The organism is Empedobacter sp. GD03797 (genome assembly GCF_029842105.1).
GTDB classification, from domain to species: Bacteria; Bacteroidota; Bacteroidia; order Flavobacteriales; family Weeksellaceae; genus Empedobacter; species Empedobacter falsenii_C.
On the sequence record NZ_JAOCFS010000028.1, the window covers coordinates 1 to 41,144 of the forward strand.

Sequence of the window (41,144 nt, forward strand, 5' to 3'; positions counted from 1 at the left end):
GCAAAAAAGTAATCAAAAAACTCTTGTCTTTGATTTTCGACGGTCAAAATTAGTTTTAGTCATTCAATGTTTTAGATCATTTGCTACGCAAACAGTAAAACATTTTAATCATGACTTGCAACTTTTTGACACTCGCCTCCAAATCAGATGACATTTTTTTTAATCCTTTTTCTAATTCAAATTCGCTTTTTAACCACAATAGAAACATAGCAATCTACTTATATGTTAAAAGATTTATCTCTCTACATCTCTTCTTTTTTTATTTCAGTTCTATGTATCTATGTGGTAATAATTCTTTTCTGTCATTCTGGGCTCGTCTCAGAATCACATTCTATTTGTTATTCTTAAAATATTAGATTCCTCATCCGTTCTGACTACTTCGGAATGACAACTCGGATTTTGTCATTCTGAGCCTGTCGAAGAATCTCTTTCTATCACTTTTTTATGAGCAAAAAAGTAATCAAAAAACTCTTGGCTGTAAACCTCTCTACTAAAAATGATCTCATTCCACTAAAGATTTTAAAAACCCTACGGGCTAAAACCTTTTTAACGTTACATTCAAATATTTTCTTAACGTGAGAGTTTTAATGCCAGTCTCAACATCCTTTTTCAATATTCAAATTCATTTTTTAACTACAAATGATTTACCATTTGGAATGTATGAATTTATAAATTAGACAGGCTTTTTATGTTTTTGACGCATTGACATACCTCCTATTTTTTACGCTGAACCTAATTTCGGTACAAACTTTAAAAATGAGAAACTATGAAATCTTTTTATTTAATTTTACTTGGGTGTTTTGTATTCAATAGCTGTATAGAAGATGAAAATATTCTAATTGACACCCCGAATCGGTCAGAACGTATTACTCCTTCTTTGAAAGATAATATTAAGGATAGCACATCTTCTAAAAATGATCCTCCTCGGGATAAAGATCCATACATGAGACGTAAAGATGATGAAAAAGGAGACTGATATTAGATGTTAGATGTTAGATGTTAGATGTTAGATGTTAGAAAGTTATTTTTTATGAATTAAAACTACTTAAAGATGAGAAAAATTGCACCGTTTATACAAACGCTCATCTGCTACCTATTTATTATTTTGTTTATTTACGCAGCAGTGAGTAAACTAATCGATTTTGAGAATTTTCAAATTCAATTGGCTCAATCACCATTACTAAGTGCATATGCAGGCTTTATTTCTTACGCCGTAATCATTGTGGAAATTGTAATTGTATTAATGCTTTGTATCAAGCGAACACAACAAATTGGATTGTATGCTTCTTATGGTTTAATGCTCGCGTTTACAGTTTATATCTACCTGATTATTAATTACAGTGATTTTGTGCCATGTTCTTGTGGTGGAATTTTAGAGAAACTTGGATGGACAGAGCATTTAATTTTCAATCTCGTATTTGTTGGATTAGCTGTAATTGCTATTTACTTGAGTAGAATAGTAATATTTCAAAAAAGTAAACGGAAACTATTTGTTACCTTCTTTACTATTTCTATTGTTTCAGTTGGAAGTGTTATTATGCTATTTCTTACGTCTGAACACATCATCAAACAAGAAAATAATTTTACCAGAAGGTATTTACAACATCCAATTATCGAAGAAAAAGCGATTGATCTAGGCGCTAATTCCTATTATTTTGCAGGATATGAAAATAATATGCTGTATTTAGGAAATTATACTGCTCCGCTTGTTTTAACGAGTGTTAATACCAATACAGATCAAATCATTTCCAAAAAGATTGATTTGGACTATAAAGATCAACCTTTTAAATCCATTATGATGCGTGTCAAAAATGGTGGCTTTTATTTGTACGACGGAACAGTTCCAATTATTTATAAAGGAAAATTAACCAATTTACATGCAGAAACCATCAGTTTAAATGATGCTTTTTTTAATCAATTGATTGTGATTGATTCTATCAATTTTGCAATTCGTACACAAAGTAGCACAACTAATACGCAGATTTTAGGAAAGCTGAATTTAAACAAACAGCCAAAAATAGAATTGATTTCAACTGTACTCGAAAAACAAATTGATGGTGTTTTTGATACAGATGGATTGTTGGTTTCTGATTCATATACAAATGAGTTGGTTTATACTTATTACTACCGCAATCAATTTATTGTAATGGATCAAGATTTAGACATCAAACACAAACTAAATACGATTGATACTACTTATCAAGCAAAAATCGAAGTAAGTCATCTATCAGATGGAAAAAATAAAATGAGCGCTCCACCATTATTAGTGAATAAAAAAATGGTTGCACATCGACATCTCTTGTTTAATATCTCTAAGCTAATGGGAAAATTTGAATCCCCAAAACAGTGGAAACAAGTGGATGTTATTGATGTATACCGAACAGATCGCAGGCATTATATCGGAAGTTTTACTGTACAACATCGCGAAGAAAACAAACTTTCTGATTTTTTAGTGACTGATTCTCATTTTTATGCACTAATTGGAAATGAATTGATTGTTTATAAACTAAAGCCGGCTATAACCGATCAGTTTAAAACAGGAAAAGCCGAAAACCTGTAAAAAAGTAGGCAAAACCAAAATTTACATTAAAATGAAAAATTTAAAGCAAATTATTTTACCAGCTGTCATTGTATTAATGGGGACTGGTGCTGCTTTCGCTACAAATCAGGCGAAGAAAGCTGGATGGGATCCTGGAGATCCGATTTATCGTATCGATCAAGAACAGCCATGTACATTGGTTGAAGATTTTGAATGTAGCAATGTTATAGGTAATTTATGTACTTACCAGCCAGGTGTACATCTTTACGGAATGGATGAAATTTCGGGAACAGCTTGTAATGTTCAGCTATTTGAAAAAACAAACTAATAATCTATAAAAGGAGACAGCTTCTACAGCTGTCTCTTATTTTTAATCCAATCAATTTCAGTGTTTTTTAAATAAAAATCGAACCAATTTATAATCCTCTGATTTAAATCTTTTGCCTTTGATGGATTCATTATCACATGCTTTTCATTCGGGTACAATAACAACTTTCCTTCTTTTTTTAAAAGTCTCATTGCTAAATACATGCTAACACTTTGTTCCCAATTGACTTGATAATCTTCTTTTCCAGTCCATATTAATACAGGTGTATGTAGGTTTTCTAATTGGAGTAAAGGAGATTGTTTTAAATAATTTTCTTTTGAATCATAAAACATTGAATTCATTTTAAAAAACTGTTCCTCGTATCTCCAAAATTGTGGTTTTGATCCATTCCAACCCATCGAAAAGTACCAATTTACAATATCAAAAACACCTGAGCCACTAACAGCTGCTTTAAACATATTTGTACGATTTACGATATAATTTACCTCAAAACCACCATAAGAATGGCCTATTAATCCTATTTTATCTTTATCAATATTGGCTATTTTTAATGCTTTATTTATAGGCTCTAATGTACATTGTAATGCTGATTCACCTGGTTGATTTATCTCAACTATGATATCTGGTCGTAAGACAAAATAGCCTTGTGATGTATAAAAATCAGTATTGAAACCATTAGCTGAACTTATTTCTGGAATTTGAAAATCATTCACTAAATGTGATTGCTTTTGGTAGATATGGACAATCATCGGATAATATTTGGTTGAATCATAATCAAATGGATAATACAATATTGCTTTTACTGATTTCCCATTTATAGTTGATTTTATTTCATGAAAACGACGTTTTTGAATAATTGAATTAGCTGCCTCAACCCGAATGGTTGCTTTATTCTTCTCATCTATTTGAACAATATGAGGAGACTTTAAATAACCTTGCTCCATTACATACAAATTCTTATTTTTTAACGAAACTTTCTTAACATCTTGCGATGTGTTATAAATTTCATTAAATCGATCACAACATTTATAAATTTTATACTGATTATTTTCGTTTAAAGATTGTAAATAAATGATTTCATCTACTTGATTTTTAGCTTGATTTTTAGTAACTAAAAACGTAAAAGTTCCCGTTTGTTTTGTAGATTGAATTAATTGCTTCAGCTTTTTTGTATGAAGATTATATTCCCATATCCCTTCCTTGGCTGTTAAAAAAACACGTGAATTATCATAAAATTTAGCTGGCTGAAAAGCTTCATTCTTAAAATAATCATCAACGGAGAAACCAGCTTTTATTGAAGTCGTCAAACTTTTCTTTTTGTCTTCTAATACATCATATATCCACCAATTATTTTCTTTGAAATAGATAAATTTATTATGATCAGAAAGTATTAATTTATTTCTGTTGTAATCGTCAAAATCTTCAACTATTAGCTTTTGATTCATTGTTTCTAGATCCATTAACTTAACATCAACATGATCCCGTAAATGGCGATAACTTCTGTATCTATTCTTGTCGAATAAAAGTAGATATTGCGTTCCTAAAAATTCGTAATTGACATCTGATAGAGCTATTTTATGATTAATATGACCATCATTCAATCTCACAAAGATCAATTCTTTTTGACTCTTCGGTTTTTGAATAATAATTTGATCATCAGAGGTATCCCAAATTTCTACATCTTCTGATTTTTTTAAAGTATAATCAGATTGAAATGTATTTTCTACAATGAGTAAATTATTGTCTTCATTAATAATCTTAAGATTTTTACTCTTGTTTAAGTCATAAAGTAATTTGACCTTTGTCCCATTACTTTTTACATAAAATAAATCTTCTCCTTCTTGTTTAATGTAGTCATATTGATTGAATTCATTCCATCTTAATGACTGGTACTTAACACCATCTATTTGAAAAAGAAGATTTATATTTTTATTCAATTCATACACATCAATGGTATGATTCGTTTTTTCAATTACTAATTTATCATTTTCCCATTTATAATCTATTACATCAATAAACTTTATTTCGTTTCCTAATTCTCCATTATTTATTGTATTAATGTAAAGCGTATTACCTTCTTTTTTCGCTACAAAAAATTGCTTATTAGAGGTTTCAATCATTTTCTTATAGTGCGGAATTGTTTTTTTATTTTGACTTTGGATGTTATATAGTACAAGACCTTCATTTTTTTCATCATATAAAAAATACTTTTCACTCAACCAATGATAGTTCATTATTCTTCCAAGTCGTATTTCATCTGTTTTTTTATTATTTTTCAAATAATAGACAGGCAATTCATGGTTTTTATTTTTCGTAAATAATATATTTTCATTGTTTGCATCTACAAATTCAACGGTATAAAATTGATTAAAATAAGTTTCCAATGAATCTAATTTCTGTTGTTGACCAGAAATATAAATTGAAATTAAACAGATATAAAAGTTTAATATAAATCTAATAGCCATCATTTTGGGGTTTTAAATTATTATTCAATAAAATCTCCTTTTCTGGTAAAGGCAGTTTCTCCATAAATGGTTTCCAAGTTGGAATACTGTTTTGTAATTCATTTAATCGATTCCATCGTTTCAAATCAAAAAAACGATGTCCATATTCTGTAAATAGTTCATGTTTATATTCATCTAAAATCGCTTGCTCTAAGTCATGTTGAGATAAATTAGAAAGCATAGGTAAATTGGCTCTTTTACGAATAAGGTTTAAATCATTTTCAGCTTCTCTAAAGTTGGAAAGCTGAAAATTAGCTTCTGCACGTATCAAATACAATTCAGCCAAACGAAGTAGCACACTATTCTCTACATTAACTGTTGACGAAGTATTGGGCGCTTTATATTTGTATGGTTGATACCAAGTACCCTGATTGTTATTTAATTTCTTTATCCAAATTTCTTTTCTTTGGTCTCCATTCTCGAAAGAGTTGACGAAAGTGTGTTTTAAACTTACAAAAGCTGGTGGTAGAGCATTTAACATAAAAACATCTGCTTCCAAGGAATTTCCAGCTGCTAAATGAGGCGAAAAACACCATAGAATAGATTTACTTTCTTTCAAAAATTCTTTGCTAAGATCTTGTTCTAATGTAACACCAGCCGTTTGAATAACATCATTTGCATGCTGTTTGGCTTTTTCCCATTGTTTGGTTTGTATGTAATATTTAGCTTTTAAAGTTTTTAACGATGTAAGATTTAACCGTGTTTTAGATGTGTTTTTCGTTCCTTTCAAAAACAACTCTTCTGCTGTTAAATAATCTTGTTCTATTCTTTCATAGATTTCCTTTTCGGGTGTTTTATGAACTATTTTATTTTGCAAATAATCTGTCGTTGTGATGTATGGGATTTCGCCAAACAATTGAGTCAAATACATGTGCAACATTCCACGCATTGTATAGGCTTCTGCTAATACTGTTTGTTTGTATTGATTTTCTAATAATGTACTTTTTTCTACCCCTTCTATCAGTGCATTTAATCGGTATATTTGATTATAACTTGTGTTCCAGGTAGTCAATACCAATTCATTTCGAGTGGATAGCGTGTGTTCATAAAACTCTTTCTGTCCTAGCAAATTGATGGAATATAAATCAAGTTCATCTGTGTATAACCCCAATAAATACGTCATACCAGAATTATTACCAGTTAATAATCCGCTATCTCTTAAGCTTGCATAGATATTTAATAACGCAGCATCTGTCGTTTTTTTATCTTCAAATACTTCTGCACTTACAAGTTGCGTATTTGGTGTATCAAGATCTAAGAAGTTTTCGCAACTTGTCAAAAGAATTAAAGCGATTAATCCTTGTTTTAAGTGTATAAAAATTGATTTCATAATGTTAAAAGTTTAATTGTAATCCAAGTGTATATTCTTTCAGAGGTGGCAAATACCCTGATAAAACAAATTCGGGATCAGCACCAAAATAATTGGTTAGCGTCCATAAATTTTGTCCGTTGAGAAACAATTTTAGAGAAGAAGTGTTTGCAATTTTAAATTGATAGGAAATGGAAATATTCTTTAAACGGATATAAGAACCATCACTTACCGATTGATCACTTTGTTTAAAATTATTATAGGCTTGCGAAGCGAGCGTTTGGCTTCCAGTACTGTATCTTTGATACTTGGCTGATGGATTATTTGGTGAATAAGCATCTAGAAACTCTATCGGTTGATTGGTTAAACTTCCTGGAATGAAACTCTGAGCGATATAATTGATACTATTTTGTTTCACGAATTGAAACAGTACATCAAGCCCAACGTTTTTATACTGCACTTGATTTGACCATCCTCCAAACCATTTTACACCCACATTTTTAATAACTTGCTTATCTTCAGTATTTATTTTTCCGTCTTGATTAAAATCTTTGAATGTATGTAATCCAGTTATTGGGTCTATGCCTGTCCATTCGTATAACTTTTTAACTGTAATGGGTTGACCAATAACATAGGTATTGGCATAAGTAGAACCTTCTAAATCGGGAAATGACACTAATTTATTTTGTGGAAATGATAGATTCAAGGCTGTTTTCCATTGAATAGCTTTTTGCAATGGTTTTGCTGAAAGTTCAATTTCAATTCCTTTGTTCTCTACTTTTGCAGGTAAATTAGATTGAATGGATGAAAAACCTGTTGTTCCTGGTAAAGGGATTCCGACCAATTGATTTCCAGATACATTTCTATACCATGCAAATGAAAATCCTATTCTATCTCTAAAAAAAGATAAGTCAAGAGCGAATTCTAATTTGTTATTTTTTTCCCAACTAAAATTAGGATTGTACAAACTATTTGGCTCTAAACCTGTAACCTGATCATACGTTCTTGCCTTTGTAACATAGGTATCAAAGTATTGATAATCGCCAATCAAATCATTACCTGTAATCCCATAACTACCTCTTATTTTCCCGAAGCTTAACCAAGATGATTCGTTGAGAAAGTTTTCTTTAGAAAAAATCCAAGCTGCTCCAATTGCACCAAAATTCCCATATTTAAAATTTTGTCCAAAACGACTTGATCCATCTCGACGACCAGTTAAGTTTATAAAGTATTTGGATTGGTAGTTATATCCAAATCTACCGTAAACAGATTGATAGGTATAATCTATGATAGGTTGAGCACTAATTGTTTTTACACTTGCAGAAGATAAATCGTTTAGCAATGAGTTACTCAGAAAATTAGAAGCCGAAATTCCTAATCCATTTGTTTGTCTGTGTTGAAATGTTAATCCAACAAGATTTGTAAAGTGGTGTTGATTTATACTTTTATTGTACTCTAATCGTGGTTCTATATTATACGACATAACTTTCTGATCGTATCGTAATACGTTAGATCGTTCACTCCCATAATTATAATTTGGGTTGTATATCGTAGATGGACTTACCCGATTTTCTATTGATTGACTATAATAAATCCCTATATTATTCACTAAACTTAATCCTTTAATTAATTGAATTGAATTCAAAATAGCATGATTCATCATATCACCATTACTAGTATAATAGCTTCTGAGTGAAGCTAATGGATTTACAAACGTATTGTTTTGCCAATTCAGTTCACCTTGTTCATTGTATAAATTTGGAGCATTCGGGGCTAAGCTTATAACACTTGAAAACAAATCGGTAGAAGGTAATTTATTGACAGATCGACTTAAATTACCTTTGTATCCAATAGAAAATCGTTGATTTGGTGCAGTATAATTCAAACTAATTAAAGCAGTTGTCTTTTTTAATCGAAATGGTTCTGGATAAACAGTTGTTGCTTCAAAATGTCCCATACTCATTAAAAATTGAAATTGATCTGAGGCTGCATTTATACTTAATTGGTTATTGTTTTTAGAAGAAATATACCCTACTAATTCGTTAAACCAATTGGTTGACGAATTAACATCCCAACTTCCATTTATATCATAGGCATTGGCTGGATAAGTTTTAATTCCATCATTTTCAAATGCTGTCCTTCTCATTGCTAAATAATCAGACGTATTCATTAATCTTAATCGATTCATTACTTTACCCACTGTGTAATCTGAATTATATGCAATATTTAATTTTCCTTTTTTTCCTTTTTTAGTTGATATCAGTACCACTCCATTGGCACCACGCGAGCCATAAATAGCAGTAGCATCGGCATCTTTTAAGATTTCTATACTTTCTATTTCTTTTGGATTCAGAAAATTAAGAGGATTAGATTCCCCATAAGGTAGAATACCAGACGACAGCCCTACACTTGTTGTATTTCCACTTCCAAAAAGTACACCATCTACAATATAAAGTGGTTCGTTACCTTCTCGTCGCAAACTATTTCGTCCCCTAATTTGGATATCAAACCCACCACCTGCATTTCCAGAGTTTTGTACGATACTAACTCCAGCCATACGTCCTTGTATGGCAGAAAGTACATTATTCACAGGTTGATTCTCAATTTCCTTTGCTGTAACACGTGCAATAGATCCTGTTCGTTCTTTGTCTTTTACGGAGTAGTATCCTGCATTCACCACCACATCTTTCAGCTGAATCTCCTCCTCCACTTCTTTTGTGAAACTTACATTGATCACACTTCTATTCAATACCTCTTCTTCTCGAATAGGAAAATCCAATTGCTCAAAAATTAGTTTAGCATCATCATGTTGTAAGATCAACGAGTAGTTTCCATTATCATCGGTAAAAGTGGAATTATCAGTCCCCTCCTCTTTTACCATTACGCCCACTAGCGGGACTTGAAGTTCTTTTACCGTTCCAGTCACGGTTTTTCCTGTTTGTGCCAACAATGGTGTTGCACAAAACAATCCCAATAACACAGCAAATGACTGCCTACTGAGTTTAAAGTAAAATTTTTTCATAATTTTACATAGTTTTTTAATTCAACATTAGTTTTAAAAGCCACTCCTTTTCCTGTACATCGCGCCAACTTTGTTTTTGGGAAAGGAGGTTTTTGTTTTTACGTTATAAGTTTTACGCTTAACGTTTTACATTTTTATTTTTATTATATTCAAATTCACTTTAATACGGTCACTGAGGCACTCGAAGTGCAGAATCTTTCTATCACTTTTTTGAGAGCAAAAAAGTAATCAAAAAACTCTTGTCTTTGATTTTCGACGGTCAAAATAAGTTTCAGCCATTCAATGTTTTAAATCATTTGCTACGCAAACAGTAAAACATTTTAACCATTAACTTCAACTTTTTGACACTCGCCTCCAAATCATATGACGTTTTCTTCATTCTTTTTCAATACTCAAATTCGTTGTCATTTTAAAAAACGGATTTTGTCATTCTGGGCTCGTTTCAGAACCGCATCCTTTATAAATCCCCCGATAGACAAGTTTTAAAAATTACATTAATAAATGAAAACTAAAAATTAACACTAATCACTTTATGAAGATCATTTACTTTCTTCTTAGGGTGTCTTCGGGGGATAGAGTGTGAATCTGTTTACTCTTTCATAATTTCACAATAGTTTTTTAATTCAACATTAGTTTTAAAAGCCACTCCTTTTCCTGTACATCGCGCCAACTTTGTTTTTGGGAAAGGGGTTTTTTATTAAGTTTTACGTTATACGCTTAACGTTTTACGTTTTTATTCTTATTACGTTCTATTTCAATTACATACAATCACTAATATACTCGAAGTGCAGAATCTTTCTATCACTTTTTTATGAGCAAAAAAGTAATCAAAAAACTCTTGGCTGTAAACCTCTCTACTAAAAATGTTTTCACTTCACTAAAGATTTCACAAACCCTATGGGCTAAAATCTTTTTAACGCTGCACTCAAACATTTTCTTAACGTGAGAGTTTTAATACCGGTTTTTTCACCCTTTTTAATATTCAAATCCTTTTTTAACAACGAATTTAGAAACGGTCATTGCTGAAAAGTCGAGTGTCAATTCGGCGTAAAGAGCGTTAAAAATGATTTCCTGTTCGCATTTTACATGCGAATGATTTAAAGCATTTAGCGAATAGCCATTATTGACCGACTTGTAAGCACGGACTTGATTTTTTTGATTCGTTTTTTCATCAAGGAAAAAATGAATGTAAAATCCTTTCTATCACTTTTCAATTCTATAAGAATCGAATAAACGTCTGTGCATTTCGTTTTTAGAAACACATATTTATAGAGAGTTGTATTTCACTTGATTTGTAGAGGAATAAAACCAAGTTTATTTATTGTCTGAAGTTCAGTGCTACTTGTAATGGAAGAAATGACCAAAAACAAAAAACCGTGAAACTCATCATTATCTGCCGCTGAGGTACTGGTATACCGAGGAACAGATAAGTGAGCTCACGGCATAAGACGTGAGCTTATCTACTTACCATCTCGTTCCAAAAATTACCAGTTTTCAACGGCGAGACTATAAGCAATAGCTTAATATTTTCTATATAAGTATTGCAAAATTACATATTCTTGTAATTCTTTAACCAAAGATAGTAAAAAAAATCTAATGTAGAAAACTTTACCTACAATTTTATTTCAAATAATATTGAAATTGCTCTTAAACTATTATCATGACAATTGAGGATAACAAAAGAAGTTATTTAATATATTTTGGAAAAAATCTCGAAAAAATCAGAACTGAAAAAGGTTTAAGCTATAGACAACTAGCTCAAAGATGTGATGTCGATTTTAGTGAGATTAGTAAAATTGAAAAAGGAGAAAGAAACATTCAAATTACAACAATTGTAGAATTAGCTAAAGGATTAAACAAATCTCCTAAAGATTTATTTGATTTCAAAACAGAAGAAATCTAAAGAAATAAAAATATAGGGTGTTTAAAAAATATACAAGATATTAAGTATTTAAAAACTCCTTGTTTAATATGAATATCCTAAATTTGAAATGAATATAAGTCATAGGCATGACGTTCATTTATTACTCAAGTGTTGGTTTTTAGGTTAAAAATTCACCTGAGTTTTTTATTTTACATAAATTAATATAAGTAAAGGGCTTCTATATAAGCCCTTTACTTATTTACGCAATAATGGTTATAAATTAGATTTGTTTGTATATTTGTTATTTATACGAAACTAAAGCTATAGTAGTTATTTTTACGAAACTTAACTATATTTTACTTCGTGAAATAATATGTTAGTGGCAATTTTAAACAACATCATGGATAAAGAAGATAAAAGAGTAATAACAGATTTGTTATCAAAAAGAACTGACTTTATAAAATTAGTTTTTGCAGCAATTATACTTGCAATTGGCACTGCATTATTAGCAAACTATTTTACATCATTATTTGTTGAAAAGTCTTTCAATCTTTTCTTAGCTGGTTTTATTCCAACAATTATGGTTATTTTTTATTTTGGCTATACAATTATAGCTAAATGTGAAAATATATTAAAAATACAATCACTATTAGTTTTTGACGAAAAAACTTTAGACTCAATCAAAATTGATAGGTATTCTTTTTCTGAAGACATAAATAAAGTTTTTGATTCAGTTTTTTTAGAGAATAATGCAATTAAAAATCATTGGTTAAGTGTACTTCCAAAAGAAAAAAAGGAAGAAACCTCGAAAAAGGAAGAAAAAGACAAAAAAACTAATAATCCAAAAGAAAAAGTATCATACATAATGATAACTGCACATGAATACGATCCAAATGAGATAAAAGAGGTTACAAATTCAGATAAAATTTTAAATGAATGTATTGAGCATGTTATTTTAGAAAAAATTTCTACTCACTTATCTGGTTACTTTAACTCATATAGTTCAAGTGATAAATACATCAAAGAATACACTAGAAATGATTTGCCAAAAATTTTATTGGAAAATAGAATTACAAACTTACTTTCAACTCCTTTTGAGGATAGGGACATATTTTCAAAGTTTAATATAAAAAAACAAGAAGGAGAAATAATTTCTATTTATGGCTCTGATGGTTCACAATATTCAAGATTTGATTTAACGCTACCTACAAAAACAATAGTCACCAGAACGGAAGACGGAAAACTTAAACTAGAAAACAATAGAGTTAAAGTTGAAATTAATATAAAAAATGATGGCTTTTCTACTTCACTTCCAAGAGGGTTTGAATTTAATTACTTGGGTAGAGATGATAAAAAATCTGTTAATATTAGAAAAATTGATATTGAAATAAAAACATTTATAAAGCCATTGACATTATTATTTGGGAGTGGTTGGCAATATCACAAATGGATTGATTCTTTGATAACTGAATTAGAACAATTTGCAAGTTTTGATTTATTTGTAGATAAAATTAATTGGGAAAGTCAATTGACAAATATTATCATAACTAACAATAGAGCTAAATTTAGAAAAGAAGCCGAGAAAAAAACTGCCGCTAATAACTAAGCTTTCGTGTTGCCCGGAGAATAAAATTATGGTATAATAATAACAATAATTTATATAACCTCTCTAAGTGTTTTTAGTGAGGTTTTTTGTTTTTACGTGAAACCGTAATTTATTGTTAAATGGTTGTTGTATTTTTGAATTTAGTTTTACGAAATAATAAATATTGGTGTATAAACAATATTTTATTTCATAAAAAACAATGATGTGACGCAATTCTCCGCTATGCTACGAATCGCGTCACATCGGTTGACGGATTACATCCGATAATGTACACATTTCATCGCTATCGCTCCGAACTGCGTACATCATCGAATTTGCTAAATAAAAAATATACACAACTTCGTTGCTATATTTTTTACTGTCGCAAATCCGGCAACCGTTAGCGGCAACCCTAACATACACACCGTAACCAAAAAACTGAAAATGAGAATTAGAAAAATACAATTAAAGAACGGGTACAAAAGATTTCATGATTTGACAATTGATCTTGGTTCAGAACCAAAAAGAATTATTGCTCTTGTTGGACCAAATGGTTGTGGAAAAAGTAGCGTTTTAGATGGGTTATTATATTTAAACAACGTTCACGGAAGGATAGGTAGTAATGACACCAAAGACCATAACTACCATTCAATGACACAAATACCAAACTACAGTTATCAAAATATCGTAGTTGATTTTATAAATAGCAATTATCAAGAAATCAGAAGAGAAAAGGAAAAAATAAGAAAAGAAAACACTATATTTTCTTTTCGAAGCCCTTATCGATACAACAATCATTTAAAAGTTACCCAATCACAAGCAACATCAGAAATTAGACTGAATAATTATGGAGCTTCAACCGCTTCAGATTTGGACGACAAAATGATTGAAAATTACAGAAGACTTTATATAAAGTATAATAAATACCTAAATGAAACTGACTGTAAACCGAGTGAAGCCAAAACCAAAATAATTGGAGATTTAAATAATTCCCTAAAAAATTGTCTCGACTTAGAAATAACCAGTATTGGCGATATCGAGGCAAATCAAGGTACTTTATACTTTAAGAAACAAGACCATCCTAAAGAATTTGAATTTAACGTTTTATCTTCTGGCGAAAAGGAAGTTGTAGATATTTTGCTTGACTTATATTTAAGACAAGATGAATATAACGATACAGTTTTCTTAATTGATGAACCTGAACTACACATTAATACTTCGATACAAAAAAAGTTATTTCTTGAAATAAATAAATTAGTTGGCTCAGACTGTCAAATTTGGATAACAACTCATAGTATTGGTTTTTTAAGAGCTCTTCAAGACGATTTAAAAGATGAGTGCCAAATTATTCAATTCCAAAAAGGAATAAATTGGGCTTCGACACCTCAAGTTCTTATTCCAATTAAAAAATCGTTGGCTAAATGGAAGGAAATTTTTGAAACTGCTTTAGACGATTTAACAGGATTAGTAAGTCCAAAACGTATCGTTTATTGTGAAGGCAAAGACAGACCTGGTGCGAATGGACTGGAAAAGGGATTTGATGCGAAGGTTTTCAATAATATTTACGGAGAAAAGTATCACGACACATTATTTATTTCAAGTGGTGGAAATACTGAACTTGATCAAAGAAGTGAAATTGCATTGGCAATTCTTACAAAGGTATTTTCTGAAATTGAAATCCTCGTTTTAAAAGACCGTGATGTTTCTTCTGGGAAACTAAACAATGAAAGCGATAGGCAACAATACCTACAAAATAATCCACAGCATTTCAGAATTATGAAACGTTGGGAAATTGAGAATTACCTTTATGACAAAGAAGTTTTATCAGCTTATTGTACCAAAAATGGATTGACATTCAATGAAGTTGAATACGATAATTTTGTAACTAATATTACTGACCAAAATTTGAAAGACGCAACCGGACGAATTAAGAATTATTGCGGAATTACAACAAGTATAAATCCAGAAATATTCAAATTGAATTTATCACAGTATGTGACAGAAGAAATGGAAGTTTACAAAGAATTAGAACAATGTATATTTCACAGACAGTAAAAATTGCAACAAAAGTAAGGGCAGCCGCTAACAAGGTATTGCCAAAAGCGGGGCTAAAGTGCTAATTCAAGGTTTGTACTTCTATCGTCGCCAAAAACGAATTATATTCGTTTTTTATTTTTAAATTTACTTCATATAAATTCGTTTTGGCTCGCCTCGGTGCAAAATCGAAACTTTAGGCTTCGATTTCCCCGCCTTCGGCAATACCCAAAACGTTAGCCGTAATGCTTAACCAATATTATGTATAGATGAATATAATTGCAGACGAACTTAAACTTAAACAAGATATAGTAGCTAATCTCTTAGTTGAAAAAATTAAATCCTTAGGTTTAGAAAATAGTATTCTATACTATAATTTTCCATTCTATAGAGGTGAAACAACAGAAGATTTAGTTAAAGCTCACGTTTTACTTATCTCCAAAGAATATGGAGTAATATTTTTTAGATGCTTAAATGAAGTTGAAGATTATTCAGAAATAGAAAGAAAGAAAATCAACGAATTAGATAGTCATATTTTCGCTAAAATAAATAAAAGAGAAGAATTTAGACTTGACAGAAGAACTTTAAAAATCAAAGTTACCCCATATATATTTATTAATAATTCTAAGAGTGAAATTGAAGATATTCTTTCACTAGAAGATGTTGAAGAAGCAATAAAAAATAATAAAACAGAAACATTAACAGACTTAGAATTCGATTTATTAAGTGCTACAATCGAAGGCACATTAAATCTTAAAAAGAAGAGTGATAGAATTATTTCACAGAATGTTGAAAAATTAACAAAAGGTAAAATTCTATCTTTAATACAAAACAGAGAAGCAACATTCGATATTGAACAAAAAAGAGCTGCATTAAACATTATTGACTCACCTCAAAGAATTAGAGGGTTGGCTGGTTCTGGGAAAACAGTAATTTTAGCAATGAAAGCTGCTTTATTCCATTTACAGAATCCTGAAGCCGAAATTTTATACACATATTTTACAAAGGCATTATATGGTCAAGTTCAATATTTAATTGAGAAATTTTATCGTGATTTTTCAGATAATCAGGAACCAAACTGGGACAAAATTAATATTTTGCATGGTTGGGGTGGAAATAGCTTGAGAGGAGTTTATTCAGATACTTGTTTTGACAATCAAATACCAGCAATTTCTTTTGGAATTGCAAAAAGCATGAGACCAAAAAATCCTTTTGAATATATATTTGAAGAGCTGAATAAGAATATTTTAAAAGAAAAATATGATTTAACTCTCATTGATGAAGGACAAGATTTTAATAAGTATTTCTATCAAGTTTGTTATAAGATAACAAAAAACAAAAGATTAGTTTGGGCATATGATGATTTCCAAAATATATTTGATATAGAAATCCAAGATGAAAAAGAAACATTTGGGATAAATGATAAAGGAAATTATAATGTAGATTTTCAAAATAGTAATAACGTACTACAGGATATAATTTTATACAAGTGCTATAGAAATCCTAGATATGTTCTAACAAGTGCATTTTCATTAGGTTTAGGAATATATAATGATAGAGTTTTACAAAGATTAGAGAATAACAAACATTGGGAAGACTTAGGTTTTAAAGTTGTGGAAGGAAATTCTAACACTGGTGACAAAATGGTTATTGAAAGACCTGAAGAAAGCAGTCCAATTGAAACAAATGAATATTTTAATGAAGAATCAATAACAATTAACGTATTTGATGATTTAAAACAGGAAACAGATTTTGTCTGTGGTCAAATCTTAAATGACATTACAGTAGAAAACTTAAATCCAGATGATGTATGCGTTATATCATTAGACCAACGAAATATTAAAGCTTACTTTACATCAATTGAGAAGAAATTACAAGCAGGTGGTGTTAAAGTTTTTAATTTATTAAATGCTCCAAATAATAATACTAAATTCAACATAAAAGGTTGTGTAACACTTTCAACAATCAATAAGGCTAAAGGAAATGAAGTTGGAATGGTGTATGTAGTTGGTGTTGATTCTGCATTTGCTAATAAAGATTATATTATTAATCGCAATCAGCTTTTTACTGCAATTACTAGAAGTAAAGGTTGGGTAAAGTTGACTGGTCATCAAACCGCAGAGTTATGCAAAAATGAACTTAACTCTTTAAAAGAAAATAAGTATAAATTAATTTTCACACAACCAAGCGAAACGGAAACAAGAACAATTTATAGAGGTTTAGATAAAATGCAGTCTGAGTTAAATATTCTATCAAGAACATTAGAAAAATTATCTAAAGAGACAGGACTTTCTTTAGAAGAAATTTTAAAAACTATTGAAAATCAAAATCAAAAAAAATGATAAATGATTCTGTTTTTAATATTTCTCTAACAAAATCTATTAAATTGTTAGAAGAGTTAAAACTATTTAAGGGAAAAGGACCAAAAAATATTGGAGATTATTCTAGTGAGTTTAAAAAAATCTCAAGAAGAAATAAACACATTGAAATTTATAATGCTATTAGAGACAATCTTGATTATGAAATTATTCTGTATGATGATTCATTTTTTCAATTTTGTAGATTAGATAACTATTTAAGATATTCATATATTGAAAATCCAAATTTTAAATACACAAAATATGATTACTTAAAATTTAGCTTTGAAGATGATGAAATTCTGCATTTTACAGAACAAGACGTAGATGAATTAGTAGATGAAAATGAATTTGAACAATTTTTAACTGAACAAGAAATTAATTCAAATTTAATATACATTCGTTATGATTTTGATAAAAAAGGTTATAAACCACTATTACATTCTCATTCACATATTCACATAGGTTTAAATGAGAATTTCAGAATACCATCTTCAATTATTTTAACTCCATTACAGTTTATTACTTTTACTATTAAGCAGAAGTATTATGATGTTTGGAAAACTCATCATGATAAATTTGAAATATTAGATTTTAGTGAAAAATTATCGGAAATTAAAAATCAATGTGTTGTTATTGGAGATCAAAATGTATGGAATGATATTGAAAAAAATGAGATTCATATAAGCTAGAAAGCACTACGGCTAACATCGGTAACTGTTGCACAACTCCAATTTTAGGGACAAAAACAAAAAATAGTATAAATAATGACCTCTTTAAAAGAAATTTTAGAGAGGTTTTTTGTTTTACGTGAAACCGTAATTTATTGTTAAATGGTTGTTGTACGTTTAAGAAGTATTGTACAAAATGTAGATGTGTTCTCTAAAACTTTAGTATCTTTAATTTTAGAGAAAAGAGAGAATATATAGCATTAATTATGAAAGGTAAATAATGAATGAACTAGCTAATAATATATATGAAATTATTAAAGATTACAGAAATCACGATGGTATTTATATAACACCTGATTATATTATAGAATGGGCAAATCAATTTGGAGGTGATGCTTTGCTTGTATTAACAGAATTAAATAAAATTTTGCCTGAAACATATATATCAAGAGATAAGGCTAAACAAAATATATTGAGTCATTTAGAATCTTATTTAAAATTATATTCATACACTAATATAACTACTTTTCTAATAGAAACTCAGTTCATAGATTGTCAATTACCACATAAAAGTCAACCAGCAATTTTAAATTTACTTGAAGAAGTTCTAATGGAGAACTATCAAGAATCCTATAAAAAATATATTGATTACCCTAAAAAAAATTATATATATTTTGATGATGTTTTAGCTTCTGGAAGTACCATTGGCAAGCATTGCGTAGAATTTTTAATCACAAAAGATGATAAAGAAATATCATTCGCGCAAAAACTAGAAAATAATGAAATAAATTTATCTATTAGTGTCTTTTGTATGCATATTTGGGGATTTGAATTTCAGAAATTTAGAATTTCAAAAACACCGACACTTTCAGAAAAAATTTCAAAAAAGATTAATTGGTTTTGGAATTATGAAGTTCAAAATCACGCCAAGTTTAATAATCAATCTTTAAATGTTGCTCGACCAATCAAATTAGCTAATAGTAAAATTAATGGGTATTTAGAAAATCTTGATGCTACTAAGTATGAAGATTATGCTTATCGAAAAATTAACACTCCAGTTAAAGAAGTATTTTTTACAACTCCTGAAAATAGAATTAATTTTGAAAATATATTAATAGAAAAAGGAATTGACATTATAAACATGATACAAGGAGATGTGAAGCCAAATATAAGACCTCTAGGTTTAATTAATCCAAATTATAAAATATTTGGATTAGGTACACATTTTTTTACGTGGAGAAACATTCCAAACAACTCACCATTAGTATATTGGTGGGAAGTTTCAGGTCACAACTGGAAACCATTATTTTCAGTTGCAAATAGAGGATAACTAATAATTATTCATTAATTTAGCAACATGGACACGAACTTCAGAAAATATGATTATAATGATATAATTACATTTGCCAAAACAGATGGTAAATTTGGTGGACTATCTAATATGTCTCCTGGTTTTACCTTGTTTATCAATGAAATTAATATTCAAAGTTCTGAAATATTATATCAAGCTTGTAAATTTTCTTTATTTCCTAACATTCAAGAGGAGATAATTAAAACACAAAACCCAATGGATGCAAAAAAAATTAGTCGTAAATACAATCAATATGTACGTCAAGATTGGGAAAAAATAAAATTTAAAGTTATGAGGTGGTGTTTAGAAATAAAACTAATACAGAACTTTAATAAATTTTCTAACATATTGTTATCAACAAATGATAAGATTATTGTTGAATTTTCTAAAACAGATAATATTTGGGGGGCTATTCCAACAGATAATAAAAATGTTCTTGAAGGAAAAAATGCTTTAGGAAGATTATTAATGGAATTGAGATCAAAGATTCAATCAGGTATTCTTAATGAAAATTCAATAATTTATCCATTACCTATATCAGGTTTTAATTTATATGATTATCCTATTGAGGAAATTAGAGGTATTGATTACTTTATAAATGATTTAGACGAAATATACGCATATTAAGCATATATAGGCTTACCTTTGCGAATTAAAAAAATAAAATATAAACCTCGCTTAAAAACTCTAGCGAGGTTTTTTTTACATTATAACTAAAAATATAGTTGGATAATTTAAATGGTTTTTCTAAAAATCTGATTTATATGCTAATACTTCTGGGTTGTTTTTTATAAAAGATGTTACTGTTAATCTATGTACTCCTAATATGCGACCGATGGCACTGTATGAAACATTCTTTTCTAATAACTCTTTAATTTGTTTTTCTTGCCCTGTTAATTTCGTTTTAGACGACTTTCTGCCTTTAGGGCGTCCAAGTATCACTCCTTCTGCTTTTTTACGTGCTAAAGCTTCTTTGGTACGTTGAGAAATTAAATTACGTTCTATTTCAGCAGAAAGACCAAAAGCAAAAGCTAATACTTTTGAATTAATGTCGCTACCTAATCTGTAATTATCTTTAATAGTCCATACTTGTATGTCTCTATTCATACATTCGTTTAGTACCCCCATTATCATTAGCAAGTTACGTCCTAAACGAGATAATTCGGAACATACTAAAATGTCGCCAGGTTTCATTTTTTTTAATAATTTACCTAATTTACGATCTTCTACTTGCTTGGCTCCTGATATTGTTTCTTCTATCCATTTGGTTACGAATAATTCTTGATTATCGCAGAACTGATTGATCTCGAATCGTTGATTTTCTACTGTTTGTTTGTCTGTACTTACTCTGATGTATCCGTAAATCATTCTTCATTTAATTTGATGCAAAAATGATGAGAAATTGTCTAAAAAAAATAGAGACTATTTTTTTATACAGAAATGAAACTACTTTAATTATTCAATAAAAAAACTGATTAAAATAATCGTCCCAATAACTTATACTATCTTGGGTTTCAAACCACTTATTATTTGTTTTTTTTCGACTTCCTATATCCCCTGTTTGTTTTAATCTATCATATCCAAAACTCAAAAGGTGTTCTTTTACAGCAGGATATAGTTCAATATCTATTTTTAGGCTAGGAAAGGTTGTTATAATGTATAAATCCGCAAAATCATAAGAATAACGCTTAATATCACGTCCACGTAGTAACGGTCGTATAATTTCGGCAGATTTTGGGTCTTGATCAATCAGTTCTTCACGCTTTTTACCATCAATGATGAATGCTTCGTTATACCCTGTAAGAATCCCTCTGTTTATTCTAATGTTCCAATCTTTTAAAGGCGTGCCAACTGCCTCAATTTTAGTTTTTATGCTTTGCTCTATGGGTGATAAAACCACCCAACTATCATATGAATTGAAGTTGGTTAATATTTGGTTTTGTCTAAAATAATCCCCCAAATTATTTATTACTTTTTCTTTTACGATACAAGCAAGAGTTCGGTATTGATTCTGTTGTTTTTTAAACATTAGAATATTAGTATCAACTGTTGCAGAATCAAATATTTGAATTCCTCCAAAATCAATTAAGACTTTAGGATTTGTTTGCTCAATAAAATATTGTCTTAAACTCTCTCCATAGGCAGCACGCATCCACTTATTAGAAGTAATAAAAATTAAGCATCCGTTTGGTTTTAAAATATTATTTCCTATTTCGTAAAACAAACTATAGATGTCTCCCGTTTTTGCAAATGAAGCATAATTTAATTTTTGAAGCATATTACTTGCTTCTTTCATTTTTTGTAATTGAATATAAGGCGGATTCCCGATGATGACATCAAATCCAACATAAGAACCATCATCTGCTAATACTTCAGGAAACTCAAAGCGCCACTCGAAACTATTCTGAAACATGACATTGTCCAAAATTTCTTGTTTCTCTTTGGTTAATTTCTCTGCTTTTAGTTTCAATTTTTTTAAATTGTCTCTATCTGCTTTTTTAATCTTTTCTCCGAATAATGTTAAGTTATCTAAACGTGATTTTTCGTTTTCATATTCACCCACGGCTTTAGATATTTTTTCTTTGATTTTAGCATCTAAAGTTGTTCTAAAATTATTTTTGATGTTTCGGATAATGGTTTCTACTTCAGCTTTTTTTGCTTTACTATTCGTGTGTTTGTACTCACTAACCGCAGTTTTATAGTCGTTTATTGAATATGTAACTTCTTTATTTTTAAACGCTTGTTTTAAACTGTCGTCTAGCTTAAATCGGTGAACTAACGAATTACCACATTTAATATTGATATCGATATTTGGTAATGTTTGCAATTCGCCTTCAGTTGTGTAATATGCATTCTTTAACAGCTCTATCCATAGACGTAAACGACAAATATTTACCGAATTGGGATTGATGTCTACACCAAATAAACAATTCTCAATTAGGGTTTGTTTTTCATGAAACAATGTTTTTTGAATATGAAGACTATTTACATCTTGTCGATTATACTCGAATAATTCACCCTCGTTATAAGCAATATATAACTCATCATTTTCTATTGAAACTTCACACGGTATTCTTTCACCTTGTTCATTAGAAAGGATTCCTAATTCACTTTTTACAGCAATTAATTCATTTAAAGCAGAAACTAAAAAGTGCCCAGAACCTACAGCGGGATCACATATTTTTAAAGTATTGATGGTATTATTTAATTTGATTCTATCCTCTTTTTTAAAGAAACTTTGACAATAAGCTTTTACATCTTCAAAAGTTTCGATAGAATGATGATATTCTGCTTTGAATTTATCCACCACAGCCTCTCTAATCGCTTCTTTACACATAAACATTGTAATGTACCCAGGTGTATAGAATGAGCCGTCTTTGTATCCATTAATTTTCTCGAAGATTAGACCCAAAACCGAAGCATTAATTAATGTTTTTCCATTTTGTTCATCTTCAATATCTGTATTAGCATCAGCCGAAAAATCGTATGAATCTAAGAATCGGAAGATATAATCGAGCGTATTTAATTTACCATTTAATTTTTTACCGTTATTATCTTTTAAAATTGTACCTGAAAAAACTTGCATTTCTTCATCTTTCAGTGCAGTAATATCAAATGTTAAACGCTCCATTTCACTATGTTCAAACAAACTACTATTTAGATAAGGGATATTCTTGAAACGTTCCTTGTTTTTATCGTGTCTTTCATTTAATGGCCTTGCTAATGCTGAAAAGAATAAATCGTTTAAAGCATCATAACCATTTAGAAAATTAAAATTTAAGAATTTGTATTCTTTGGATTTGTTATAACTGACTAACTGTGATTCTAGTAATTTAAGAAATAGAATACGGTTGATCCAATTAATACATAACTCTAACCCTACATTGAAAGCTTTCTCTGGAGAATTTGGTATATTCGTTATACGATCTAGATAACTTTTATCTTCTAATGTATAAATTGTATTTTCTAATATAGAAGCATAATCACGTTCTTTAGGATCTTTTCTTACAATTACCTTTTTAGACCCTGTTTTCTCTTTTATTTCTTCTAAACCGATAATATGAAGTAACTCTTTGTAGAAATCATTGTTTAACTTATTACTATCATTACCAAATGATTTACCTAATAAATGCGTATCAGAAAATAATTTATATAGGTTACTAATTTTAGTATCATTGTATTTTGTTATTTCTTTCGTGTCTAATTTAATGTGTACATATGGAAGTTTGTCTTTTATCTTCTCAATATAAATTGCAGCTATTTCTTTATAGAATAGCTCGTTTTTAGCAGTGTCTTTTAATCCATCACGGAAACGCGCATATTCTTTTATTAATTCTGTATTTTTATAAAAATAATCGTAAAAGTCTTCCCCTTTGAAAAAGAACCATTCAATCCCATTGGTAACTATAATTTGCTTTATGTTATTATTCTTATAATCGATGCGTTCGCGTAAATAATATAATAAAACTTCTTGTAACGCTTTTTTATTGATATTATTCGTTGAAATAAATTCGGCTTTATTACTCGGTCTTTTGGCTTCTATAATAACACCAACATCACTTTTAGCTGTCTTATCTAAATAAATAGCTAAATCAATTCGATCTTTGGTATTGATTAAATTCTTTCGATAAAATGTATTGGTTAAGAACTTCTTTATAGGTTCTTTTAAATGTTCTTCAGATTCATTTCTACTATCACTAATTCCAATCGATTCTAAGCAAGCTAATAATTCAGATTTGAAATTTTCAACTTCTTTGCGGATTGGCTTAAATTGGCGATAAGCGGGATTTAATGCTTTAACGATAGATATCATTTCATATTAGTTTAGTTATTAAATATAACAATACATCTATAAAGAAATAAAATTTTAACATATAAAACTATCTAACAAACACTTATCGAGTTGAGTGTTTTTAAATATTCATCTCTATAACAATATTGTTATAATATTTTAGCCACATCAAAAATGCTTAAAAAGCTCTTATCCTATAATTTTTTAGATATTCATCATAATTGGTGAGTTTGATTAAATTGTACGAATTACATTAAACTCGTTGGGAATTCTTCTTCAATCATTTCAATTGATTCTATAGTTGATTGTTCTTTTAGTAGTAATGATTCTCTATATTCCATAGCCTCTGCATCTGTTATAAATTCAGCTTCAAAGCCTAACTCTAGTATCTTTTCTTTAATTTCTTGAAGAGTTACATTAAAAAACTCTCTTCTATAGTTAAACAAATTAACAGCTTTATCTGCAAAAGCTTTATGCAATTCATATTCTAAGGTTCTGGCTTCATCACTATAAATCATGGCATGAACATCAAATCGAAATGGAACTGAGGCATCTCCTAATTCTCGTACCCTATCCAAAGGTTCTAGCCTTCTTGTCATTCCTATTTTAAATACATTTTCTCCAAAAGAACCAATATTTGAAATAATATACACATGTCCTCTCTTGGTTTGTTGAGCCATAGATAAAGCTCTTTCCTTTTTTAACCTTGCTTCTTCCAATTCTTTTTCGAGTTGCTCTATTTGCAATTTTAATTCTTCCGAATTATTAGCCCCTTGCTCCTTTCTTACTTTTTCTAAAGCTTTTTGGAAATAGGCTTCTTCTTTTTCTGCATCTTTTTGAGCTTTCTCAAATTCTCTTTTTGCTTTTTCTTCTTCCCTTAGCTCATCTTGAATTGCCTTAGCTTCTTCTTTTTCTTGTTGTTTTTTTAATTGAAACTCATATTCGAGGATAATCTCTTTCAATTTTAGCTCTAAATAATCATTCGTTATTCTTACTTGCTGTCCCTCTCCTAATTTATTTAAAGCGGTAAATGATTTTTTAATTCTTTCTTTTATTTGATTGATATTATTCCATTTTACTTTACCTAATAACGCGTCACATTCCCCATTAAATGCTCTTAATAGTAATTTTATATACTTATTTGTAGCAGCCCTTCCTTTGGCTTCGCTCCCATCTATGGTCCAAGTTGTATCACATACACAGGCTTTATCAACGGTAATTAAATGTTTTTGTCGATCTCTAATAGATGATTGTTCGTACCTATATTGGTCTGATTTTTCGAAATCAAACAAAGGTTCATATAATCCAAATTCAGCTAAATCTAATTGGTTTTCATAAATAGAAATCTTCGATTTTAAATCTTTATAGACATCTAGCGAATTGAGGTATTTATTATTTAATTCATCTAAATCATTCTTTTTCGAAACAAGTTGATTATTGACTTCTGTATCTAATGCGTCAAATTTTTCTTTTTCTGTTTTTATATAGAATTCTATATCTACTATTCCGTTATATCTAGTTAGATTAGAGTTCAATTCAGAATTAGTATTTTCTAAACTAATAATCTTTTTTTCGAGTTCAGAAATTTTATCAAATTCTTTCTTTTTTAAAAAATCAAATATTCCCATCGCAATTAATTTTCTTGATACAACAAAACTACATAGAGCGTTACAATCTAATTTACGTGAAACCGTAAGTTAGTAGAAAAAAAATTATTCATATTTGAAAGTGTATAACATTAAACCTAATACGATGACGAATGAAATAACAGAAGAAATAGACCAAAAACTGGAAAACATCTATACATACATCTTAACTAAAAAAAATACTTATAAATTTAACCTTTCTCATTTACCAGAAATTAATGACTACACAACCAATATCTTAGAAGCTATACATTTTGATGAAATATTCAAAGAATTAAATAAGAAGACTCATAATTGCATCTATTGGTTTGAATTAAAAGATGAACAAAAATGTTTGGAATTGAATACTTTGTTGGACAACAACAGAGAAAAATTAAGTAATCAATACAGAGTAATTCCACCGAAAAATAAAAATCAAGATAGCAACGTTTTATATGTAGGGATTAGAAGAGGTGGAGTTAGAAAAAGAGATCAATTATCCAATCTTTCTGGTAGAATAGTCCAACATTTGGGATATTATGAAAGAGGCTCAACGCAAGGACTTCAATTAGTACATTGGTGCAAAGGACTTGATTTCGATATCAACTTGAATGTTGTAGAACTTGAAAATTTACCGAACGATTACTTAAATGTTGTAGAAAAAATCCTTTCTTATCATCTAAAACCTTTGTGTGGTAGACATTAAATTGTTTACTTTAATTAAATAGTAAAATCAATACATTCTATGAAAAATAAATTATTAGTCCTATCATTCTTGCTTAGCTATACTATTTTTGCGCAGAACTGCGAGGAAATTCAAAAAGAGAATGATTATTTAAAACAAATCCTTCATATCAACACAGCCGAATACAAAACGGAATTTGATAAAACAGAATTCTCAATCACTAAAATAGAAGGTGATACAAAGCAACAAACTGTGACATTTACCATCTTGGTCAACAACAAAGATGTCAATAAGGTTATAGCAATGGGGACTTTCAGTGCAATAGATTTAGAAGGGGATGAGTACAAAAAACAAGATTTTGCAGAAATAAAAGGCTTAAATTCCCTTGGAAGCGAAACTTTTAGTACCAATGTACCAAAAAAGATAGAACCTATTCTAGTAAAAGTCCCTGTAAATACACAGTTAATCAAACTTTTCAAATTCAACTATTATTCGGACATTCTACATGATTATAAAACAATCGAATTCCGTGATCTAAAAATAAAGTGGAAATAAATTAGATAAAACTTACCTCAATCTTAGACTTAATACATTTTACATCATACTTAATACATAAAAATCTCAACCTCATTTCCACACTCCCCTTACCCCTCTCAAGAGGGAAAATTATCTCCTTGGTTTTGTATATTTATCGTCTAAGTCTTCGATACAACGCTTTGCAAACGTCACTCTGACTGACGAAGCCAGTCCCCTTAGTGGAGCCGAAGGGTAATTCATTTTTTAAGTACTTTTTACATCTAAAATCGTAAATCAAAAATCTGGAATTTTTACCTTACCCTCAATCTTAGACTTAGTACATTTTACATCATACTTAATACATAAAAACCTCAACCTCATTTCCACACTCCCCTTACTCCTTTCAAGAAGGAAATTATCTCCCTGATTTTGTATATTTATCGTCTAAGTCTTCGATACAACGTTTTGCAAACGTCACTCTGACTGACGAATCAAGCCACCTGAGCGAAATCGAAGGGTAATTCAGCTTAACTTATACGTTATTATTAACATAATTGCATTTACTAAATGTCATCTTGAACTCGTTTCAAGATCTCATCCTCAAATATTTTTTACATAATACATATTACATTGTACATTTTACAACTTTCTCAATACTAACATCTCAATACTAACATCTACTTTTTACAATTCAAGAATCTAATCTGTAATAATACTTAATACTAATACTCAATAAAAACCGTTCTCAAAGGAAAAATACACCCAATAAAAACAATTCAATTTCAGAAATACCAATCGTTTTGAAATTAGTATATTAGCCAATATCATGAAATAGTTTATCCAAAAGCAATATACAAAATGAACATCAGCAACATAGCCCTAAAATGTAAGATCGATCAAAACGATTTGCAAGAATTAATATATGGTAATATTACAATCGGAATTGAAAAAAGATTAGACGTTTCAAAAGATTCTCTGCAAAATTTTATCTACGGTCACGTTGACGAAGAAATTTCGCAAAAATTTGATCTTTCGAAAGAGGACTTACAATTCCTACGCTATCAAAAAGGCGGAGATGGAGCGATAGGAATGATTATGGGATTGCTTTTAATAAAATAGAACCAGATAAAATACCAACTTGCAACAATGAACCCGCTTAATTTTCATTTCAAAAAACCAGATACTGATTTAATCGACTTTGTATATGCGTTTTCGGCTTTGACGAATGTCACAGAGATAGATAAAGGGATTATTATCCCAAATGGAAAAATTGATTTGATGTGGTGTAAAACGAAAGATAATACATGGGAAGTATTATTGATGGGATTGGAAACCAAAGCCAAGGAAATGCCGCACAATGATTTTGAAGTTTTTTATTGTATTAGTTTCAACCCTTTATCTCTTGAGTATATTTTGAAAGTTTCGATTGCCGAAATACTAAACACAGCAAAGAAATTACCTGTTGATTTTTGGGAATTAGAAATGGATGATTTTGATGATTTCTGTAATAAAGCAACTGCTAAAATCAGGTGTTTAATTCCGAGTAAAATAGATGAAAGGAAACGCCAATTATTTCGATTCATTTTCGAAAAAGATGGACAAATCAATGTAAAAGAACTTTCCGAAAAAATAGGTTGGAGTGAGCGTCAAATCAATCGTTATTTCAATCAAAAACTAGGCATTTCACTAAAATCATATTGCACCATCGTACGATTTCAAGCTTCTCTTCCTTATATAAAACAAGGAAAATTAGCGCCTCAATTTGATCATTTTACAGATCAATCGCATTTTATCAAAGAAATCAAGAAATTATCAGGTGTATCACCAAAAGAACTTTTTAAAAATGAAAACGACCGATTTTTACAATTTTTGGTCTATTCTGAAAAGTAATTTTGTCGAAAATAAAATCATATGCTAATAGCAAATAAAAAAGTAGCCATTATTGGTGGTGGACCTGGTGGATTAACCTTAGCCAAATTATTGGTGATGAATGGTGTTGATGCAATTGTTTATGAAAGAGATACCGACCAAAATGCCCGTGTACAAGGTTCTCCCTTGGATATGCATGACGAATCGGGTTTGGCAGCACTTCGAAAAGCAGGATTGTTAGAAGAATTCAAGCATAATTATATGGTGGGTGCCGATCGAATGCAGATAATGAACGAGAATGCCGAGATTTTCTACAGTAATCATGAGCATAAAGCCTTGGAGAATTTTGGAGCAGCAGATTTTCGTCCAGAAATCGATCGAGGAGTTCTTCGAAAAATTTTATTAAATTCTTTACCAGAAAGTCGTGTGATGTGGGATCATCACTTTATTTCGATGCAACAAGAAGGTGAAGGTTGGTGTGTACAGTTCAAAAATGGAAAAACAGCATATGCCGATTTGGTGATTGTTGCCGATGGAGCCAATTCCAAAATTAGAACCTATGTAACAGATTATAAAGCTTTTTATTCGGGAATTACAATGCTAGAAGGCTCTATTCACAATGCCAAGAATACAGCTCCTACAATCTCTAAGCTTTTGAAAGGTGGAAAAATAATGGCTTTTGGGAACAACAAAAATATCTTGATGGGACAAAAAGCAAATGATGAAATTGGATTTTATGCTAGCATGAGAGTAGATGAAAATTGGTCAACCGAAAATAAATTAAATTATAACGACAATGCCCAATTGTTGGAGTGGTTTCGTCTAACTTATCCCGAATGGTCAACAATTTGGCATGAATTAATTGCAAATACACAATCATTTGTTCCCCGTCCAATTTATTGTATTCCATTTGATCAAGAATGGGAGACTAAAAATAATTTAACGTTGATAGGTGACGCGGCTCATGTGATGCCTCCATTTGCTGGTGAAGGTGTAAATATGGCTATGTTAGATGCCTTAGAATTAAGCCAAAATTTGATTTCTGATACATGCTCAAATAGTAAAGAAGCCATTGAACACTATGAAATTAAAATGCGCAAAAGAGCTTCGGAAGTAGCACAAGAATCTTTGGAAAACGGAAATAAAATGCATTCTATAAATGCATTAGAAACAATGCTTTCTTTTTTTAAGAACCATTAATTAAAAGCCTACAGACGAGTCACATCTAGCTATGCGAAACCAGATTCAATTTGATAAATACGTTATTTTAGTACTTTTTACATATTACATTGTACAACCATCTCATATCTAAAATCTCAACCTCATTTCACACTCCCCAACCCCTCTCAAGATGGGAATATAAGAATGTGATCTAGTATACTTTTATTTATTTCAAAAAACAATTACAAGAAAATATCCCCTTGAGGGGATTATAGGGGTGTTATTTTTACGCTTAACCTTTTACGTATTTAATAATCCCAATAGAAACATAGCAATCTACTTACTATGTTATAAAGATTATCTTCTCTATCACTGTTAATATTTCTGCATCCATTCTATGTATCTATGTGGTGAATATTAATTTTATTCTGAGCCAAATAAAACATCTAATCGGCTCATAATTTGCACTTTTTTGAGCCATTTAATCAAAATAATCGGCTCATCGTTAAATGAAAGTCTTTCAAGTTTACTTAAAAACACATCGAAACTTTATATTTAATCAATTATAAATAAAACTAAAAATTGTAGACATAAAAAAAGCACCTTCTAAAAGGTGCTTTTGTGGTCCCACTTGGGCTCGAACCAAGGACTTGCTGATTATGAGTCAGCTACTCTAACCAACTGAGTTATAGGACCAGAGAATTTCTCTTGTTATTTTCAATGTGTGGTCCCACTTGGGCTCGAACCAAGGACTTGCTGATTATGAGTCAGCTACTCTAACCAACTGAGTTATAGGACCAGAGAAAATTTCTCGTGTATTTTAATGTTGTGGTCCCACTTGGGCTCGAACCAAGGACTTGCTGATTATGAGTCAGCTACTCTAACCAGCTGAGTTATAGGACCAGAGAATTAAGCAATAAAAAGGAAGCTATCACCTAATTCGTTTGCAATATTAAAGCTATTTTTTTGAACTTCAAAATTATTTTACATCTTCGCAAAGCTCTACCAATACGCCATTTGTTGTTTTAGGATGCAAAAAAACAATACGCTTATTATCTGCTCCTAATTTTGGCGTTTCGTTGATAAAAGTAAACCCTTGATTTTTAAGACGCTCTATTTCGACTTCGATATTATCTACCCCAAAAGCAATGTGGTGAATTCCTTCGCGATTTTTTTCTAAATATTTTTCAATAGCACTATCATTTTTTTCAGAACCGACCAATTCAATCTTCGATTCGCCTACTTCAAAAAAAGAGGTTCTCACACCTTCCGACTCCACTGCTTCTTCTTTGTACGGTGCTTTTCCCAATAATTTTTCAAATAATTCATTCGATAATCCCAAATCTTTTACGGCAATTCCTAAATGTTCTATTTTCATGTGTGTTGTTTTGAGTAAAGATAAACTTTTCTAAAATTTTTTATTTAAAATTTAAAGAGTTTGTTGTAATATTGAACTATGAGTTTTTATGAAGATGGGAGTCAATATCTCCGCAAAGGTCAGTATAGAAAAGCGATTGATTATTTTACATTATCGATTAAGCGTCAAATAGAAGTGGCAAATTCATATTTCGGTCGTGGATTGAGCCAATATTATATGAAACAAAATACAGATGCAATCAAGGATTTTGATAAAGCAATTGAATTAGATGATAAAAATCCAAACTTCTATTTCTACAGAGGAATGGCAAATTTCAATCAATATAATCCAACAAAAGCAGCTGAGAATTTTGATAAAGTGATCGAGATTGATCCGGCAAGTTTTGTAGCTTATCATCAAAAAGGTTATGTATTGATGAATTTGAACAAATACGATGAGGCGATCGAATGTTTCAATAAAGCTTTAGAAATTAATCCAGATTACGAATCATGTTACCACAATCGTGCATTTTGCTACGATCAATTACAACAATTGGATAAAGCAATCGAAGATTATTCGAAAGTAATCGAAATGAAACCACATTTCTTGTCGTATTACAACAGAGGAAATACTTATTTTGTTTTGAATGATTTAGAAAATGCATTGAACGATTTTAATCAATCAATCGAGTTAAATCCAAATCATTTCTTATCATACTACAACAAAGGCGCAATCCTAGAAAAATTTGAGAAACAAGCCGAAGCTGTAGAGGAATACAAAAAAGCATTGCAGTTGAATCCTGAATTTTATTTAGCTGCCGAAAGATTAGCACAATTAGAAAATCAACAATAAAACATAGAAATCGTTTCGAATTGGAACGATTTTTTTTTATGTCATTTATTTCTTATCGTAAATCAATGTTAGACCATGCGTTGTGTTGTTAATTTGCCTTAAAATTAATCTAATATGCAAGTACAAATCGCCGTTTATGGTAAAAACAAAGAAATTGTAGACACGTTAGAACGCGTGATTAACAAAAATGAAAACTGGAAAGCATTTTGTACCTGCTCACAAGAAGAATTGAAAGGATACGTATCAACAAATAATATCCAAATAATATTATACAGTAGTGGAATTGGTGCTTCGGAGGTAGAGAAAATGGAGGAATGGATAAGCACTTATTTCCCTACGATAAAGCAAATCCATCATTATGGTGGCGGAAGTGGTTTGTTGAAGTGCGAAATTGATGGCGCTTTGGCTGGAATAAAACCTATTAGCAAAGCAAAAATCAATGTTATTCTTTAGCCTTTTAAGAGAAAAAAGCTTTTCAGTTGTAGATGAAAAGCTCTTTTTTTTACATATTTTTTATAATCCAATAATCTCGGGAAATCCCAACATCATTGCGATTAACTTCTATTTCGTCGCAAAAATCTAAAAATAATTCGTCCAAAGTTTTATCAATTTTTGGTGTAGAACCGAACAATTTCGTTAGAATGGGATTAGTTTCGTGCTCCAATAACTTCCCTGTAAACTGCTGAATGTTATTTTCTTTAATTCCAATAAATGTACTTGGCGCAAAAACCATCACCTCGTCCGCATCAATCACCAAAAATGTTTTTGATTTTTTGATTAACTGAATCGATTTCTTTTTTTCTTCATCCGTTCCAACTTCTAGACTTTCCAAAAACAACTCGACGTTATCAAAAACTTCTTCCTTATCTTGAACAAATTCCATCTTATAAATTTTAGCAAAATTAAAGTTTTTTTTCTGATTGTCCACTTTTATTCATGTTATCTATTTATCATTTCAATAGAAAAATCTTCCTCTCTTTATGCGAAGCTGAACTAAATTCAGCTTGACAAATACTTTATTTTATAACTTAATTGCATTTACTAAATTGTCATCTTGAACTCGTTTCAAGATCTCATCTTACATACTATTTCAACGCATCAAAAAATCTCAACCTTAACCTTAACCTCATTTCCACATTCCCCTAACCCCTCTCAAGAAGGGAATTCTATCAAAAATATCCCCTTGAAGGGATGACAGGGGTGTTAATTTATCTATATTTTTAATTCTCAAAACGAATTTAAACCCGACATACGATTTGCAGACGAGCTTCAATCCATTGAAACGAATGTAAAAAAGATTAGTGAACGATAGTGAATCATTTAATCTTTTTAGAGAGTAAAATGAAGATTGAACGTCGAAAATCGAAGTCTTGACTTTTTTGGTTCATTTTTGTGTCAAGACAAAAAGAACATATATCTTTTAATAGATTCTTCTCTTCACTCCATTTCGCCGTATCGAAAAATCTTAACCTTAACCTCATTTCCACACTCCCCTAACCCCCTCTCAAGAGGGGAATTCTATCAAAAATATCCCCTTGAGGGAATTATAGGGGTGTTAAAAAACTAATCTTCTTTCAATAGAATTTCAACTTCTAAATATTCGTGGTAATTTTTGACAAAATCATGGTCAAAATCAATGTCTTCTAAGCGCATTTGCACACTTTTTTTATCGACATCAATGTAATCTAAAATCGTTTGAACATTATAAAGTTCAAGATTATGAAACGTAGGATACAACGTAATTTGCTTTAAGGTAAGTGCCATAATAAAACAATTGATTCCATTAAAATTAACCCCGATATCAGCGAAATTTTTATAAAAAGCAATCAAATTTGTTTTGAGTTGAAGATTATAATTAAAACTTCTTAATTTGAAGTTTTTCAAGACCAATCGATTCGTCGTTTTCAGAACAATTTCTTCAGTAATCTGAAGATTTTTACTCAATAATTCTAAAACTTGTTTGTCTTCGACCAATTGATATAAAATATTCAAATAACGTTTAGCTTCTTCAAACTCAAACAATTCCAAACTCACTAAAATCGATAAGAAAAGAAAACGTTGATTTGTAGGATACACAATTTCAATCTCTTTCAAATACTTTTGTGCTTCCTCAAATTTCAATTTATGAATATAATATTCGGCAATGTAAAAATTAGTCGCATATAAGTAATAATCTTCCTTTTTCGCTTCTAAAAGATACAATATCGACTCTTCGTTGAAGTTTAAATTGCGCTGAACAACTCCTTTCAGAAAAAGTGCTTTTTTATCTTTTGGATATTCGTGTAGCAACTGATTTAATAAATCTTGTGCCTTAATTAATTGCTGAATCGGATTGTGAATAAACGAAAAACTTTTCCAAATGGGATATTGATTCTCATCCATCTCGTCGTCAAGAATCAAGAAAAAAATATCATTAAAAAGTTTATTGTAATCCACAGTATAAGTTTTTTAGTAGTGCTAAAATTAAGCTATTTTTAGGTAAAATACACGAACAAAATAAAAAATAGGTCGGTTCTAAAACTGTTGTCTTTTTACTTTTCCACTTTCAGTTCGTGGAAATTGATCGATAAAAACAATTTCTTTCGGTTGTTGGTATTTAGTTAAATCTGCGGAAGAAAAATCCAAGCTCCTCTCCTCTCCTTCCACAACTAAAATTAATTTCTGGCCTAATAATTCATCGGCTTTTGAGGTAATATAAAACTCAGAATTAATGAACGATTTCAGCTTATTTTCTATTTGTTCAGGAAATAATTTTATTCCACCCGAATTAATCACATTATCCGCTCTTCCAATCCAGTTAAATTTACGTTGATCGATGATTTCAACCACATCATTCGTTACAACTTGCAAACCGTCATAAGGCGTATCAATCACCAAACAACCGCGTTCATCTTGCGAAATATTTACCTCATCAAACGCTTCAAAAAATTGTTCTGCATCAGGATATTTTTGATTTGCAACTTGTTTAAACGCAATATGTGTAATCGTTTCCGTCATCGCATACGTTTCGTAGACTTCGTTCTCAAAAGCAAACAATTCTTGTTTCACTTTCTCCGAAAGAGGAGCTCCTCCGATGATTAACTTTTGACATCTCGAAACAAAATCAATCGAATTTTCGACTTGCATAGGCGTTAACGCAACAAAATCAATCGAAGTAAAGTCTTGCGAAATTCCACGGTTAATTTCATCCAGAGAAATATGTGAAGTTGGTTGCATACAAATCAGTTTCAATCCAATTTCTATTGCACGAACCAACATCAATTTTCCAGCAATATAAGTAACAGGCATCACCAATAAAGCCGAATTTCCTTTCTCTAAATGCAAATATCTTCCCGTCATATTCGCACTTTTACGCATATTTTCTTTGGTCAAAATAATCTCTTTCGGAGTTCCGGTAGAACCCGAAGTATGCGCAATCATGATGTCAGAATCAGAAAACCATTCAACCAAAAAATCTTTAACCGACTGCTCAAATTCATTGGTAACTTGAATAGCGTTAAAATCAAAATTAGGTTGAGAAAAATCTAAATACAACATTCTATTTATGATAACTTACACCTGCATTAATTTCGACATCCAACACATTATTCGCTGGCGGAATGGGACAATTGTAATGTTTGCTATATGCACAATATGGATTATACACTTGGTTAAAATCTAACGTAATTTCATTGGCTGTTATACCCAAATCTTTTGTGGTCAAATCCAAATAACGTCCGCCTCCATAAGACGTCACACCGTTTGTTTCGTCCATAAAAGGTAAAAACAAACTGTCTGCATATTTCTCCATAATTGGTGAAGATTGATAAACCGTCAGCGTTTGTTCAACATTATCCAACATGAACGTTACCGTTCCATATTCTTTGTAATTTTTGATTTTTTTCGCAGAAGTAGGAAACGGAATCACCTTTCCATCTTTGATTGGCGTAAATTTCGCTTTCACTATATATTTTTCGCTAATCGGAAAAAATGTAATCCCTTTGAAATTCGTTTTTTCTTCGTCTACCAATGGCGTCGTTTTAGGATCAGTGTAAAAAGTCGCCAATTCGGTTTGATATTTTTGAATTGCAGCTAAATCAATTGTTTTTTTTGTCGTGTGACAGCTCATTAAAACGATTGTTGCAAAAAATGCGATAATTACTTTATTCATGCTAATTTGTTTCGAAATAAATATTCTCCTCTTAATTCTAATCGACTTGGAAAATTGTTTGTAAACAAACCTCCTGTTCCCAATCCTTGTGGCATTTCTGGGTATAAAATTGCCGTCCATTGTGCAATAGCGTTTAAGCCTATATTACTTTCCAAAGCTGATGTTATCCAAAACGGGATTTCATATGTATCTGCTGCATTAATCCATTCCAACGAACCTCTAATTCCACCAACTAAGCTTGGTTTTAGAATAATATATTGCGGTTTGATTTTTTCTAATAATTTGAATTTATCTTCTTGATGAACTATTCCGATTAATTCTTCGTCCAACGCAATTGGTGTCGGTGTTGTGGCGCATAATTCCGTCATCAAATCGATTTGTCCAGCTTTGATAGGTTGTTCAATCGAATGTATTTTTAAATCAGCCAATTGTTGCAAGACAACTTTTGCTTCTTCAAATGTAAAACCTCCATTCGCATCTACTCTCAATTCTAATTGATCAGCAGAAAAATCTTGTCTTAATTGTTGAATAATTTTGTGTTCATTTTCCCAATCAACGCCAATTTTCAATTTGATACAATTGAAACCAATTGCTAATTTTTCTTTGATTTGTTCGCGCATAAAATCAATCGAACCCATCCAAATTAAACCATTGGTCTGAATACCTTGATCACCTGTCGAAAAAGCCGATTCGTACAAATCTGGATTCAATTTATCTGTATAATTTTCGTTGTAACGATTCGCAGACATACTCTGAAAAGCCTGCTCTACACCAAACTGAATCGAAGGCCATTCGCGCAATTCACGCCACAATTCATCAACTCCTAAGTCAATATTGTCACAAACCCATTGCAATTTTTCTTCATAATCAGGACGATCATCAAAACTCAATCCTTTAAACAATCCACATTCACCAACATATTCTTTTCCATCTTCTTCTAATGTAAAAAGATACGTCAATTTCTCTGTCAAAACGCCGCGCGAAGTACCGCTTGGATTTTTGAATTTCAAAATATAAGGTTCAAAACTTGCTTTCATACTTCAAATTTAGTCAAATATGATGAGCTCCGAAAGTAGTTTTGGGAGAAATAATCTGCAAAATTTTCCTACCGATTAAGCATTTTCCAATGCAGCGATATCAAACTTTTTCATTTTCATAAACGCTTGCATTATGCTTTGAGCTTTTTCTGGATTACTCAAAAGTTTTGGTAAAACAGTTGGCACAACTTGCCAAGAAAGACCAAATTTATCTTTTAACCAGCCACAATTCCCTTCTTCTCCGCCATTCGAAGTAAGATTATTCCAATAAAAATCAATTTCTTCTTGCGTTTCACAATCAATAACAAATGAAGTCGCTTCATTAAACTTAAAATTTGGACCTCCATTCAATCCCATAAACTTTTTTCCGTTCAACTCAAAAATAACCACCATCTGATTATCGGTTATAATTTTTGAATTAGGAAAAATCGAACAATAAAAATTTGCAGCTTCTTGCGCTTGTCCATCAAACCATAGACACGGATAAATTTCATTTTTCATATTGTGTAGTTTTTAAATTATGACTTCGATTAACAATCTTGATTTATTGAATCGTTCGACAATTAATTTTGAGAAAGAAAAGAATAAACTATTAAATTTTTAATAAATTTTATCTTCCAATTGTTTCTTCAACTCATTTTCCCAATCTTGTTTCAAAATACTCAAAACAATAGTATCCCTTCTATAGCCATTTGGTAAAAGAGTGTGACTTCTCAAAACACCTTCCACTTCTGCTCCAATAGACTGCATTGCAGCAATACTTTTCTTATTACGAGTATCAGCATTAAATTCAATTCGTTGGAAATCTAGTACTTCAAAAGCATAATTTAACAAAAGAAGCTTACAGCTTTTGTTTACTTTAGTTCCCTGCGCTTCTTTACCATACCATGTATAACCAACTTTTACCACTTTATTTTTAGGTTTAATCTCATACAAACGTGTAGATCCAACATATTTTTCAGAAACTTTATCATAAACAGCAAATGGAATATGATCTTTTTCGTGATAATGTTGAATCGCAATATTTATATAATCTTCCATATCCTTTTCAGTTTCCATCAAAACAGTAGAAAGTATCCAAATATCGCGCTGATTGACAAACTCTTTTAAATATTTAAAGTGTGAAGAATTTAAAACTTCTAACCTAATAAAATCATTTTCTAATATCATCTATTAAATTTAAGAATTATTTCACATTTAGGCATGTAACTTTTCAAACGGTTCTGCGTCTTATTTGTAAATAACCCTATAATATGAAAAAATACTTTCTTCCAATTATTTGTGTTGCAGCAATTCAGACCTATGCACAACAAGAAGTAAAAGGAATTATACAATATACCAACCAAACCCCAGTTGCTTTAGCAGATGTTGTGATTTCGCAAGGCGATAAAATTGTAGATGAAATTTCTACAGACGAAAATGGACATTTCTCAGTCGTTTTGGAAGAAGGTTCATATACGTTCAAGATAGAAGAAGCTGGTGTGACATTACATTCAGTAACACTTCAAGTTACAAAAAATGCTGATTTAGGTGTTATTTTAGTTCCAAAAACTGAAAATGTAACCTTAACGGAAGCGGTTGTAACAGGACAAAAAAAATTGGTTGAAAAGAAAGTAGACCGATTAATTTTCAATGTCGATCAAGCAGAAGGTGCAAAAGGAGGAAATGCCTTAGATGCCTTGAAACTTGCACCGCGTATTAAGGTGGAAGAAGCGACTGATGCGATTTCGATTATTGGAAAAGGTTCGGTAAGTGTCATGATTAATGACCGATTAATGCAAATGAGTAGTGAACAATTGGCAAATTATCTGAAAACCATTCGAACAGAAGATATTGAAAAAATTGAAGTCATTACAAATCCTCCAGCCAAATATGATGCGACAGGGAACAGTGGAATCATTAATATTGTATTGAAAAATGCAAAACAAGATAGCTTGAATGGATCTATTTCCACTTCATACAACCAGCAAAAATATGGTGGATTCAATTTGAATGGAAATATCAATTACCGCAAAGGAAAATGGACATTAACTTCTAATATTTACAGTGGTAAAGGAAATTGGTATGGTAAAAGTAAAAGCACAACCTTGTATCCTGATCAAAAATGGACTTCGGACGGAATTAATAAAAATGAGAACAATTATTATGGTGGTCGAATTGGTATTGATTATCAAATCAATGATAACTTAATTACAGGTTTCAATTTAGATATTTCACACGGTAAAGGAGAAAGTAAAGGAAATTCAGTCATTGATATTTTTGATTTGAAGAACAACACAACAGATCGTTATATGACGACGAATTGGGATGGTGGAAAATGGAATTGGAATTATCTTGGATTGAATTATCACATCATCAAAAAATTCAAAACAGAAGGTAAAAAGTTGACCTTCGATTTTGATTATTCGAATAACGGAAACGATAGCAATAACAAAAATATCAGCAATGAATTTGATCCGAATTGGACAGAAATTCCTGGTAGATACGAAAATAATTACAGCTTAAATGACGGTTCTTCAAACCGATTCAATGCAAGTATCGATATGGAGCATCCTGTTAATTCGTGGAAAATGAATTACGGGACACGTTTACGTTGGGCAACAGATGAAGCTGAAAATCAACGATTTTTAAAACTTAACCCGAATAATGATTTCCATGAAGATACCGATTTTGCAAGCAAATACAAATACAAGGAAAATGTTTATGCATTGTATTATTCGGTAGAAAAACAATTGAGCGAAAAGTTAACAGGAAAAGTTGGTTTACGTTATGAGCATGCACAAGTGAAAAGTATTATGGAGGATCCGAAAGATAATTACGAAAAAACTTATGACGGAATCTACCCAACTGCTTATTTAATGTATCAATCTTCAGAAAATCATTCATTTACCTTAAACTATAGTCGTCGTGTGGATCGTCCATTTATTTGGTATTTAAATCCGAGAAGAACGAAACAAAATGAGTATAATTATTCGGAAGGAAATCCTAATTTAACACCTTCTAATTCAAATAATTTCGAGTTAGAACATGCATATAAAGATTTATTGGTAACAAGTTTGTATTACCGCAATGCGAATGATCTTTTTGAGCAAGTAAGCATTATGGATCCCGATACCAAGATTACACTTTCAAAACCCTATAATATTGGAAAAACATATAGTATTGGTTTAAGTGAAAACATTAATGTAAAACCTTATAAATGGTGGAAAGTAAATGCTTCGGCAGATGTTTTCTATCGTAAAACAACCAGTAAAATTCCGGAAATGAATTATACATTGGATGGAATGAATGGGGAATTTAGAATTACAAATAATTTAGATTTAAATAAAAAGAAAACACTTTTTGCGAATTACACTTATTCGTATTACACTAAAAGTACAGATGGATTAGACAAATTTGGAGATTTTATGCGTCACAATATTGGTATGAGAGCAATGGTATTTAAGAAGAAATTACAACTTTCGGCAAATATTTCTAATCTTTTTGAAAATAAGAATGGAACTTACACAAGTACGTCTAATAACGTAACAAATATG

The 41,144-nt window shown here is 30.5% G+C and carries 32 protein-coding genes and 3 tRNA genes; 18 read left to right on the forward strand and 17 right to left on the reverse strand.

Annotated elements, in window-relative coordinates:
- The first annotated feature begins 766 nt into the window (after nt 1–766).
- From N5D90_RS14230 to N5D90_RS14240, 3 genes are all read left to right on the forward strand, one after another.
- The gene (locus N5D90_RS14230) at nt 767–976 is read left to right on the forward strand and encodes a hypothetical protein (protein WP_280062947.1); all 210 of its coding nucleotides are present in this window, start codon (nt 767–769) and stop codon (nt 974–976) included.
- 75 nt (nt 977–1,051) lie between these two features.
- Nucleotides 1,052–2,560 (forward strand): MauE/DoxX family redox-associated membrane protein, encoded by a 1,509-nt coding sequence (locus N5D90_RS14235; protein ID WP_280062948.1) that lies wholly within the window; start codon nt 1,052–1,054, stop codon nt 2,558–2,560.
- 31 nt (nt 2,561–2,591) lie between these two features.
- Nucleotides 2,592–2,867, forward strand: a complete 276-nt coding sequence (locus tag N5D90_RS14240) for a DUF6520 family protein (protein ID WP_280062949.1) — start codon at nt 2,592–2,594, stop codon at nt 2,865–2,867.
- A 23-nt stretch (nt 2,868–2,890) separates the two neighbouring features.
- On the opposite strand, the gene N5D90_RS14245 is transcribed toward N5D90_RS14240, so the two are convergent.
- From N5D90_RS14245 to N5D90_RS14255, 3 genes are all read right to left on the reverse strand, one after another.
- Complete coding sequence (locus N5D90_RS14245) at nt 2,891–5,251, reverse strand: S9 family peptidase (RefSeq protein ID WP_280062951.1); 2,361 nt, start codon at nt 5,249–5,251, stop codon at nt 2,891–2,893.
- 70 nt (nt 5,252–5,321) lie between these two features.
- On the reverse strand, nt 5,322–6,701 hold the full coding sequence (locus tag N5D90_RS14250; protein WP_280062952.1) for a RagB/SusD family nutrient uptake outer membrane protein: 1,380 nt from the start codon (nt 6,699–6,701) through the stop codon (nt 5,322–5,324).
- Between the two features lie 4 nt (nt 6,702–6,705).
- Nucleotides 6,706–9,702 carry a SusC/RagA family TonB-linked outer membrane protein gene (locus N5D90_RS14255; protein WP_280062954.1) on the reverse strand — a complete coding sequence of 999 codons (2,997 nt, stop codon included), beginning with the start codon at nt 9,700–9,702 and terminating at the stop codon, nt 6,706–6,708.
- Nucleotides 9,703–11,362: 1,660 nt separating this feature from the next.
- Here N5D90_RS14255 and N5D90_RS14260 point away from each other — a divergent pair.
- From N5D90_RS14260 to N5D90_RS14290, 7 genes are all read left to right on the forward strand, one after another.
- A complete protein-coding gene (locus N5D90_RS14260; RefSeq protein ID WP_135836432.1) occupies nt 11,363–11,605 on the forward strand; it encodes a helix-turn-helix domain-containing protein in 243 nt (80 codons plus the stop codon).
- A gap of 361 nt (nt 11,606–11,966) precedes the next feature.
- The gene (locus tag N5D90_RS14265; RefSeq protein WP_280062955.1) at nt 11,967–13,172 is read left to right on the forward strand and encodes a hypothetical protein; all 1,206 of its coding nucleotides are present in this window, start codon (nt 11,967–11,969) and stop codon (nt 13,170–13,172) included.
- 423 nt (nt 13,173–13,595) lie between these two features.
- The gene (locus tag N5D90_RS14270) at nt 13,596–15,206 is read left to right on the forward strand and encodes an ATP-binding protein (RefSeq protein ID WP_280062956.1); all 1,611 of its coding nucleotides are present in this window, start codon (nt 13,596–13,598) and stop codon (nt 15,204–15,206) included.
- Between the two features lie 248 nt (nt 15,207–15,454).
- Nucleotides 15,455–17,527, forward strand: coding sequence for a DEAD/DEAH box helicase (locus tag N5D90_RS14275; RefSeq protein WP_280062957.1), 2,073 nt, complete (start codon nt 15,455–15,457; stop codon nt 17,525–17,527).
- A complete protein-coding gene (locus tag N5D90_RS14280) occupies nt 17,524–18,234 on the forward strand; it encodes a DUF2290 domain-containing protein (protein ID WP_280062959.1) in 711 nt (236 codons plus the stop codon). Before N5D90_RS14275 ends, N5D90_RS14280 begins: the two co-directional genes overlap by 4 nt.
- A gap of 259 nt (nt 18,235–18,493) precedes the next feature.
- The gene (locus N5D90_RS14285; RefSeq protein ID WP_280062960.1) at nt 18,494–19,543 is read left to right on the forward strand and encodes a hypothetical protein; all 1,050 of its coding nucleotides are present in this window, start codon (nt 18,494–18,496) and stop codon (nt 19,541–19,543) included.
- A gap of 27 nt (nt 19,544–19,570) precedes the next feature.
- Nucleotides 19,571–20,191: an NADAR family protein gene (locus tag N5D90_RS14290; protein WP_260542862.1), complete on the forward strand. Its 621-nt coding sequence runs from the start codon at nt 19,571–19,573 to the stop codon at nt 20,189–20,191.
- A 120-nt stretch (nt 20,192–20,311) separates the two neighbouring features.
- On the opposite strand, the gene N5D90_RS14295 is transcribed toward N5D90_RS14290, so the two are convergent.
- The 3 genes from N5D90_RS14295 to N5D90_RS14305 all read right to left on the reverse strand — a co-directional run bounded on the left by N5D90_RS14295 (nt 20,312) and on the right by N5D90_RS14305 (nt 25,984).
- Nucleotides 20,312–20,932, reverse strand: a complete 621-nt coding sequence (locus N5D90_RS14295; RefSeq protein ID WP_280062962.1) for a master DNA invertase Mpi family serine-type recombinase — start codon at nt 20,930–20,932, stop codon at nt 20,312–20,314.
- A gap of 91 nt (nt 20,933–21,023) precedes the next feature.
- Nucleotides 21,024–24,377 (reverse strand): Eco57I restriction-modification methylase domain-containing protein, encoded by a 3,354-nt coding sequence (locus N5D90_RS14300; RefSeq protein ID WP_280062964.1) that lies wholly within the window; start codon nt 24,375–24,377, stop codon nt 21,024–21,026.
- Nucleotides 24,378–24,604: 227 nt separating this feature from the next.
- Entirely contained in the window at nt 24,605–25,984 is a 1,380-nt protein-coding gene (locus tag N5D90_RS14305; RefSeq protein ID WP_280062966.1) for a DUF4041 domain-containing protein, read from the reverse strand.
- 124 nt (nt 25,985–26,108) lie between these two features.
- Between N5D90_RS14305 and N5D90_RS14310 the strand changes: the two genes are divergently transcribed.
- The 5 genes from N5D90_RS14310 (at nt 26,109) to N5D90_RS14330 (ending at nt 30,251) form a co-directional block, all read left to right on the forward strand.
- The gene (locus N5D90_RS14310) at nt 26,109–26,687 is read left to right on the forward strand and encodes a hypothetical protein (RefSeq protein WP_280062968.1); all 579 of its coding nucleotides are present in this window, start codon (nt 26,109–26,111) and stop codon (nt 26,685–26,687) included.
- Nucleotides 26,688–26,726: 39 nt separating this feature from the next.
- Nucleotides 26,727–27,221, forward strand: a complete 495-nt coding sequence (locus tag N5D90_RS14315) for a hypothetical protein (RefSeq protein WP_280062969.1) — start codon at nt 26,727–26,729, stop codon at nt 27,219–27,221.
- A gap of 819 nt (nt 27,222–28,040) precedes the next feature.
- On the forward strand, nt 28,041–28,301 hold the full coding sequence (locus N5D90_RS14320) for a hypothetical protein (RefSeq protein WP_280062971.1): 261 nt from the start codon (nt 28,041–28,043) through the stop codon (nt 28,299–28,301).
- Between the two features lie 27 nt (nt 28,302–28,328).
- The gene (locus N5D90_RS14325) at nt 28,329–29,072 is read left to right on the forward strand and encodes an AraC family transcriptional regulator (RefSeq protein ID WP_280062973.1); all 744 of its coding nucleotides are present in this window, start codon (nt 28,329–28,331) and stop codon (nt 29,070–29,072) included.
- Nucleotides 29,073–29,093: 21 nt separating this feature from the next.
- On the forward strand, nt 29,094–30,251 hold the full coding sequence (locus N5D90_RS14330; RefSeq protein WP_280062975.1) for an NAD(P)/FAD-dependent oxidoreductase: 1,158 nt from the start codon (nt 29,094–29,096) through the stop codon (nt 30,249–30,251).
- A gap of 583 nt (nt 30,252–30,834) precedes the next feature.
- On the opposite strand, the gene N5D90_RS14335 is transcribed toward N5D90_RS14330, so the two are convergent.
- The 4 genes from N5D90_RS14335 to mce all read right to left on the reverse strand — a co-directional run bounded on the left by N5D90_RS14335 (nt 30,835) and on the right by mce (nt 31,590).
- Nucleotides 30,835–30,908 (reverse strand) — tRNA-Ile (locus N5D90_RS14335).
- Nucleotides 30,909–30,937: 29 nt separating this feature from the next.
- A tRNA-Ile gene (locus N5D90_RS14340) sits at nt 30,938–31,011 on the reverse strand.
- Nucleotides 31,012–31,041: 30 nt separating this feature from the next.
- A tRNA-Ile gene (locus N5D90_RS14345) sits at nt 31,042–31,115 on the reverse strand.
- A 76-nt stretch (nt 31,116–31,191) separates the two neighbouring features.
- Complete coding sequence (mce, locus tag N5D90_RS14350) at nt 31,192–31,590, reverse strand: methylmalonyl-CoA epimerase (protein ID WP_114999403.1); 399 nt, start codon at nt 31,588–31,590, stop codon at nt 31,192–31,194.
- A 78-nt stretch (nt 31,591–31,668) separates the two neighbouring features.
- On the opposite strand from mce, the gene N5D90_RS14355 reads away from it, so the two are divergent.
- Together N5D90_RS14355 and N5D90_RS14360 are read left to right on the forward strand one after the other, a co-directional pair.
- On the forward strand, nt 31,669–32,421 hold the full coding sequence (locus N5D90_RS14355; protein WP_038337013.1) for a tetratricopeptide repeat protein: 753 nt from the start codon (nt 31,669–31,671) through the stop codon (nt 32,419–32,421).
- A gap of 114 nt (nt 32,422–32,535) precedes the next feature.
- Nucleotides 32,536–32,874, forward strand: a complete 339-nt coding sequence (locus N5D90_RS14360) for a hypothetical protein (protein WP_125350109.1) — start codon at nt 32,536–32,538, stop codon at nt 32,872–32,874.
- A gap of 49 nt (nt 32,875–32,923) precedes the next feature.
- Here N5D90_RS14360 and N5D90_RS14365 read toward each other — a convergent pair whose 3' ends face one another.
- The 7 genes from N5D90_RS14365 to N5D90_RS14395 form a co-directional block, all read right to left on the reverse strand.
- On the reverse strand, nt 32,924–33,304 hold the full coding sequence (locus tag N5D90_RS14365; RefSeq protein WP_125350110.1) for a hypothetical protein: 381 nt from the start codon (nt 33,302–33,304) through the stop codon (nt 32,924–32,926).
- 680 nt (nt 33,305–33,984) lie between these two features.
- A complete protein-coding gene (locus N5D90_RS14370; protein ID WP_280062976.1) occupies nt 33,985–34,857 on the reverse strand; it encodes a hypothetical protein in 873 nt (290 codons plus the stop codon).
- 78 nt (nt 34,858–34,935) lie between these two features.
- Entirely contained in the window at nt 34,936–35,958 is a 1,023-nt protein-coding gene (locus N5D90_RS14375; protein ID WP_280062978.1) for an AMP-binding protein, read from the reverse strand.
- A gap of 1 nt (nt 35,959) precedes the next feature.
- Entirely contained in the window at nt 35,960–36,571 is a 612-nt protein-coding gene (locus N5D90_RS14380) for a DUF1684 domain-containing protein (RefSeq protein ID WP_280062980.1), read from the reverse strand.
- Nucleotides 36,568–37,608, reverse strand: a complete 1,041-nt coding sequence (locus N5D90_RS14385) for an o-succinylbenzoate synthase (protein WP_280062981.1) — start codon at nt 37,606–37,608, stop codon at nt 36,568–36,570. Before N5D90_RS14385 ends, N5D90_RS14380 begins: the two co-directional genes overlap by 4 nt.
- Nucleotides 37,609–37,683: 75 nt before the next feature.
- A complete protein-coding gene (locus N5D90_RS14390) occupies nt 37,684–38,109 on the reverse strand; it encodes a VOC family protein (protein ID WP_280062983.1) in 426 nt (141 codons plus the stop codon).
- Nucleotides 38,110–38,208: 99 nt separating this feature from the next.
- The gene (locus tag N5D90_RS14395; RefSeq protein ID WP_280062984.1) at nt 38,209–38,778 is read right to left on the reverse strand and encodes a GNAT family protein; all 570 of its coding nucleotides are present in this window, start codon (nt 38,776–38,778) and stop codon (nt 38,209–38,211) included.
- 83 nt (nt 38,779–38,861) lie between these two features.
- On the opposite strand from N5D90_RS14395, the gene N5D90_RS14400 reads away from it, so the two are divergent.
- Nucleotides 38,862–41,144 (forward strand): TonB-dependent receptor domain-containing protein (locus N5D90_RS14400; RefSeq protein WP_280062986.1); only part of this gene is annotated, 2,283 nt, incomplete at its 3' end.

Coding starts and splice junctions, on each gene's coding strand:
- N5D90_RS14230 (WP_280062947.1), top strand. CDS start 767: ATGAAATCTTTTTATTTAATTTTACTTGGGTGTTTTGTATTCAATAGC.
- N5D90_RS14235 (WP_280062948.1), top strand. CDS start 1,052: ATGAGAAAAATTGCACCGTTTATACAAACGCTCATCTGCTACCTATTT.
- N5D90_RS14240 (WP_280062949.1), top strand. CDS start 2,592: ATGAAAAATTTAAAGCAAATTATTTTACCAGCTGTCATTGTATTAATG.
- N5D90_RS14250 (WP_280062952.1), bottom strand. CDS start 6,701: ATGAAATCAATTTTTATACACTTAAAACAAGGATTAATCGCTTTAATT.
- N5D90_RS14255 (WP_280062954.1), bottom strand. CDS start 9,702: ATGAAAAAATTTTACTTTAAACTCAGTAGGCAGTCATTTGCTGTGTTA.
- N5D90_RS14260 (WP_135836432.1), top strand. CDS start 11,363: ATGACAATTGAGGATAACAAAAGAAGTTATTTAATATATTTTGGAAAA.
- N5D90_RS14265 (WP_280062955.1), top strand. CDS start 11,967: ATGGATAAAGAAGATAAAAGAGTAATAACAGATTTGTTATCAAAAAGA.
- N5D90_RS14270 (WP_280062956.1), top strand. CDS start 13,596: ATGAGAATTAGAAAAATACAATTAAAGAACGGGTACAAAAGATTTCAT.
- N5D90_RS14275 (WP_280062957.1), top strand. CDS start 15,455: ATGAATATAATTGCAGACGAACTTAAACTTAAACAAGATATAGTAGCT.
- N5D90_RS14280 (WP_280062959.1), top strand. CDS start 17,524: ATGATAAATGATTCTGTTTTTAATATTTCTCTAACAAAATCTATTAAA.
- N5D90_RS14285 (WP_280062960.1), top strand. CDS start 18,494: ATGAATGAACTAGCTAATAATATATATGAAATTATTAAAGATTACAGA.
- N5D90_RS14290 (WP_260542862.1), top strand. CDS start 19,571: ATGGACACGAACTTCAGAAAATATGATTATAATGATATAATTACATTT.
- N5D90_RS14295 (WP_280062962.1), bottom strand. CDS start 20,932: ATGATTTACGGATACATCAGAGTAAGTACAGACAAACAAACAGTAGAA.
- N5D90_RS14300 (WP_280062964.1), bottom strand. CDS start 24,377: ATGATATCTATCGTTAAAGCATTAAATCCCGCTTATCGCCAATTTAAG.
- N5D90_RS14305 (WP_280062966.1), bottom strand. CDS start 25,984: ATGGGAATATTTGATTTTTTAAAAAAGAAAGAATTTGATAAAATTTCT.
- N5D90_RS14310 (WP_280062968.1), top strand. CDS start 26,109: ATGACGAATGAAATAACAGAAGAAATAGACCAAAAACTGGAAAACATC.
- N5D90_RS14315 (WP_280062969.1), top strand. CDS start 26,727: ATGAAAAATAAATTATTAGTCCTATCATTCTTGCTTAGCTATACTATT.
- N5D90_RS14320 (WP_280062971.1), top strand. CDS start 28,041: ATGAACATCAGCAACATAGCCCTAAAATGTAAGATCGATCAAAACGAT.
- N5D90_RS14325 (WP_280062973.1), top strand. CDS start 28,329: ATGAACCCGCTTAATTTTCATTTCAAAAAACCAGATACTGATTTAATC.
- N5D90_RS14330 (WP_280062975.1), top strand. CDS start 29,094: ATGCTAATAGCAAATAAAAAAGTAGCCATTATTGGTGGTGGACCTGGT.
- mce (WP_114999403.1), bottom strand. CDS start 31,590: ATGAAAATAGAACATTTAGGAATTGCCGTAAAAGATTTGGGATTATCG.
- N5D90_RS14355 (WP_038337013.1), top strand. CDS start 31,669: ATGAGTTTTTATGAAGATGGGAGTCAATATCTCCGCAAAGGTCAGTAT.
- N5D90_RS14360 (WP_125350109.1), top strand. CDS start 32,536: ATGCAAGTACAAATCGCCGTTTATGGTAAAAACAAAGAAATTGTAGAC.
- N5D90_RS14365 (WP_125350110.1), bottom strand. CDS start 33,304: ATGGAATTTGTTCAAGATAAGGAAGAAGTTTTTGATAACGTCGAGTTG.
- N5D90_RS14375 (WP_280062978.1), bottom strand. CDS start 35,958: ATGTTGTATTTAGATTTTTCTCAACCTAATTTTGATTTTAACGCTATT.
- N5D90_RS14380 (WP_280062980.1), bottom strand. CDS start 36,571: ATGAATAAAGTAATTATCGCATTTTTTGCAACAATCGTTTTAATGAGC.
- N5D90_RS14385 (WP_280062981.1), bottom strand. CDS start 37,608: ATGAAAGCAAGTTTTGAACCTTATATTTTGAAATTCAAAAATCCAAGC.
- N5D90_RS14390 (WP_280062983.1), bottom strand. CDS start 38,109: ATGAAAAATGAAATTTATCCGTGTCTATGGTTTGATGGACAAGCGCAA.
- N5D90_RS14395 (WP_280062984.1), bottom strand. CDS start 38,778: ATGATATTAGAAAATGATTTTATTAGGTTAGAAGTTTTAAATTCTTCA.